The sequence below is a fragment of the Saccharibacillus qingshengii genome, assembly GCF_013185195.1.
Classification (GTDB): Bacteria; Bacillota; Bacilli; order Paenibacillales; family Paenibacillaceae; genus Saccharibacillus; species Saccharibacillus qingshengii.
This window is the reverse complement of the sequence record NZ_JAAZWC010000032.1, coordinates 1-52056: the sequence shown is the minus strand read 5'-3', so window position 1 is coordinate 52056 and position 52056 is coordinate 1. Positions and strand designations below refer to the sequence as shown.

Here is a 52056-nt window from a genome sequence, read left to right as displayed (position 1 = left end):
ACTTCATTCTACACGAATCCGGCCGTGGGCCTTTTTATATTCAGTTCGAGGTGTTGCACTTCATTTTACAATCCGTCTTGCGAAAAAAAAGGGGGGACGGTATTTCGAATTTTTACAACTAACATATTATGTCATTTCGTCGAGGGGACGATCAAGTTGGATTATACTTTGAAAGCGCTTAACAAATCGAGTGTGAGGAGAGGATGCGGTTCGGGCGAAAAGCCTGAACAAACGGTTTGCCGGAACATCACCCTTATGAAGGAGGTTGCTCTATGTCCATCAAGAAAAACTTCGTTTGTCTGCTGACAGCTTCCGTCCTCGTCCTGCCTGTGTCCACATCTGGTTCGGTGTTTGCGGCCGAAGAACAGAAAGCTTCTGCCAAAGTCGTATCGATCAGCGATTACGGAGCCGTGCCGGACGATAACACGGATGATTTGGATTCGATCCGGCAGGCCGTCGCGGCCGCCAAAGCGGCAGGAAAAAGCGTTTATGTGCCCCCGGGTACTTTTTTATACAGGGATGTGATTGTGCTGGACGGCGTCGGTCTCGCGGGCAAAGGGGAGTCGTCGATTCTCCGAAGCACCAATCCGAACAGGCAGGCGGTGCAGCTGGCGGGAAGCGGATCTTCGCTGCGCAAAGTCGCTCTGACCACCGTTCCGGTGACGACCCGCTTGTCCAGTTCCATTTCCGCCCGTGTGCATGTGCTGCCCGAAGCTTCCGACTTTGCCGTAACGGATACCACGATCGACGGAGGTTCGTCGGCGGGGATTATCGTATACGGAAAAAAAGGCGAAATCGAGCAGAACACGATCCGCAATACGCTGGCCGACGGCATCCATATCACCGGAGGGTCTGCCGATATCCGGGTAGAAGACAACACGCTGCGCGACACCGGCGACGATATGATCGCGGTTGTCTCGTACGAGAAGAACAATGCCTGGGTGAGCGGCGTGAAGATTGAAGATAACGACGTTTCGGGCGGCCATGCCCGGGGCATTACCGTATCCGGAGGGACGGATGTCACGATCGAGAAAAACAAAATTGCCTATACGGGCGGAGCCGGTATCTTTATCGCTTCGGAAGGCAGCTACCGCACGTACGAAGTGCGCAATCTGAAAGTCAGCAAGAACGAAATTGTGGGAGACAGCCGCAACCCGTCGATCCCGGAAAAAGGCGGCATTCGGCTTCAAGCGACCAATAAAGAACCGAGTATCGTAAATGCCTCGTTCGAAAAAAATACGATTCGCGACTCGGCGGACAGCGGGATCCTGATCCTGGGTTCGACCCGTATCGAAGCTTCTTTTGAAAAGAACCGGATTGTGAATCCAACGAACCACGGTATTCATATTTTGCGGACGACGGTCGGAGCCCTGCTGTTCGAGAAAAACAAAGTCGAAAACGCAGGCGGCTCGCCGCTGTACAACCAGTCGCGGGCGGAAATAGTCAGCGATCTGCCGAACTCGGCGCCTCCGGGCGGGGGCGAAGAAGACACGTATACGGCTGCGCGGGGGACACCGGTTATCGACGGATCCGTTGACGATGTCTGGATCAATTCGACGCCCCTGCAGCTGAACCAAGATCCCAACGGCACGACCGGAACCGCACGTATCGCTTGGGATAACGGAGCGCTGTACTATCTGTTCGAGATGATCGATGCGACGCCGAATGCGCTGGGTACGGAAGAAAACAACGATTCGGTCGAAGTCTGGGTCGATGAACGGAATGCGAAAAACGGAACGCGTACCGAAGGCGACTACCAGCTGCGCATCGGGCTCGACGGTTCGCTGTCTTCCGCGATTCGCGGGTTCGATCTGTCGAAGGTGAAAAAAGCGGTCGTCAAGCGCGAAGGCGGCTATACGGTTGAACTGGCGGTTCCTTATACGGCGCTAACTCCGAAAGTCGGCGATATCATCGGCTTCAATGCCAGTGCCAACGACGATTCGAACGGAGACGGCAAGCGGGATACGTATCTCAGCTGGGTCGACAAGAACCTGCCTTACTGGGCGGATACGCGCGTGTACGGCGAAGTGAAACTCGCCGATTGAAAACGTTCTCCTTATTTTGGACAAGGCCGGCCTGATTCTGCCGGCCTTTTTGGTGGTGGTAATATTAATGAAACCTTCATGTTGGATCAGCATAAATGATATCGATACGATAGCATCAATTTGAGGGATATGTTAAAATGACATCACATCTTTCTTTCTGCGCGCTAACGCGGAGAATTAAGAGTCAGACATAAAGACAAGAGATACTATACTAATACAGGAAGAATGGGGAGCTATGGCGGACAATCAAAATCTTGAAGCATTGAAAGCACCGGGCGCGGTTTTTTTCATCTTCGGGGCTACCGGAGACCTGGCCCGTCGCAAGTTGTTCCCGGCCATTTTCAGCTTGTACCGGGAAGGAAAATTGGCGGAGGATTTTGCCGTGGTCGGAGTGGCTCGGCGTCCTCGTACGAACGAAGAGTTTCGTGATGACGTATTCCGCTCGATCCAGGAATTCGGACGGTACAAATCTTCCGACCAGGAGAAGTGGAACAAGTTTGCGGAGCACTTCGAATATAAATCCCTCGATATCAACAATGTAGCGGGGTTCCAGGAACTCAAAGAACAGACGGAAGAGATCGAGAAGAAGTTCTCGATTCCGGGCAACCGACTCTTCTATCTGGCACTGGCACCGGAACTGTTTGGCAGCGTCTCGCTGAACCTGCGTGAAGGCGGCATGCTCGACAACGAAGGCTGGCATCGTCTGGTCATCGAGAAGCCTTTCGGTTACGACCTCAAGTCGGCCGAGAAGTTGAACGAAGAGCTGGGTCATGTGTTCAAGGAAGACGAGATCTACCGGATCGACCATTATCTCGGCAAAGAGATGGTGCAGAACATCGAGACCATTCGGTTCTCGAACCTGTTCTTCGAGTCGCTCTGGAACAACAAATATATCGCCAACGTGCAGATCACGCTGGGCGAGACGGTCGGCGTCGAAGAACGCGGCGGCTATTACGATCATGCGGGTGCGCTGCGCGATATGGGACAGAACCATATTCTCCAACTGCTCACGATGATCGCGATGGAACCGCCTAGCCGTCCGCTTGCGGAAGACCTGCGCGACGAAAAGGTGAAAGTGCTGCGTTCGCTGCATCATTTCGCCGATGCCGCCGAAGTCAAAGCCAATGTCGTGCGCGGCCAGTATACGGCCGGACAAAGCAAAGGCAAAGACCTGCCGGGGTACCGCGAAGAAGACAAAGTCGATCCGAATTCGAATACCGAGACGTTCTTCGCGGCTCGCGTATCCGTGGATAACTTCCGTTGGGCCGGCGTTCCGTTCTATATCCGGACAGGCAAACGCCTCCCGGTCAAAACGACGGAAGTCGTGATCGAATTCAAGAAGATGCCGGGCAACATCTACCTCGGACAAAAGCACGACCTGCAGCCAAACCTGCTCGTCATCCGCGTCAATCCGATGGAAGGCATCTACTTCAAGATCAACGCCAAGAAGCCGGGTTCGGAATCCGAAATCGCGCAGGTGGCGATGGAGTTCTGTCAAAGCTGCCTGGTGGGCATCAACTCGCCGGAAGCTTACGAGCGCCTGATCCACGATGCCGCCAAAGGCGATTCCACCTACTTCACGCGTTGGGACGAAGTGGCTTCGGCCTGGGCATTTGTCGACAAAATCGACGCCGCCTGGAAAGAAAATCCGTCGGATGTCAGTGCTTATCCGGCCGGAAGTTGGGGACCGAAAGAAGCGGACGAACTGCTTGCCCGCGACGGATTCCACTGGTGGCCGGTAAACGGCGAAGAAGAAGACAATGTAATCTGGGTAGCCGCTTCGAGCAGCTAAGCCGATTGCAGCATATAGCGGCCTAAGGCCGCAGATCAGCCGCCGTGCGGCCGGATATTCCGGCTGCATGGCGGCTTTTTCTTTTTGGTCAAACAGGGAATTCAAGCTTGACCTTGAAGAATACTTCAACCCTTATGCTGAGTGCAGAAAGCCGATCACGGCTTATCACTCGGAGTTGAAGGAGAGAATCAAGATGAAAAAGAGTACGAAAGCCCTGCTGCTCGGAGGGGCGGCAGGAGCGGCGGCTGCCGCGTATATCTATCAGTCGAAAAAAAGCGGGCAAAGTCCAAATCCGCTGCGCCGGCTGTTTCCCGTGTTTACGATGCCGGAACCACGCGGTCCTTATGCGATCGGAACATTCGAAGCGCACTTGACCGACCCCAGCCGGCAGGAGAGCCGAAGAGGGACGGCTCCGCTTGGTGCCGGTGCCCGTGAAGTGCCGGTGACCGTCTGGTATCCGGCTGATCCAGTCGATGCGGAAGCGGCAGGCGGGCCGGAGCATTATCCGGCTTCGTTGGGTGAATGCATGGCGCTCGTATTCGGCCTGCCTCAAAGATTATTCGGGCATTTGGAACAGGTAGCCACACATACTTTCCGGGATATCCCGCTCTCCGCCGAAGATTCTGCTTATCCGGTGCTGCTGTTCTCGCCGGGGATCCGGTCGACGCGTTTTCAAAGTCTGATGCTCATCGAAGAGTTGGTCAGCCGGGGGTATATCGTGGTCGGGATGGACCATCCGTATACGTCGGCCCGGGTACAGCTTGCAGACGGCAGCGAGGCCCTGTATATGCACGAGCCGGTGTTTGGACAGTCGCATGAACGCTACGAGTATAACGTCGGAGAAGTCGCGGTACGCGCCAAGGATGCACGTTTTGTGCTGGATACGCTGGAGGCATGGAATACGGCCGGTTCGGGACATTTGCTGTGCGGCCGAATGGATCTGGAACGCGCAGGCATTCTGGGCCATTCCTACGGAGGAGCGACAGCGGCAGAAGCGCTCGGATCGGATGGGAGATTTGCCGCCGCGCTCAGCCTGGAAGGCGGATTCTGGAGCGAGACGCCGCAAAAACCGCTGGCACGGCCGTTCATGTACCTGTTCACCGGAGGGACGCAGCAGAGCCTGGATCCGAAGCAGCCGAAAAAGGAGAAAGTCTTTTTTGAAGAGTGGCAGGAAGATGCCCAGCGGGTCATGCGATCGGGGCAAAGCGACCGGCTGTTCGCGGTCATCGAACCGTTTTTCCATCAAAGCTTCACGGACGTCGCTTTTGTATCGCCGCAGCTGTTCGCCCGCCAATTGACGCCCGAACGCACAGCCGAGATTACAAGCACTTATTCCGCTGCCTTTTTCGACCGATATCTCAAAGGAATCCCGTCGAATCTTCTCGGACAGGACCAACCCCAATTTCCGGAGGTCCGTTACGATCCGGCGCTGACCCGCATACAAGTTCAAGACGAGGAGGCGCAGAGATGAAAAAGATGACCCGTGGGCAGTTGGCGAAACAAACAGGGCTAACCCCCGCCACCATCCGGTTCTACGAGGACCGCGGCGTGCTGCCTGAGCCGGAACGCAGCGAGAACGGTTACCGGCTGTACGGCGAAGAGTATCTGACCATGGTCCGTTTTATCCAGGATACCAAAGCGCTGGGTTACCCGCTCGCCCGAATCGGCGAAACGCTGCGAGAGCTTGGCGCAAGCCCGGGAATCGGCGTCGAAGCGCTGCGGGGCTTGGTGCGCAGGCAGATTGCCGATATCGAGCGGCAGGAGCAGCATTTGGCGGAAGTGAAGCGGCATCTGAACCGGCTGCTGGACGAATACGACGACGATGAGGTGCGGGAATACGCGCGTTCGTTCCGCCGCGATTCGGACCGGTAACGAAAATTGCGGACCGTCCCTTTTTTCGCTCCAGATTCTATCCTTGTCCGCGCTCTAATTATGGTACAATACAGGGATGAAGACGTACGATACAGAAGGGAATGTGAACATGAACGAAGCTGAAGAAAAGGTTTTGCGCGATGAAGTCGAGAAACGCAGAACTTTTGCTATTATATCTCACCCGGATGCCGGGAAAACGACGTTGACGGAGAAGCTGCTGCTCTTCGGCGGCGCTATTCGTCTGGCCGGAACGGTCAAAGCCCGTAAAGCAAGCAAGCACGCGACAAGCGACTGGATGGAAATCGAGAAGCAGCGGGGGATTTCCGTAACGTCCTCGGTCATGCAGTTCGACTACGACGGTCACCGCATCAATATTCTGGATACGCCGGGTCACCAGGATTTCAGTGAAGATACGTACCGGACGCTGACGGCGGCCGACAGTGCGGTCATGCTGATCGACGTAGCCAAAGGCGTGGAAGCGCAGACGATCAAGCTGTTCCAGGTCTGCGCGAAGCGCGGGATTCCGATCTTTACCTTTATCAACAAACTCGACCGCGAAGGCCGCAGTCCGTTCGACCTGATGGAAGAACTGGAACAGGTGCTCGGCATCCGCGCCGTTCCGATGAACTGGCCGATCGGGATGGGGCGCGAGCTGAACGGTATCTACGACCGGATGAAGAATCAGGTCGAGCTGTTCCAGGGCGACGACCATTCGCAGATCAAAGTCCAGAAAGTCGACGATTACCGCGATCCGATCATTTCGCAGATGGCCGGCGAGTATCACGCGAACCAGCTGGCGGAAGAACTTGAACTGCTGGACGTAGCGGGCGATCAATTCGATGCCGAGAAAGTGGCGCGCGGCGAGCTGACGCCTCTCTTCTTCGGCAGTGCAATCAACAACTTCGGACTGCAGACCTTCCTGCAGAATTTCCTGGAACTCGCGCCGAAACCGGCTCCGCGCCGCAGTACGGAAGGCGAAATTGAACCGGTGCGCGAGAAATTCAGCGGCTACGTGTTCAAGATCCAGGCGAACATGAACCCGGCGCACCGCGACCGCATCGCGTTCCTGCGTATCGTATCGGGCAAGTTCGAGCGGGGGATGAGCGTCAAGCACGTTCGCGTCGGCAAAGACATCAAGCTGTCCCAGCCGCAGCAGTTCTTGGCCCAGGACCGTGATATCGTCGAAACGGCATACGCCGGCGACATTATCGGATTGTTCGACCCGGGCATTTTCCGGATCGGCGATTCGCTGGTGGAAGGCCAAAGCTTCGAATTCGACGAGCTTCCGACGTTCTCGCCGGAAATTTTCGCCAAAGTCACGGCCAAAAATGCGCTTAAACACAAGCAGTATCAAAAAGGGATCGATCAGCTGACGGAAGAAGGAACCATTCAGGTCTTCCGCACGGTCAGCTTCGACGATACGATTCTCGGCGTTGTCGGCCAGCTCCAATTCGAAGTATTCGAATACCGGATGAAAAACGAGTACGGCGTCGATGTGCAGCTGCAGCGCCAATCGTTCCAATTCGCACGCTGGATCGTGGCACCGGAGATCGACCCTTCGAAATTCCGGATCAACTCCACGCTCGTCAAAGACAAAAAAGGCAACTATGTCGCGCTGTTCGAGAATGAATACGCCATGCGCACTGCGATCGATAAAAATCCGGACGCCCAGTTCCTTGAAATGGCGCCCTGATTTTTAAGGAGGCCCGAGAAGAATGGGAAAAGGTAAAAAGCAGTACGCGGTCATCGGTATGGGCCGGTTCGGATCCAGTGTGGCCAAAACACTGAGCCAGATGGGCTTCGACGTGCTGGCAATCGATGCCAGCCAGCAGCGTACCCAGGAGATTTCGAGCCTTGTCACCCACGCGGTATCGGCGGATTCCACGGATGACGAAGCGCTCAAAGCGCTTGGTATCCGCGGTTTCGATGTCGTGGTGGTCGCGATCGGCCAGGATATCCAGGCGAGCATTCTCACTACGCTGATCCTGAAAGAAATGAACGCGCCGATGATTATTGCCAAAGCCCAAAACGAGCTGCACGGCAAAGTGCTCAGCAAAATCGGCGCGGACAAGGTTATTTTTCCGGAGCGGGATATGGGAACGCGGGTTGCGCATAATCTGACTTCGCCTAATATTCTCGACTACATCGAACTGTCGGGCGATTACAGCATCTTCGAGATGCTGGTGCCGGCACGCATGGTAGGGAAGAATCTGATCGAGCTGAATTTGCGGCAAAAATACGGCTGCAACGTCATAGCGGTGCGGCGTGGCAGCAAGATGAATATCTCTCCGGAACCGCACGGACGTCTCTGGGAAGGCGATGTGCTCGTTATCGTCGGTGAGCGGGACGATCTGGTCCGGTTGGAGCTTGCGTTCGACAAGCACGGGTAGCAAATCTTGTTCGTTGAAGAAGCGTGGGCAGGATTTCTAAGCGTTAGATGGATCAGATAAGATATAAGGCAAGGATATAAAGGTATCGCTGTTGCGATACCTTTCGATTTTTTAACGGACATTAAGAAGGGGAGGGAGAAACGGATGCGACATGCGCAGATCGAATCGACGTCGAATGCCCGCGTGAAAGAATGGGCAGGCCTGCTGGAGAAAAAGCACCGCGACCGCCAAGGGAAATACATGGTAGAAGGCGTGCATCTGGTGCAGGAGGCGCTGCGCTCGGGAGCCGATGTGGAATGCGTCGCCTATGACATGGCGCGGGGCGTGCCGGCCGAATTGGCCGAGGATGCGCGAAGCAGCAGTACGGATTGGATCGCCGTTTCGGCTGCGATCGTCTCCAAATGCACCGAAGCGAGAACACCGCAGCCGGTATTCGCCGTCGTACGCAAATCGTCGGCGAAACTTGCGGACGTCCTGCAGGCAGCCAACGGCTTGGTTGCCGTGCTGGACGGCGTACAAGACCCCGGCAACGTAGGCACGATTATCCGGGCCGCCGATGCCGCGGGTGCGGCGGGTGTGCTCATCGGCCGGGGCTGCGCGGATATCTACAATCCCAAAACGGTGCGTTCGACGATGGGCTCGCTGTTTCATCTGCCGATCGTGGAGGGCGATCTGACCGAACTGCTGCCGCAGGCGCGCGAAGCCTCGGCCAAGATTGTCAGCACGAGCCTTCAGGCGCAGCAAAACTGCTATGAAGCGGATTACCGCGGCGCGACATGGTTCGTGTTCGGCAGCGAAGGCGGCGGCGTCTCTCCGGAAGTCGAAGCGTTCGTGGACGAAGCGATCATTATCCCGATGCCGGGCCGCGCGGAATCGCTGAATGTGGCGATGGCCGCTTCGGTTCTGCTGTTCGAAGCGGTACGGCAGCGGTTGAATTAGTTCGGCCTATGCACGGAACACCAAAAGATATCCAAAAACAATTCTCAAAAAAAGCCTTTCCCTTTATCAAGAGGAAAGGCTCAACGTGTCGAGAAAGTCTGATTCCGAGAGAAGCGAGGAGGCGGAGGGAGAAATTCAGTGAAGGAACGATAGTGTTCGCCTTTGAAATCGGGAAAATTCCATTGAAATTTGATCGTTTTTCCCGATTTCAACACGCGACCGAAACGAATTTCTCCCGCAGCCGACAAGCTTTTCACACGAATAGGACTTTCTCGACAGCCTGAGCCGTTCCCCTTATCAAGGGGAACGGCTTTTTGCGGACGAACCTTGTTCAGACTTCGTCCCATATCCGCTGAACATTGTTAAAAGCGATTCGCGTTCCTTCGAGGCAGTCTTCCATGCCTTCGTATTCGATCGAGAGGAAGCCGTCGTAACCGGAAGATTTGACCAGAGCGAGGATCGCCGGCAGATCGAGATCGCCGTGACCGGCAATCGCGCCGCGCAGATAGCTGCCGCCCGCGCTGGTGAACCAGCCTTCCCCGGGATTGCGGGAAGACGGACGGATATAGAAGTCTTTGATATGCACCATCGAAGCGATCGGCAGATTATTGCGGACGGCGGTCAGCGGATTCTCGTCCACACAGACAAAATTGCCGACATCGAGCGTCGTACGGAAGTTTGGCCGATCCACCGCATGGACCAGCGTCTGCACCCGGTCGCTTGCCTGAACGTAATAACCGTGGTTCTCGACACTGGTTGTGATTCCATATCCGGCCGCATGATCGGCGATGCGCCGGCAGGCCGCCGCGATCTGCTCCAGGTCTTCGTTGAACCGGAGAATGGACGTGTCTTCGCGCGAAGCGACATCGTGGCGCATCAGCTTGATGCCCAGACGATTGGCGCGATCGACTTCGGAGATCACCCGCGCAATTTCTTCTTCGTACGACGCTTCGCTGTCCGTAATAAAGTTCGCGCCAATCGCATAATTCGAAAGTTCCAGACCCAGCTCTTTGGCCCTAACGACGAGACGCGCTTCAAGCCCTGGATCTTCATCAAAGTCAAAACCCAACCCCGGAACGATCTCGATATGCCGGGCACCGATTCCGGCAGCCCAGCTCAACCATTCTTCGATGGTCAGACGGCCCTGGTGCATAGCCTGATACAAACTGTATGAACTTATTCCGAGTTTCATAAGTATCCTCCTTGGGGACGAAGTCCAACGATCAGACGTTTCCGCGATACCGCTCAATAAACCGGACCGCGCCGGCAATATCCGCGGCAGGGTCGCTGCCGACTTCGCGTTCGATCGTCAGGTAACCGGTATAACCGATCTCCTGCAGCGCCCGGAAATAGGCGTCGAAGTCCACGTCGCCTTCGCCCGGCGGCAGTTCGATGAAGTCGGCTCCGCCGGAAGCCATATCGGCGATCGCTTCATGGTCCATCGCGCTGTAGCCGAGGTAACCGTAAACTTTCTTGGGATCGACTTCGCGCAGACGGCGTCCGTCTTTGACGTGGGTATGCACGATATAGTCTTTCAGCAGATGAACGCCCCGGACGGGATCGTCTCCGGTGACCATGACCATATTGGCGGGATCGAAGTTGACGGATACGCCTTTGCCTCCAAGCGTGTCGAGAAAACTTTTGAGATGGGCGGCCGGTTCGGGTCCGGTCTCGATCGCAAAGTAAGCGTTCTGGCTGCTGGCATACCGGGCGAGTTCTTCGCAGGCGCGGTGCATCGCTTCATAGATCGGGCCGGTCGGGTCTTCGGGAACGATGCCGATATGGGTCGTGACGACGTTCGTGCCGAGCTCGAGCGCCAGGTCGAGGATTCGTTTGGATTTCTCGATCTTCTCCGGGTTAACGGAAGCATCCTGGAACCCGTGGCCCGCCAGATCGCCGCAGAGCGCCGAGATTTCAAGCCCGAGGCTTGCGATAAAGTCCCGCAGTTCGCGCCGTTTGGCGCCGACCAGCACAGCCGGGTCCATCTCGCCGGATACGGCATAGATCTGGACGCCGTCGGCTCCGACTTCTTTGGCTTTTTTGAGTCCTTCGGTGACACCGATCCCGAAGCTGTCCACGATCACGCCGATTTTGTGGGTCAGTTGCAGATTTGCGGTCATCGTTATTCTCCTCCGTCCAAACGAATTTCCCGGCCTTCGGCGGCCGAGCGGTAAATAGCGTTCAACAGCCGGATCATATCTACGCCGTCTTCAACCGGACAGAGGTTTGTACCTTTGCCCTGGCACAGATCGACGAAATGGTTGATTTCCCGCTTGAAGCTGTCGACGAAATCAAAGCCGGGCGTACTCAGCTGGGGATCGATATTCAGGATGGTATTGTGGCGTTCCGTGACGATCGACAAGGCCGGCTCGATCTCGGCGCCGCCGCGTTCGCCGAACACGGCAATCTGCGACGAATCTTTGCGGGCATGCAGGGAAAAACTGACGTCGACCGCAAGAGACGCTCCGTTCTCGAACCGGATCAGCGCGTTGGCCATATCTTCGACCGTATTGACGGACGGATCGAAATCGGCCGCCTGGTAATACGAGAAATTCTCGATATTCGAACGGTTGCCGAGCTTGCGGTACGTGTTTCCGGTGACGGAAGCGACTTTGGGTCTGCCCATCAGATACCAGCACAGATCGATGACATGGACGCCGATATCGATCAGCGGCCCGCCGCCCGAACGCTCCTCGTCCGCAAACCAGCCGCCCGGATTGCCGAGGCGGCGAATCAGGCTGGCTTTGGCATAGTACAGCTCGCCCAGCTCGTCCGCATCGATAAAGCGTTTGAGCACTTCGATATTGGAGGCATGCCGGCGCACGTAGCCGACCTGAAGCACGCGCCCGCTTTCCCGGACCGCCTGTTCGATTGCCAAAGCTTCATCCACCGTTTTGCAGAGCGGTTTTTCGCACAGGACATGTTTGCCCGCGTGCAGCGCATCGATACTGATTGCCGCATGGGAGTTGTTCCAGGTGCAGATGCTGACGGCATCGACCTCCGCAGAAGCGAGCAGCTCGCGGTAGTCTCCGTACACGTCGGCAATTCCGTATTTCTCCGCCGTTTGCTGGGCGCGCTCTTCGTTCAGGTCGCATACCGCAGTGAGGCGAACCTGCGGATTTGACGCGTAAGCCTGCAGATGGGCATCCGAGATCGAACCGCATCCGATAAGACCGATACGTACAATTTCCATGGCCGAATTCATCCTTTCGGGATTCATATGTTATATTTGTTCATGGATAACCGATGTGACAGGTCTAATTTAACATAGCGGAGCAAAGGAGAGAATGTTCAGGATGACCCAGTATATGGACTATACGATCAGCCCGGTTCCGATTCGCGTCTTCTCGCCGCCGTTCGATCCCGTCCGCCGGCGCATCAAGTCGATCGCGCTGGTGAACGCGGGACATCTGCCGGGTAGGACGCTGCAGCGGGAGAATGTTCAGTTCCATCATTGGGCGATCGTATTGATTACGGGGGGACAGGGACATTACCGGGTCGACGTCGGGGAAACGCAGCGCGTCGAGGCGGGATCCTGGTTCTGCGTCTATCCGGGAGTGCTGTTCGACTACGGCCCCGACCCCGGCGGGTATTGGGACGAATACTATTTTACGGCCGAAGGGGAACGGGTCGAAGAATGGCGCCGGGGCTGGCTGCCTCCCGAAGGCCAGGTTCATGGTCTGGCTGTAAGCGAAGCGCTGCTGCAGAGGCTTGAGAACCTGCTTCGGCTGGTCGGCAGCGGGACACCGGGCAATCTCGACCGGGCGGCGATGCAGCTGGAACAATTTGTGTACGAAATCGCAGCCGGCGGGGAAGAACGCGAAGCGGGCCGGCGGGAGCTGTTGGTGCAGAAAGTCATCGAAGATATCCAGAGCGTGCTGCATCTGCCGCCGACAGTCTCGGATATGGCTGCCCGGCATCATGTATCGGTCTCGACGCTGCGCCGAATCGTGCACGAGTATACGGGGTATCCGTTCAACGAATTTCTGCACCGCCTGCGTACGGGAGAAGCGGGACATATGCTGCTGAATACCGATATGAGCGTCAAAGAACTCGGGGAACGGCTCGGCTACCGGGACATGTTCTACTTTTCCCGGGTATTCAAGCGGATTACGGGAGTATCGCCGAGAGAGTACCGGAGCCGGGTCGGTCCGTAACGAGAGGTAGGCAATTCGGGGCGCGAACCCCGGTGCTGCGCAATACCTTATTGGTTTTTTTAACTGCCGCCGTTATAATGGGTGTAGCTTTACAAATATTTTTACAGGCCTGGGCATTCCTTATTGAAGGGACAGAGCCAGAACCATATAGAGTTTTACGACAGTTATCGTTTCGGCAGGGGAGGGAAATTTGTTGTTTCAAATCGGCGGTAAAGTCTATGAAGTGATGATCAACCACAAAAACGGCTGGAATGCGGAAGCGTTCCGCGGCCGCTACAGCGAAATTCTGGAGCGCTACGATTACATCGTCGGAGACTGGGGATACAACCAGCTGCGTCTCAAAGGGATGTACCGCGACGGACAGCCCAAAGCGGCGAAGGAATCCCAGGTTTCTTTTACAACCGACTATATTACGGAACACTGCAACTTCGGCTGTGCGTACTTCGTTCTGCGCAAAGTGAAAGATATGCGGGATGTCAAAGACCCGGCGGAAGCGGCGTTGTACGAAGATCTCGGCGAGCTCAAGGAACCGGTTCGGGAAACCCGCGAATCGCATAAGACCCAGGAAGCCGCCAAAGAGAGAAGCGAGCATACGTCTCCGAAAGAACGCAAGGAACAGCGCGGCGGCCGAGGCGACCGGGATTCCAAAAACGGCCGCGGGGACCGGACGCAGGGCACGCAGGAATCGAGTGCACAGGAATCCAAAGAAAAAGCGCAGGGCCATTCGGGCAAAAAGAACGGGCAGCGCGGCGAACGTCCGAATCGCGACCATTTGGGCCGCGACAAAGACAAGCCGAAGGCATCCGGCGGCGAGCCGAACGCTCAGCCGAGCGGCCGCAACCGCAAACGCGAGGATCGCGGCGGCGAGTCGAGATCCGGACAGCGGCGCGACGCAGGCGAACGTCCAAGCCGCGAACAGGCGGCTCCGGCGCAGCCGAATCCGAACGCCGAGACGGCCCCGGCTCCAAGCGAAGCTTCCCGTCCGGATCAGGAAACGGCCAAGTAACATCGGAACGGGATTTCTAAAGAAAACGAAAGCTTCAAGAAAAGGGTACAAAAAAAGCGGCTCAAGCGAGCCGCTTTTTTGTACCCTTTTCAGTGTGGAGTTCGGTTCGCGTGAAAGGTCTGCGAACCGAAAGCGTGCTTTTTTCAGGAATAAGGATGCTTCGAACGGATCAGCCCAGGAACGCTTCGCGTACCCGGTTCCAGAACGGAAAAGGGCGATAGCGGGCAAAGCTGATCTTCTGGCTCGACACGCGGCAGCGGACGGAGACCAAATCGTCGATCGTCAGGTAGCGGTGATCCATCGTCAGCAGCAGCCGCTGCTCCTTGCGCGAATAAATATCGCAGTGATGGTGCTTGGGAAGCACAAGCGGCGAACCCAGCGTACGGAAGACCCGATTGTTGATCGAAGCGATCTCCGCGATCTGCAGCGCCTCGAGGGTCGGGTGCATGATCGCACCGCCGAGGCCCCGGTTGTAGGCGGTACTGCCCGACGGCGTGGATACGCAGATCCCGTCGCCGCGGAACATCTCGAATACTTCGTCGTTGATATCGATCTGCACGACCATGGTCGCTTCGGCGCCTTTGATCGCGAATTCGTTCAATACGGTATGGATCGAAGTTCCCGATTTGCGTTCGATCTCAAGTTCCAGCAGCGGGTACTTGACGATCTTCGGACCCAGTCCGCCTTCGCCCGCTCCCGACATGAATTTGATCAGTTCGGGCAGATCCTGGGCTTTCCAGTCGGCATAAAAACCGAGATGCCCGGTATGGACCCCAACAAAAGCGATCTCCGGAATACGGTCGATAAACGAGTGGAACGCATGCAGCATCGTGCCGTCGCCGCCGATCGAAACGACGATCTCCGGAGACTCGGAATCCATTTCGAATCCTTTTTCGGCCGCGAGTTTATGGAATTGTTGGCTCAAATCGATCGACAGTTGATCGCCGCGATCCAGTACATAATATTTCAACGGTTGAACGCTCCTTTGCTCGGCGTTTTGGCTTGCGGCCGGCGGTTCTGCCGGCACCTGTTCCCGTTCATTTTACCATGTTGGGCCATCCCCGTCGCACAAAAAGTTTTTTTGTGCATTTTCTTTTCAAACCCGGAGAAAGCGGTTGCAAAATGGCTTTATTTTTTGATGAACTATGGTAGAATAAAAAAACCAAACTCTATTTCCGGCCTTTTGGCGGATTACATGTACCGAATGTCGGCACGTTGTCCTTAAATTCGAGATGGACGGAGTGGTCAAATGAGTATCGTAACGGCTATCATGGTATGCGCTTTTGTCTACGTGATCCGCGTTTCTCTGGAACATACCGGGGAAGAGGAATGGAGCGGATATTGAGACTCTAGTCTAACATAGCTGCGGTTCCGGGGGACGGACGCGCGGCAGCAGCTTCAGCGCGGGGCACAGGCCCGGCGCTTTTTGTTTTTCGTGGAAACTGTGCACAAAGTCCGGCCTGAAAAGGCCGACAGTTTGCTATAATACAAGAGTACCTCCTTCCGGAGGACCAAAACGATCATCCCACACGAAATCGGATGCGAAAGCGGGTAATGGATATGAACTCCGAACAGAACATCTACGAGCAGCTCGGCGAATCAGCCGGCCTGCGGCGTATTATCGAAACCTTTTACGGAAACGTGGTACAGGAGCCTCTGCTGGCGCCGCTGTTTCCTGAGGATATTCAACCGGTCATTGAACGGCAGCAGCAGTTTCTGACCCAGTTCTTCGGCGGTCCGCCGCTTTATTCGGAGCAGCACGGGCATCCGATGATGCGGGCGCGCCATATGCGTTTTCCGGTGACCAATGAACGGGCGGAGGCCTGGTTGGCCTGCATGAATGCGGCGCTCCAAGAGAATGAAGTAGAGGACGAGCTGCGTGAATTCGTGATTGCCCGGCTCAAAGGTCCGGCTTATCATTTTGTAAATACCCCGTAACTACAAGCAGCCTTGCACAAGACACCAGAAAGAAGGGCTTATCACTATGGAGATTGATCCGCTGTTTCAAATTACGACCGCCTGCGTGTGCTGCGACAAAAAGTTCGAAACGAGCCGGGTGCGGCCGAGTTTTAAACAGACGGTCCGGCGGGACTCGGACTTTTGCGCCTATTACAAAAACGAAAACCCGGATTATTACGTCGTTCGGGTCTGTCCGCACTGCGGTTTTGCTTTTACCGAAAACTCTGCGGCCGTATTGAATGCGGATCAGCGCAAGCGATTCGAGGAGAAGCTCGGAGCCGCGGCGAAAAAGAAAGAGTACGGCGGCAAACGGACACTCGAAGGCGCACTGGAGACTTACAAACTTGCGCTGATCTGCGCCCAGGTGATCCAGGACAAGGAGCGGATTGTCGCAAGTCTGCTGCATCATATTGCCTGGCTGTACCGCTACGCCGGCAACGAAGAGCAGGAAGCCCGCTTTATCGGATTCGCACGTGATTCGTACGTGCGCGTCTACGAGACGGAATCCGCCGGTCCGAGCGATGCCCGTCTGATGTACCTGATCGGAGAACTCTGCCGCCGCATGGGCGAGTTCAACGAAGCGGTACGCTGGTTCTCGCGCGTTATCCATGATCAGCGGATTATGGATGCGGGCATGATTCGCGCGTCCCGCGAGCAGTGGGCGACTCTGCGCGAAGAGATGCTGGCGCGCAAAATGGAACTGCCTACAGAGATGCAGGAGTCCTGAAGCACGGATCGAAGCGGCAGCAGTTCCCCTATTCAACCATTCAAACCTCCCGTTCGGACAGAGCGGGAGGTTTTTTGCGTTTTTTCGGATCAAAGACAGCGGCCAAGCCCTGCCAAGAGAGAGGGGTTTTTATTGAAAACCTTTTTGGTGATGTAATCTATGTTGACGCAAATCGAACCTCATCCTAATATAGGGGGTGTACAGACAAAAGAGGTCTTTTTCAGAGAAATTCAGTAAGATACAGCAATCAATGAACGGATTCTGTAACAACCAGTAAGGTGCGGGAGTGTTCAACAAAAGAAACGGGGGATAACGATGACCGTCATTTTGAACGACAGCAGGCTGAAAGAAAAGGTGATTTTCCCGAGGGAATACCCGATTCATCTCTCGGACACGATCGGGGTGACGACCCAGTATCAGCGGCTGCACGCCCATGATGCCCTGGAGATCAATATGATCAAAGCGGGTACCGGCTACTACATCATCAACGGGGTGACCTACGATTTCGAAGCCGGGGATATCGTGCTGATCCAGTCGGGAGCGCTGCACTGTGCCTACGAGAAGGAAGGGCTGGTCATGCAGGTTATCACGTTCGACGCCGCCTGGTTTATGGGCAGCCAGCGTTCCGATCCCGATATCTTGAGTCCGTTCAAAGAAATGGGCGTGTATTTCACGCCTGTTCTCGATCGCGCCCATCCCCGCCTGCCGGCTCTGCGCGAGCTGCTGCTGGCGATCCAGGAAGAACACGACTCGGCGCGCGCTTCTTACGTGTCCGTCGTTTATGCCTATATGCTGCAGTTTTTCGTCCAGGTTAACCGGCATTTCCGCCAGGAGAACGTCGAACCGAGCAAGAACCCCGTTTCTTTCGCCCAGCTTGAGAAGATCCGCCTTGTGATCCGCGCCATGGAAGACCGGCATGCCCATTCGTGGACGCTGGAAGAACTGGCAGCCCTCGCTTATCTCAGCCCTTCCCGCTTCAGCGATATTTTCCGCCGCGCCGTCGGCGTCTCGCCGCTGACCTACCTGATCCAGATTCGCCTGGAGAATGCGTACCGTCTGCTGGAGACGACCGATTTGAAGATCGTGGATATCGCCATAGAATGCGGATTCCGCACCTTATCCAATTTCAACCGCCTGTTCAAACGCCATATCGGCACCGAGCCCAGACTGATTCGAAGCAAAGTAAATTCATGCTGCAGGAAGATAGTACCGGTTTCCGATCATTTTGGCGGAGTGGAAGCCTCTGTGCCCGAGTAAGATTGAGTCAGGAAAAGTCACTCCAGCGGTGATGCCTACTCACACATGGCTAGGGAAAGGGGGTCCGTATGCAGAATACCACGCACCGGATATCCGTCGAGAAACAAAAGGCCAAGCCGTCGTGGTTCAAACGGTTTGGCAGGCAGTGGGATCTTCAACTGATGGTGCTGCCGGCGCTGCTGTTCATCTTGGTCTTCAGCTATATTCCGATGTACGGCGTACTGATGGCGTTCCAGGATTACAGTCTGTTCGATGGGTTTTCCGGAAGTCCTTGGGTCGGATTCAAGCATTTCGAAATGTTCTTCGGCGCTCCCGAGTTCTGGACGGTCATCCGCAATACGATCGTAATCAGTCTGCTGAAACTGCTGATCGGGTTCCCCGCTCCGATTCTTCTGGCGCTGATGCTGAACGAGGTCAAGCACCGGATGTTCAAAAAGGTCGTGCAGACGATCAGCTACCTGCCGCACTTTCTGTCCTGGGTTATCGTTTCGGGGTTTGTCATGTCGATGCTGTCCACGGAAAACGGGAGTGTCAACATGCTGCTGCAGAGTCTGAACTTGGTCAAAGAGCCGATTAACTTCCTTTCCCTGCCGAAATACTTCTGGACGATTCTCGTGACGACCGGCGTCTGGAAAGAAATCGGATTCGCTTCAATCGTCTATCTGGCGGCCATCGCCGGGGTCGACCCGTCCATGCACGAAGCGGCGGCCATGGACGGAGCGGGCAAGCTCAGACAAATCTTTTCCATTACGCTGCCTTCGATTATGCCGGTTGTGATCGTGTTCCTTATTCTGGCGATCGGCAATCTGCTGAGTGCGGGATTCGAAGATATCCTGCTGCTCGGGTCCAATCCGGTATTGAGGGATGTGGGCGACGTACTCGATACATATGTGTACCGAACCGGGATCCAGAACAACCGGTATTCGTACGCAACCGCCGCGGGACTGTTCAAATCGCTGCTCGGCGTCCTGCTGCTGGTCGGGGCGAATTACGCGGCGCGCCGCTCGGGCAACAGCCTATGGTAAATCGAAACGGAGGTGCGTTGGCATGAAGCCTTCAACCGGAGACCACGTGCTGCTTACGGTGGTCTATGCGCTGCTCGCCGTCATGGCTTTTGTCGCTTTCTATCCGTTCTGGAATGCGGCGGTCATTTCGTTCAACAACGGAACGGATACTTTGCGCGGCGGCATTACCTTCTGGCCGAGAGCTTTTACGCTGGAAAATTATCAGGTCGTCTTTGAAGACAGCCGCCTGGTGAACGGCTTCGTGATCTCGGTGCTGCGTACGCTGATCGGCACGCTTCTCTCGATCGGAGCCACGGCCATCTTCGCGTACGGCATGAGCAGGTCCGAGCTGATCGGCCGCAAAGGCTACATGATCTTTTGTATCATCACGATGTATTTCAGCGGCGGATTGATTCCGACCTTCCTGCTGATCCGCTCGCTCGATTTGTTCAACACTTTCTGGGTCATGATCATTCCCGGGATTATCAGCGTGTGGAACATGATTATCTTCCGTACCTTTTTCAAAAGCATGCCGGCGGGACTGGAAGAATCGGCGAAAATCGACGGCTGTTCCAACTGGGGCGTTCTGTTTCGGATCGTGCTTCCCCTGTCGGGTCCCGTTATCGCCACCTTGTCGCTGTTCACGGCCGTGTATCACTGGAATGACTGGTTTACGCCGAGCATCTATATCAGCAACGCCGATCTGCTCCCGATTCAGACGAAGCTGCAGCAGATTCTGAATTCCAACATTATGAGCGAGCAGATGGCGCAGATGGATTCGGCAGCCCAGGGCCGGATGAGCCGGATGAAGGCCGTCACCTCCAAATCGCTGTCGATGGCCACGATGATGGTCGCAACCATTCCCATTTTGTGCGTCTATCCGTTCCTGCAAAAGTATTTCGTCAAAGGTGTGCTGGTCGGTTCTCTGAAAGAATAGGCAAAAGCGACGAAGGGGGCAAAGCGATGAGCAACGGTAAAAAGGCACTGCGTTTCGGATCGGTTCTGCTGGCATTGACACTCGCACTGACAGGATGTACGGGGGGCGGCTCGTCCGGCTCCGGAGAAGCCAAAGGCGGCAGCGGCACCTCGGCCGAAGGCGGAGGCAAAGACGCTTACGTGCTCGGCGAAAGCCCGCTGGAGTTTTCGTTCTACGGTCATTACGACTGGTACACGATGCCGAACTGGGGCGAGGACAAAGCGTCGGAATGGATCAAAGCCAACAAGAAGGTCAACGTCGTTCCGATCAGTTCCGGCGGCCAGGCCAAGCAGAAGCTGAGCACGATGATCGTGTCGGGCGAGCTGCCGGACGTGATGTGGATGGAGCGCGGCGCGGATGTCGAGACGCTGCGCAAAGCCGGTGCGATCGTGCCTTTCGACGATTATCTGGACAAATATCCGAATCTCAAAAAATGGGCCGGCGAAGAAACGCTCGATATGCTTCGTTCGGAAGACGGCAAACTGTACCAGTTCCCGAACTGGTATACGACGCAGCCCAACGGCAATGCCGGCTATATGGTCAACAAGAAAATCTACAACGAGCTTGGCAAGCCACCGCTTGAAACGACCGAAGACCTGTACGCCTATCTGAAGCAGGTCAAAGAAAAATATCCGGACGTCGTGCCGCTCGAAGTCGGGCAGTCCGCCGGAGCGATCGATATCATGACTTCGGCTTTTGCGGAGAACCGTCCTTATCTGTACAGCTCGCTCAGCATGATGGCCGTTCCTTCGGGCGATACGCTGAATTCGGTGTTTACGGACGGCATATTCCGCGAAACGCTGGTCTACTTCAATCAGCTGTACCGGGACAAACTGATCAGCCAGGACGCTTTTACGCAGCCGCTGGAACAGGTGGAGCAGAAGATCATTACCGGCAAAGCGGCCGTCTACGTGGCGTCCAGCCCAACCGAATTCGGGGCGATCGGCAACTCCCTGCTCAGCGAAGAAGATCCGGAAGCGGGCTATATCATGGTCTGGCCGGTACACAAAGAAGGTCTGGACAAGAACAAAATTTTCCCGGGCACCTACAATCAGCTCGGATGGAACGTCAGCGTCATTTCCAAAACGGCCAAAGATCCCGAAGCGATCTTCGCGTTCCTCGATTGGCTCACGGGGCCGGAAGGCCAGCGGATCAGTATGTGGGGACCGGAAGGACTGTATTGGGACGGCGTCGACGAAGAGGAAGCGCCGCTGTTTACCGAAGCCTTCACCGCGGATACCAAAGGCCGCGACGAGCTGATGAATTCCACGGTCAATCTGCAGTGGGTCGGCAACACGGTCTACGTGGACAATTCCAAGATGAAGTTCGAAGCCACCCTGCCGGAAGACAAGAAAAGCTGGGAAACGAAATGGCAGTCGGAGATCACATGGAAAACGCAGTATGACACGACGGAGTTCGTCAATCTGTCGCCTGCCGGAGATTCGGCGGAAGGCATCATTGCACAGAGCGTCGGCGAAATCTACGAGAAAGCCAAAGCCCAGGCCATCTTGAACGCGGGCAGCGAAGCGGACGTGCTGGCGATTATGGATCAAGCGGAAAAAGACGCGCAGCAGGTCGGTTACGCGAAGCTGCTGGAGTACAAAACGCAAAAGTGGAAAGAGAATCTGGCTAAGCTGGGCCGATAAACCGGTCCGAACGAAAAATAAATACAGACATGCGGAAGCGGCGGTTTGATGGAGGGCAACCAATTTGAATTATTATCTGGGCGTTGACGGCGGAGGCAGCAAAACACTCGCCGTAGTCTGCGACGAAACGGGCCGGATCGCCGGCCGCGCTTCGAGCGGCTGCGGCAACCACCAGCTCGGTGCCGATATCGCCGAACACTATATCCGGCGGGCGGTAGACGAAGCGCTGGGACAGGCGGGGATCGGCAAAGAGCAGGTAGCCCGCTCCGTATTCGGGCTGGCGGGAGCCGACCGGGAAGCCGATTTCCGGATTCTGCGCCCCATGATCGCGGGGCTTGGCCTGGATCGCCACGAGATCGTCTGCGACACGGTGATCGGGCTGCGTGCGGGTACCCGGCAGGCTCACGGAGTCGTCGTGATCTGCGGGACGGGAACCAACTGCTACGGCATCAACCGGCAGGGCGAAGAACTTCAGGTCGGCGGGTTCGGGTATACGTTCGGCGACTTCGGCGGAGGATCGGATCTGGCCGTCGAAGTATTCCGTTCGGTGATTCGGGCCTGGGAAGGCCGGGAGCGGCCGACCCTGTTGGCGGAAGTGGTCCTGCGCTGCCTGAGCATGGGGTCGGAAGAAGAAATGTTCCATCATTACCTGGATACCGGCAGACACATCCCGGCCGATCTGGCGAAGCTTCTGTTCGAAGTGGCGGAATTCGACGAGACGGCCAGAAGTATTCTGGCCAGGCAGGGGCGGGAGCTTGGGCGCGCGGCCGGAGCGGTCATCCGCAAGCTGGACATGGAAAGCGAACGGTTCGATCTGGTGATGGCCGGCAGTATTCTGACCCGCGGAGACAGCCGTTATATTGTTCCGTATCTGGACGAAGAGGTACGGGCCGCGGCTCCCGCTTACGAGTTGGGCATTCTGACACTGGAGCCGGTGGCAGGCGCACTGTTTATGGCGATGAGTGAGCAGGGCGGTACGGATGAAGAGATTTATCGCCGGATTCATCAACAATTAAGCGTAAAGGCGGCGAGTGCATGACGCAGCATAAATTGAAAGTGGCGGTGATCGGCGGCGGTTCTTCCTACACCCCCGAGCTGATCGAAGGGTTTATCCTGAATTACGCGACGTTTCCGGTGACGGAGATCGTGCTGGTCGATATCGAACCGGGTCTGCGCAAGCTGTCGACCGTCGGCCGACTTGCCCAGCGCATGGTCGCCAAATCGGGTCTGCCGATCGAAGTCTCGCTGACCCTGGACCGCCGTTCGGCGCTGAGAGACGCGGACTTCGTCTCGACCCAGATGCGGGTCGGCATGCTGGAAGCCCGCGGGTGGGACGAGACGATCCCGCTCAAATACGGCATGATCGGTCAGGAAACGACGGGACCCGGCGGCATGATGAAAGCGCTCCGGACGATCCCTGTACTGCTCGACGTCGCCCGCGACATGGAAGAATTGTGTCCCGATGCCTGGCTGCTCAACTTCACCAATCCGGCCGGCATGGTGACGGAAGCGATCAACAAACATTCGCGGATTCGGACGATCGGTCTGTGCAATTCGCCGATCGCCGCGTACAAGTGGCTGTCGAAGCTCTACGACGTTCCGATCGAACGCATTTACTGCGAATTTGCGGGCCTCAACCATCTGCATTATATCAGCCGGATCGAGATCGACGGACAGTCGAAGCTGCCGGAACTGCTGGACAATCGCGACGGTTATTCCGCCCGCAATGTGCCGCAGTACGAATGGAACGGCGCGCTGCTGCGTACGCTTGGCGCAATCCCGTCCTATTACCTGAAATACTTCTATCTGCACCGCGAACTTCTGGCCGAGCAGCAGGAATTGGCGGCCAAAGGCGAGACTAGGGCGGAAACGGTGCAGCGGCTGGAAAACGAATTGTTCGAGCTATACAAAGACGTCAATCTGGCCGAAAAGCCCAAGCAGCTTGAACAGCGCGGCGGCGCTTATTACTCCGAAGCGGCGGTCAAGCTGATGAATTCGCTCTATAACGACAAAGGCGACATCCAGACGCTGAATGTCGCCAATAACGGCATCCTCGATTTTCTTCCGGACGATGCCTGCATCGAGGTGAACTGCAAAGTCTTGAAGACCGGGCCTGTTCCGGTTCCGGTCGAGATCGTTCCCGAAGCCGCCAAAGGCTTGATCCACGCTGTGAAGGCGTACGAACGGCTCGCGATCGAAGCGGCCGTGACCGGCAGCCGCGAGCTGGCTCTGACCGCCCTGGCCCATCATCCGCTGGTGCCTTCGGTGAACGACGCCGAAGCGATGCTCGATGAGATGCTGGAGCGGAACAAAGGATATCTGGGGCGTTTTTTCCGGAATGAAGCGGCTGTTCGTTAGTTATTCGTTGGCTGTTGGGTGTTGGCTTCAATTGATCCTGATCGTAGAACTCTATAATCTATTTCGCCAAAAACGACCTTCGAAGGCATATTCTTCGAAGGTCGTTGATTATTGTTCGCCCAATTCTTCATCGATCATAAGGATAAGGAGGACCCTTGATTGATTTTCTGTCAACGTAGAATACTCTGAAAGGAGAGAATATAGGGGGTAGATTGCCGAAAAAGCAGCGTAGACTCGATAAAACTCTTCTTTTCGGTTTAAAGGTGCTCCTACATTGCTTTTTATGTAACCTAGCCGTAAATCTATGCGATTTTGCCTTTCTACGCTGCTTTTTAGGCAACGTAGGCAGAGATTTTAATTTTTTTATAACAAAAAGCCCTTCGAAGAAAGTCTTCGAAGGGCTTTTGTAATCTTCCTCTTCCCAAAAAACAGGGGAGTAAAGCGTTTTGCTCTCATCCCGGCCAAGAAGTCCGCAGGACTCTGAAAAAGGCTTAGAGTGGAGGAGAAAGTCCAGTGCAGGAGCGGCAGCGTTCGCCTTTGCAGTCGGGAAGCTTTTTCATCCTTGTCCAAGCCGGCTTCCCGGCTGCAGCAAGCGACCGAAACGGACTTTCTCCGGAGCCCGTCCGGCCTTCCCCCAGGTCCTTCCGCACAGGGCTTTCACCCGCGACAACAACCGCGCCTTACTTCACGACCGTATCCGTCATCAGATAATCGTCGTCGCAATCCAGCACCGTCAGTCTGCCGTGGCAGCACGGAAACACCGTCAGGCGCTTGCGGCCGGTATGGATGTCTTCCAGTTCCGACGGCTTGATCGGCAGCAGGACGTTCTCCGCTCCGCAGAACGGACACTGGGGAACCGTGAGATCGCCCATCAGATGATCGTAAGGCAGTGCTTTTTCAAAAGGGATCATACGCTTATTCGTTCTCCCCGGTCTTGTCGCTGTCGGTCTTTCTTTCCGCTTCCTGTTTCGCCAGCTCGGCCAGCTTCTGCATCAGGATATGCTGCGGCATATGCATCAGATGTTCGATCGGAACATTCAGCTGTTTGGATAGTTTGATCGCCGTGTCCGGCGAGATTTGCAGAGGTCTCATGATGGATTCCCTCCCGTGTCAGATTTGGCTTCATAAGACGTTTTCGCTATAGTTATACTGTACCATGAGGCCTTATCAAACACCATATAGGCCCATGAACCGATTATGACGCAGCGTTCCGGCCCCTACATTAGCAAGCGAAAGGTGAGGAAGAGCATGAGCAACCGTTTGAGACAGACCTGGGATTTGGAGACGATTTTCCCGGGAGGGTCGGCTTCGGCCGAATTCAATACTTTTCTAAAACAATTGTCGGCTGACGTGGAAGATCTGCAAAAGCGCATAAATGGACTTCAACCTCCGGCCTCCGCCGAACAAACCGCGGCGTTCGATCCGCTGTTCGTCGACGTGCAGAACGTATCCGCAAGGTTCCGTCAGGCGGGCGCATTCGTATCGTGCCTGAGCGCGCAGGATCAGAACGACCAGAAAGCCGGGCAGCTCTCGGCGCGCGTCGGTTCGATCCGGGCCCGCTGGCAGAGCATCGTCGCGACGTTCGACAGCGTGCTGCAGAATACGCCGGATGCCGTCTGGACGGAGTGGATGCAGCAGGAGGCGGTCGCGCCGGTTGCGTTCAATCTTAGCGAGAGCCGCCTGCAGGCGCGCGAGAAGATGACACCGGAGCTTGAGAGTCTCGCGCTCTCGCTCTCGGTCGACGGGTATCAGGGCTGGAGCAGCTTCTACAATACGATCGTTCGCCATGTGCGCGTGAAGTCCGAAGAGAACGGCGAGATCAAGCATTTGTCTGCGGCGCAGGCCGCCAACAAACTCGGCTCCACCGATCCGAAGCAGCGCGAAGAAATGGGGCGGAACTGGGAGCAGGCCTGGGCCGACGTTGAAGATTACTGCGCGGATACGCTCAATCATCTGGCGGGGTTCCGTTTGTCGCTGTACGAGAAACGCGGTTGGGAAAACGTGCTGCGCGAGCCGCTCGAGATCAACCGGATGTCTGCCGAGACTCTCGATACGATGTGGCAGGTCATCACCGACAACAAGCCGGTCTTCGTGGAATATCTGAAACGCAAAGCACAGCTGCTCAACGTAGAGAAGCTCGGCTGGCATGACGTGGATGCGCCGATCGGCGAGTCCGAATCCAAGATCGCCTATGATGACGCGGCCGATCTGATCGTGGAGCAGTTCCGCAGCTTCAGTCCGCGTATGGCGGATTTTGCGCAGCGTGCGTTCGACAATAACTGGATCGAGGCGGAAGATCGGGCGGGCAAACGTCCGGGCGGATTCTGCACGGCGCTTCCGCTGACGAAGGAAACGCGCATCTTCATGACGTACAGCGGCACGGCATCCAATGTCTCGACGCTTGCGCATGAACTGGGCCACGGCTATCATCAGCACGTCATGGACGAACTGCCGACCTTCAGCCAGCGGTACGCGATGAACGTGGCGGAGACGGCATCGACGTTCGCGGAGATGATTGTCGCCGATTCCCTGGTGCGCAAAGCGGCGGACGAAGAAGAACGCATGGTGCTGCTCGAAGACAAAATCCAGCGCAGCATCACCTTTTTCATGAATATTCACGCGCGCTTCCTGTTCGAGACCCGCTTTTACGAGAAACGCCGCCAGGGTCTGCTGACTCCTCAGGATCTGAGCGATCTAATGGTAGAAGCGCAGGAAGAAGCATTCTGCGGCGCGCTGGGCGACTATCATCCGCATTTCTGGGCTTCCAAGCTGCATTTCTACAATACGGGCGTTCCGTTCTACAACTTTCCGTACACGTTCGGTTATCTGTTCAGCACGGGCATCTATGCGCAGGCGCAGCGGGAAGGGGCCGGATTCGCGGAGAAATACGACGCGCTGCTGCTCGATACCGGGCGTATGACCGTCGAAGAACTGGCTGCCAAACATTTGGGCGCGGATCTGACCAAGCCGGACTTTTGGCAGGCTGCAGTCGATATAAGTGTGTCGGACGTCCGAACTTTTCTGGAGATGACTGCATCCAAAGTCGGGCAGAGCCAATAAAAACGAACCGAAAACGTAAAAAAACCTCAAAATTTAATTAAAATTTGCATGGATATCAAAAATGAAAACTCGAAAAAAGGCGATCAGAAGTCGAATCTGATCGCCTTTTGTTTGATTATAGTCGAAAACCGGCTTTTATTTTTGAGCGAATAGTTATATATAACCAATTCTTGCTTGTTGTATTGAAGCGGCGAACTTATGGCTCTATAATGAGTCTTAAGCGCTACATACCGGTATAGAAGCTGCAAGTAAAAGGTACTTAAGAAACACCAATGATAAGGGGGACTAGCATGTTTGTCGTTAACGAATACTCGCTTCCCAGACAGCTCGATATCGTATTCAAGGAATTGAGCGAAGAACTTTTCGGTCTGGAAGCCGGAACGGTATTCATCCAGATTCGCAACAACGTCGTCGGCAAATTCGGAATTCGCCATACGCCGCTCGCAGGTCGGGACGGACATGTGGAAGGGCCGGAACGGGGACTGAACGAACATCAGATCCGGGCTTTCCGCAATATGGCTATCGAATCGCTCAACTATAAGAAGAGTTGGACGCATGGCGAGATCAATTATGACTTTGCGATCCGCAAAGCCGCCGTAGTCGTCGACGCCCAGTTCGAATCGAACTACAACATGGCCAGCAGCATGATCCGCTACCCGAAACCGGCTTACAAGGAAGCTCGCTCCGAGCTTTCCTGAAAGACGATTCAAGGCAGGAGTCCTCTCGCGGAAAGGGAGCCAAGAGAGGATTCGGCGGAACCGAACAATTGACAAAGTACGATCGCAACTTTATGATGGGGAACAAACCAATTGCAACAAAGCGATGACGGGGACAAGTAAGCGGGAGAAGCTTTCTTCAGAAAGCCGGCGGATGATGCGAGCCGGCGAAAGCCTCCTGTCCGAATGGACCCTTGAGCGCCGAGCCGAACCGGAAGCCCAACTTCCCCAATAGGCCGGCCGGCCTGCGTTCTCCGTTACCGGAACGTTCAAGATCGGTTACGTGTATGCGGTGCATGTTGCACAGCCTACGCCCGTTTATCCTGGGAATATCCTGTGCGATACGCACAAGGGATAAACCCGTTTATCCTGGGAATATCCTGTGCGATACCGCACAACGGATAAACCCGTTTATCCTGGGAATATCCTGTGCGATACCGCACAACGGATAAACGGTTAATCGATGAATAAGGGTGGTACCACGGTCTCACGTCCCTTGCGGACGCGGGGCCTTTTTGCGTTCAAACAGTCTGCCGCAGTGCGCGGCGGACCAACCAGAAGCGGAGGAACAATAATCATGAAAAAGGTCTTATCGGGCATCCAGCCCAGCGGTCAGCTGACGATCGGCAACTATATCGGGGCCATCAAGAATTTTGTTAACCTGCAGCACGATCACGAATGTTTCTTCTCGGTCGTCGATCTGCATGCCATTACGGTCCCTCAGGATCCGGCCGCGCTGCGCGAGCAGTCCGAATCGGTGGCGACCCTGTATGCGGCAGCCGGAATCGATCCGGAGAAAGCCCATATCTTCATGCAGTCCCATGTCCCGCAGCACGCGGAACTCGGATGGTTGATGACGACGCTGACCGGAATGGGCGAGCTGGAGCGGATGACGCAGTTCAAAGACAAGTCCGAAGGCAAAGGCTCGGTCGGAGCAGGTCTGTTTGTCTATCCTTCGCTGATGGCAGCGGACATTCTGCTGTATCAGGCCGATCTGGTTCCGGTCGGCGAAGACCAGAAGCAGCATCTCGAGCTGACCCGCGACCTGGCCGGCCGTTTCAATTCCCGCTTCGGCGATTTCTTTACCGTGCCGGAACCGTACATCCCGAAAGTCGGCGCACGGGTGATGGGCCTGGACGACGCTTCCAAAAAAATGAGCAAAAGCAACGCGAACGCGGGCAGTTATATTGCCCTGCTTGATCCGCCGGATGTCATCCGCAAAAAGTTCAGCCGTGCGACGACCGATTCGGGCAGCGAAGTACGCTACGACCCGGCGAACAAACCGGAAGTCAGCAACCTGATGGGCATTTATGCGGAATGTACAGGCCAGACGCTTCAGCAGGTACAGGAACATTTCGAGGGCAAGATGTACGGCGCATTCAAAAAAGAACTGGGCGAAGCCGTCGTCTCGGTATTGGAACCCCTGCAGCAGCGCTACCACGAGATCCGCGAATCGGGCGAAATCAAGCGGATTCTGGCCAAAGGCGCGGAACGTGCCGAAGCCGTAGCCGAAGAAACCATGAAGGGCGTACGCGAACGGATGGGTTTTCTGCCTAAAGGTTGATCCGGTCGCACCTTTTCAAATGGATTCTTACATTTAAATGTAAAAGGGCAAACGCCCAGTGAAGCAAAGCGGACAAACCAAAAAGCCGCTGCCTCGTCGATCGACGAAGCGGCGGCTTTTGACTTGTCGGGTAAACCGGTTCGGTTCCGGCTTGAGCAAGCGCTCTCAAATGCCGGCTTGACGGTCGCCCGAATCCGGATGCAAAGCGGGTCCGTTCATCGACCTTCGCTTCGAACGCTGTCCGTCTACTAGACGAGCGGCTTTTCCTGACGCGGTTGGGCAGTGCCCGTTTTGCGCTGGATGCGGGCTTTGGTAATAAATCCCCAGCCGATATTGAGTACAGCGACAATCCCTACTCCAAGAGCCAGCCATGCGCTTTCGTTAATCAGGATCGCGCAGAGGGTGATAAGAGCCATCGAGGATACGGCAAACCACAAGGCAAGACCTTTATTCATCGAACAACCTCCGTTTTAAATTGGACTTTGTTTCAGTATACCCTTTCCAAGAAAATTCCACATCTTTTTTGAAGAATGTCTTGAAAAGCTCATGAAATTGTCAAATTATCGAACTTGTTTCGGGAATCGTTGGCAATCCAAGGGGGCTTTGATATGATAAATTTCATAGCGATGCCTTTTCTCGACTTATTGAAGGTCGATTTTAGTCTTTATCGGAACACCAAAGGAGGAATTACAAGCGTGGGCAAACCGTTAAATTATGCAGCCTCGGAAGCCGCCCCTATCCCGGATGACGCGGATACGCGGATTACCTGGAGAGATTTCGTCACACTCGCCAAACCGGGCATTCTGCGCTCCAACCTGTTCGTGACGCTCGCGGGCTTCTGGTTGGCTTCGCAGTGGAATATCAACTGGGCCAATCTGATTGCGACACTGGCCGGCACGATGCTGATCGTCGGCGCATCCGGCGTATTCAACAACTATCTCGACCGCGAAATGGATACCAAAATGGAACGGACCAAGAATCGCGCGCTGCCGACCGGCCGAATCGCACCGCGAGTCGTCCTGACTTACGGAATCGTTCTGGGCGTTCTGGGACTGGCCATTTTGTTCGGTTTCTGCGGAGTGCTGACCGGCATCTGCGGGGCGATCGGCATGTTCGCTTACGTGGTCCTGTACACGATGTGGCTGAAACGCACATCGACCTGGAGCACGTCGCTCGGCGGAATATCCGGTGCCATGCCGCCGGTGATCGGCTACGTCGCCGTAACCAACCGCATCGATATAGGAGCCGTTCTGCTGTTCCTGTGGATGTTCCTGTGGCAGCCGCCGCATTTCTGGGCACTCGGCATCCGCCGGGTCGAAGAATACCGCGCAGCGGGATTCCCGATTCTGCCTGTTGTCAAAGGCATTCGTCGTACCCAGTGGCAGATGCTTCCTTATATCGTGCTGCTGATTCCGGTGCCGATCTTGATGTACGCCTACGGTTATGTCGGCATGATCTTCACGGCCGCTTCGGTCGCGATTACCGTGCTTTGGCTGTATTTTGCGGTCAAAGGCTTGGCCAAAGGCCAGGATCCCGATGCATGGGGCAAAAAAGTGTTCATGTATTCCATCTACTATATGATGGTGACCTTCCTGCTGATGATTGTCGATACGGCGCACTGATCGGATGTGGCGCTTATAGAGCCGTTCTTCGCTCCAACCGGAGAGGAGGGCGGCTTTGTTTTTGTGCAGAGCTGCCGATTTTTCTTAAGAGGGAGGAGTCCGATCCGCGGAAAGATTTCGGCGGCGCTCGATTTCCGCTTCCGGCTTGAGCATGAGTTCGGGATACCGGATAAACTCTTCCAGCCCGGCTTTCTCCAACTGTTGAACGACATACTCGTCCGGCGTGCCTTCGACTCCGGCATAACCGCGGCGCGTATACATATGGTCCGCATCCGGAAACAGATCGGACACCAGCGCCCGGATCTTCCGGCCCGAGGAATCGTTATCGAGGAACAAGAAGACCTCGTCGTCGCGCGCTTCCCGATACAGCGACTCCAGCCTGGCGGAGTTCGGGGTACCAAACGTGCACAAAATCCGGATATTTTCTTCCAGCAGCCGCCGAAGCTTGCTGCGGTCGTTTTTGCCTTCTACGATGACGGTAATCGGCATAAGGGTTGGCCTCCTGCTGCAATAGGATCGCATGTTTTTGTTTATTTTACCGGCCTGCGCAGCGGAATGCAAAAGCCCGGGGGCAAGAATCCTTCGAAAGCTGACAGAGGGCCTTTTATTCCTGTATAATTGAAAAGCGCCGGATGACTCTGGAACTATGGAGCCGGGTGCCGTAAGAAGAACCAAGAATGAAGAAGGAAGAACGGAGGTTGGGCCTGAATGAATACGGAAGTCTGGTTCGAATTCGCCAGGCAGAACTGGCTGATTCTTCTCATCGCGCTGGTAGCGGTCCTGCTGGTCATAAATATAATCAAAACCATGCTGAAATGGGCAATTGCGATCGTGATCGTCGTGGCGCTTGTCGTCTACAGCGGAGTATCGCTCGGTCAAATCCAAGATACGGCAGCGGGTGTAAAAGACGAAGCGGTAGCCAAGCTGCAGGGAGAAGCCTTGAAAATGTTGAAATCCGAAGCGTCGGAAGCTGTGTTCCAAAAAGCCGCGGACGGTTCTTTTACGGTAGAAACGCCGAGTCTGAAACTGGAGGGCAGGCCGAACGCGGCGGTCGTGAAAGTCGCGTACCGCGGCGTTCCTCTCGGCGAGTGGGAACGCGGCGAGCAGGTGAATGCGCTGATCCGCGCGGCGCAGAGCCGCAAATGAGGCGGCGCAGGGAACACACACGGTCCGCGCGTCCAATAGTCGGGAGGTGGGTTTCCCGATGAATATGGATCTTCTCAGTCTGCTGCTGTTGGCGGTCCTGCTGCTATCGGTTGTTCACGGCTCCGTACTTGGAACCAAAAGGATGGCGGCGGGCCTCGGAAGCATGGTCGGACGGCTGCTGCTGCGGGTGCTGAGCATTCTGGCCGCACTGCTTCTCGCGGGATGGGTATCGCCGTACGCGCGGGATTGGGCCGATCGGACTCTGCTGGACATGCCGGCCGGCGAGCTGCCGAAGTGGAAGGGAATCGGATATTCGCTGCTTGGCTTTGTTTCCGAATTTTCACTGCTTCGGGTTGTGCTGCTCTTCGCGCTGATCTATCCGGTTTGTCTGGCGGCGCTTGCGCTGTTGGGCAGATGGCGGACGCCCACGGAAGAACCGCCGAAGAGAAAAGGCAAACGCCGCAGCGGCGGAACGTTCATGGACCGGGTCGGAGGAGCCGGGCTTGGCCTGGTGGCCGGAGTCTGGAGAAGCCTGCTGCTGCTGGCGCTGCTGTTCGTCATTGTCTCTTTGCTGCCCAAAAGTCCGGTGAGCCCTTATACCGAAGCTTCGCCGGTGTATCGCGCCGTGTCCCAGCACGTATTCGAACCGGCGGCGGGCGACTGGATCAGCGGCAAACTGCCGGTACTGACCGCGTCGGCCGCCGAAGAACTGGACGGAATCCTGCAGCGGAAATACGAAGCGATCGACCGGAATATTCCGGCCGATATCGCACAGGCCGCTGTACGGATTGCGGGAACGGGCAACGAGAAAGAAAAAGCCCAGAAGCTGTACGACTGGGTCGGAAGCCGGATCCGGTACGATTACGACAAAGTCGGCGCGTATGAGAACGAAGGCGTCTGGCACGAGCAGACGCCGCGCGATACGTACGATACACGCCGCGGCGTCTGTATCGATTATGCCCGCCTATATGCCGTTATGGCCCGCTCCTCCGGACTTCAGGTCCGTGTCGTAACCGGACTCGGGTCAGACGGCAGGGGCGGCTACGGCTCGCATGCCTGGAACGAAGTCTATCTGCCGGATGAACAGCGCTGGATCGAACTCGATCCGACCTGGGCATCCGGAGGAGATTGGTTCGATCGCGAAAATTTCGCCGATACCCATATCAAGCAGAGTGTGCTGTAACTACGGTACGACCCTGCGGTCAAGGAACATCAAGAGGAGGCGCCCATGAAAGTGCAAGATAAAGACCGGGAAAACGAGATGCGCCGTCAGCGCGGCTTCGGACTGCGGCTCAATTTGTTTTTTTTCAGCGTATTCGTCATCTTTTCCGTGATCATCGTCCGGACAGCCATGCTTCAATTCGTCGAAGGCCCCCAACTGAAACAGGAAGCGGTCAGCCGGGTAACACGCGATATTCCGATGCAGCCGGTTCGCGGCAACATCCTATCGGCGGAAGGCGTTCCGATCGCTTACTCCAAGCCGATTCAGACGCTGTACGCGACGCCTTTGAAGAACTACGGAGATAATAACGAAAAAGGGCTTCAGAACCGTCCCGAACTTAAAAAGGTGGTCAATCAGCTGCTGGCCAAGTTCAAGGAGCTCAATCCGAACGGAGAACAGCCGACCCTTGAGCAGATGGTGGGACAGGGTGCAAAAGCAGGGCTGCTGGATCTGAACAATAACAGTCACTACGGCTACATGCCGCGCAAAATCAAAATGGAATTGAACGAAGCCGAAGTGGCTTATTTCAAGGAACACAAAAACGAATTCAAAGGCGTACTGATGCTTGAGGTTGTCGAAGAGACGACCCGAGAGTATGACCCGGACTCGGTAGCGGTACAAACGGTTGGTTATCTGTCCAAATTCAGGTCCGTCCGAGAAAACAAAAACTTCGAGTTGTATCAGACCATATTCAAAAACCAGTCGAAGCAGTCCGATCCGACCCTGCAGTATCTAGAAGAAGAAATCGTTGGATATTACGGCCTGGAGCAGCAGTTCCAAGAAACGCTGCGCGGGAAGAACGGATACAAGCGTATTGAAATCACGCCGCAGAGTATGGCCAAAGAAGGCGGAACCGAAGTGATTGTGGCTCCCGAAAAGGGAGACAACATATGGATGACCATCAATAAGTATGTCCAAACGGAAACGGAAAAAGCGATCTCCAGCCAGATTCGGACGCTTCAAGCGACCCATCCGTACGTATCGACGGGCTTTGCCGTGGCGATGGAGGTAGAGACGGGTAAGGTGGTCTCTATGGCCAGCATGCCGGATTTCGATGCCAATTATTACAATACCGGTTCGATCTCGACGGAACATTACAACGAGATCGAAAATCTGTATATCAACGGAACGATTCGCGCCAAAGCGCCGGACGACCAGCGCAATAAAGCGGAATCCGTCGTATATATGGGTTCGACGATCAAACCGCTCAGCGTATTAATCGGCCTCAAAGAAGGCTTGTTCACGCCTTATACCTATTATTACGATAAAGGGATTACCTATCTCAACGAGTCCGACAAGAAAGGGATCAAAAATGCCGGCGGACACTTCCTGGGCAACATTAATCCAATGATAGCGATCGAGAAGTCTTCGAATACGTTCATGATTGATATGGTCGGCAAGAAGCTGCTGGACAAATATGGATCCCAAGTCATTGATGTCTGGGACAAGCGTATGAAAGAGTTCGGTCTTGGTGTGCCGACCAAGATCGATCTGCCGGGAGAACAAGCCGGTACGATCGACTATACGAACAAAAATGAAAGTCTGCTTACGCGTTCGGCGATGTCTTCATTCGGACAGCTAGGCAAGTATACGACGATGCAGCTGGCGCAGTATACGGTCATGCTGGCCAATCGCGGCGAGCGGCTGAAGCCGCAAATTGTCGACAAAATCACGAACGCTGAGGGCAAAACGATCCTTACAGCCAAACGCGAAGTACTGAATAAAGCCGAGTATTCGGACGAATATTGGAATTTGATTCAAAAAGGCATGAACACCGAATTAAAAGGAACATTTGACGATTTCCCTTACGACTATGCACGGAAAACGGGCACATCCACGCAGCGTGTACGCGGTATCGATATCGATAACGGCGTATTCATCGCTTACGCTCCGCGCGATAACCCGAAGCTCGCCGTGGCGGTTGTCGTACCGGAAGGCGGCTTCGGCTCCCAGAGTGCGGCGCCGATTGCGCGCAAGATCTTCGATGCATACGATTACGAGTACGGCCTGGACGGCAATCCGAAGAAGCTGCAGCCCAAAACGAATGAAGACGGCACTCCGGTGGACGGAGCCGCTGTGCAAAATCCGTAAGAACCAACAAATTTCGGAACCCCGAAGGGCGCTCTACCGAAGAGCGCCCTTCGCCGACGAAGGAGGATGGGATGAGAATCTGGTCTAGAGAAGAGCAGGACGATTTCCGCAAACGCCGAAGTTTCAACGTTCGGATGAGCCTGTTCTTTTTCACCGTATTTGTCGTATTTGCCATCATTATTGTGCGCACGGCCGCCCTGCAGTTCGTAGAAGCCCCAAGGCTTCAGAAGGAAGCCGAAGAACGCGCTACGCAGGATATTCCGATGAAGCCGGTCCGCGGCACGATCTTTTCGGCGGACGGAGCGAAGCTGGCTTACTCGGAGCCTACGCAGTCGCTGTACATTACGTTCGAGCAGGACTTCAGCGAAGGCGAAGGGTTGAAGAATCGGCCGAAGCTGGATACGGCGCTTACCGAGATCCTGGGCGTGTTCAAGAAGAAAGGGAAGACGAACGTGCCGAATCCGGTGTTGAAAGACTGGATCGGAGTCAAACAGCTTGATGTCGACAACAAGAAAAATTTCGGCTATTCCCATCGGTTGGCCAAAACGGATCTGAGCGACGATGAGATCGCGTATTTCAAAGAAAACAAAAACAAGTACAAAGGACTGCTGACTTTTGAAGTGGCCGAGGAAACGACCCGTCGCTACGATGACGATATGGTCGCGGTTCAGACGATCGGTTACGTTAAACGTTTCGGGTCGGTTCTGGATAACGTCGATTATTACAAAAACATTGCCGCAAACCTGAAAAAGCAGGAAGATCAGGGTCTTCAGTATACCGAGAACGAAACGGTTGGATATTTCGGTCTGGAGCAGCAGTACCAGGAAGAGCTGCGGGGCAAAAATGGATACCGCAAGATCGGGGTCGATGCGCAGAATACGGCGCAAGGAGTCGAAGAGGTCGTGCCTCCGGTAAAAGGGTATAACATTTGGAGCACGATCAACAAAAACGTTCAGCAAACAACGGAAGAAGCGATGAGAAACCAGCTTCGGAAGCTGCCGAAAGCGATCTCTGCTTCGGCTGTTGCGATGGAAATCGACACCGGCAAAGTGGTCGCCATGGCGAATATGCCGGATTTCGATCCCAATGTTTACCGGACCGGATCGATCAGCGATGCCGATTACCATGATAGTGAATATGCCTATTTGAACGGGGCGATCCGTTCGAAACCGACGAATGACACGGGGAAGAAAGCGGAATCCGTCGTTTATCTCGGTTCGACGATCAAGCCGCTCAGCGTACTGATTGGGCTGGAAGAAGGTTTGATTACGCCGAATACGTATTACGAAGATACCGGCATTGCGGAATATGGCAAAGGTTCCGACAAGATCCGCAACGCGGGCGGTCATGCTTACGGAGGCATGGGACCAAGCCGTGCGATCGAAAAGTCTTCCAATACCTTTATGGTTAAAATGATTGGCGAACGTTTTTTCCTGCGCGACGGCGCCAAGTCCCTGAATATTTGGGACGAGTATATGAAAAAGTTCGGTCTCGGCGTCAAGACGGGAGTCGATCTGCCGGACGAATGGGCAGGCAAAGCCGACTACTTGACCGAGACGGAAGGCAGCGGCAGTCCGCTGTCCCGGATGGTGTTTGCGTCTTTTGGTCAAAAAGGCAGATATACCACGATGCAGTTGGCCCAGTATACGGCGATGCTCGCTAATAAGGGCAAGCGTATTGAACCGCATCTGGTTAGCAAGATTACCGATTCCGAGGATAAGCTCGTTAAGCCAATCAAACCGAAGGTGCTGGACGAAGTATCCTTCCCGGATAAGTATTGGCAGATCGTTCAGAACGGAATGCGGACCGAAGTGGATGCTTCGTTCGGGGACTTCGGTTATGATTTTGCCCGGAAAACGGGTACGTCTACACAGGGCACCAAGCCTAACCTGTTCGACAACGGCGTATTTATCGCCTACGCTCCGCGCGAAAATCCAAAGCTTGCCGTCGCCGTTATGGTGCCGGAAGGCGGATTTGGCTCGGAGAGCGCTGCGCCGATTGCACGCGCGATCTTCGACGCTTACGACGAAGAGTACGGGCTTGACGGTACTCCGAAGAAAGAAGAAACCCCAAATGCCGATGGCGAGACAGCAGCGAACGGCGAATAAACTTTTTTACCGATTTGGGCAGGAAAGTTTCTGCCGTGCAAAAAGCCCGCTTTCTACGGAAAGCGGGCTTTTTGCTATTTTTTTCACGTAGAAGTTTCGACGGGGCTTGCATTCTGCCTTTTTTTATCTTAAAATTTGCCCTAAGGAAACATTTTTAGTGCGAAGAAATAAAGAGTCACCAAGAAAACAATTTAGCGTATGGAAAAGTTTACAGAGAAAAATCGGAGAACCCGATATCGGGCCGATTCGGGAAGGAGACCGCGATGCACACGGATAAGAAACGTACACGAATAAGGTTGAGGCTGCCGGCCCTGCTGCTTATGGCTCTGCTGGCGGGCTGCTCCGGCAGCGGAAATGCGCAGGGGACAAGCGAAGATGGAAGAGTGCTCGTCACGGCAACCACCGGCATGATCGGCGATGCGGCAAGGGAAATCGGCGGCGACCACGTCGAAGTGACGACGCTGATGGGACCGGGCGTGGATCCCCATTTGTTCAAGGCCTCGCAGGGAGATATCCGCAAGCTGGACCGGGCGAAGATCGTCTTCTACGGCGGTCTGCACCTGGAAGGCAATATGGAGCGCATCCTGGAGAAAATGGCGCAGCAGAAAACGGTTGTCGCGGTTACGGAGCGTATGCCCAAAGACCGTCTGCTCGGCTCGGAAGGCAGCGAAGAATTCGATCCGCATGTGTGGTTCGATGTGAATCTCTGGCAGACGGCGGCCGAATCGGTGCGCGATACGCTTATTGCAGAAGATCCGGCAAACGAAGCGGCTTACCGCGAGCAGGGCGAACGCTATCTGCGGGAGCTTGAAGAGCTGGATGCCTACGTGCGGGAACGCATGCTGGAGATTCCGGATCAGGGACGCGTGCTGGTCACGGCCCATGATGCGTTCGGATACTTCGGTCAGGCGTATGGCGTGGAAGTGGTCGGACTGCAGGGGATCAGCACGGCGGCCGAGATCGGAGCCCGTGACGTCAGCGCGCTGCGCGATTATCTGGTTGAACGTGGGATCCAAGCCGTATTCGTCGAATCGAGCCTGCCGGCCCGTTCGATGGAAGCGATCGTAGCGGGGGCCGCCCAGCAGGGACATGAAGTGGTGATCGGCGGGGAATTGTTCTCCGACGCCATGGGCGAACCGGGAACGCAGGAAGGCACTTATCTGGGAATGATTCGGCATAACGCCGATACGATCGCGGAAGCCTTGAAATAATACCAACGGAGACACCGGAGGAGGATACACGAACATGAACAGGGAAACGAAGCGGGAAACGGCCTCTGCGCCGCTCAGCGTAACCGGCATGACGGTCGCTTATCAGAAAAAAGCCGTAGTTGAAAATGTAAGCTTTACCCTGCCGGAAGGCAGGCTGGTCGCTTTGATCGGGCCCAACGGAGCGGGCAAGTCGACGCTGCTCAAGGCCGTGCTCGGATTGGTGCCTTCGATCTCCGGCTCTGTCGCGATCTACGGCGATACGTACAAAAAGATGCGCAGCCGCGTCGGTTATGTCCCGCAGCGGGAATCGGTCGATTGGGACTTTCCGACGGATGCGCTGGACGTGGTGATGATGGGCCGCTACGGCCATCTGGGCTGGATCAAACGTCCGGGCCGCAAAGAAAAAGAATTGGCGATGAACACACTCGAGAAAGTGGGGATGGCCGACTTTGCAAGGCGCCAGATCAGCCAGCTGTCCGGCGGGCAGCAGCAGCGCGTCTTTCTGGCCCGGGCACTGGCGCAGGAAGCGGATCTGTACGTCATGGACGAGCCGTTCGCCGGTGTCGACGCCGCAACGGAGAAAGCGATCATCGCGCTGCTCGGCGAACTGAAGCGCGCCGGCAAGACGGTCCTGGTCGTGCATCACGACCTGTCGACCGTGGAAGAGTATTTCGACCATGTGCTGCTGCTCAACAAAAAACTGATTGCCGCGGGTCCTGTCGAGACGACCTTTACGCCGCAGCTGCTGCACGAGACCTACGGAGGCAAACTTGCGATCGTCAGCTCGAGCGGCCGGGAAGCGCTGGTCGGCGAATGAAGGCGCGGTTCGGTTCGAACGAACGGCCGCAGAACCCGCAGACTGCATACGAATATGCCAGGAAACAGCGGGCAAGGAGGAATGAACGATGCTCGATTGGTTAATCTCGCTCTGGAGCGATCCGAATACGCGCTGGATTCTGTTGGGCTGCACCCTGCTTGGGCTCGGCAGCGGCGTGATCGGCAGCTTTACTTTTCTGCGCCGGGAAAGCCTGCTGGGAGATACGCTGGCGCACGCGGCACTGCCCGGTGTCTGCGTCGCTTTTATGCTGCATGAAGTAAAATCGGCTTCGCTGTTTCTGCTGGGCGCTTTGTTTGCCGGTATCGCGGCGGTTCTGTGCGTCAGCGCTATCTCGCGCTGGACGCGTATTAAGTCCGATGCCGCGATGGGCATCGTGCTCACGTTCTTCTTCGGCGTCGGAACCGTCATGCTGACGCATATTCAGCACAGCGGAAGCGGCAGTCAGAGCGGCCTGGACAAGTATTTGTTCGGCCAGGCGGCCGCTATGGTTACAGGCGACGTCTATCTGCTGATGGGCGTCTCCGTTCTGCTGATCCTGGCGGCGATGCTGCTGTTCAAAGAATTCAAGCTGATCAGCTTCGATCCGGGCTTCGCCCGGGGAATCGGCCTGCCGGTTGGGCTGCTGGAGCATGCCATGCTGATTCTGACGACGATCGCCGTAGCCGCCGGTATTCAGGCGGTCGGCGTGGTGCTGGTGGCGGCGCTGTTGATTACGCCTGCCGCAGCCGCACGTTACTGGACGGACCGCCTGCCGGTCATGCTGCTCTATGCCGGCTTGTTCGGGGCTGTAAGCGGAGCCGCCGGCGCGGCGGTCAGTACACTCGGAGAAGGCATTCCGACAGGACCCGTGACGGTGCTGGCGGCTACGCTGCTGTTCGTGCTGTCGCTGCTGCTGGCTCCGGGCCGGGGATTGATCTCCCGCGGGCTGCGCCGCCGTATACTCAAAGCCGATTACGCCCGTTCGGCGGAACGCGGAGCGCTTAACGCCGCGGAAGGAGGAAGCCGAAAATGATGGATTTCTGGATTATTCTTACGGCCGTACTGGTTGCAAGCGCCTGCTCGATTCTGGGATGTTTCCTCATCCTGCGGCGGATGGCGCTGGTAGGAGACGCAATCAGCCATGCCGTGCTGCCGGGTATCGCGATCGCGTTTCTGATGAGCGGCACGCGCGACTCCATGTGGATGCTTCTCGGCGCGACCGCATTCGGTCTGCTTACCGTATTCCTGATTCAGACGCTGCAGACCTCCGGCCTGCAGTCGGACGCTTCGATCGGTATCGTGTTTACCGCGCTGTTCGCGGTGGGGGTCCTGCTGATCAGTCTGAACGCCCAGCATATCGATCTGGATCTGGACTGCGTCCTGTTCGGCGAGATCGCTTACGTTCCTTGGGATACATGGACGCTTGGAGGAACCGAAATGGGGCCGAGGGCCGTCTGGATGCTGGGGATCACGCTTACCGTCATTCTCCTGCTGGTCGGACTGTTCTACAAACAGTTCAAGATCTGTGCATTCGATCCGGCGATGGCGGCGGCGTGCGGGATTCCGGTCCTGCTGTTCCATTATCTGCTGATGGGCCTGGTCTCGATGACGGCTGTTTCTTCTTTTGAGAGCGTCGGTGCCATTCTGGTGGTCGGAATGCTGATTATTCCGGCGGCGACGGCTTATCTGCTGACGAACCGTTTGGGCGTTATGATCGGTCTGAGCGTCGCGGTCGGCATCGTGTCGGCAGTCGGCGGTTACCTGGTCTCTTATCTGCTGGACGCGTCGATCGCGGGCTGCATCGTGTCCATGGCCGGCATCTTGTTCATCCTGACCCTGATCTTCTCCCCGTCGCACGGCCTGATCGTCAAGTTCGCGCGCAAACGCGAAACGGCAGGCGTTTTGTAAAAGCGGGCGGATCCAAGCTGGGCGTCTTCCCTTTTCGGGAAGGCGCTTTTTTGAGCACTGCGGGGCGGGGGCGGATAAAGTGGATTTTTGCGGAAAAATCGTGGTACGCTAGAACCGAGAACAGCCGGATCGGCCGGCGGAGAGAAAAGGGGTTGGAGCGCATGACACTGAAGATCGGAATCGTGGGAACGGGATGGTTTGCGGGCAAGCACGCGGATATTCTTGTAGCGGCGGAAGGTGTGGAGATTGCGGGCATCGTCGGCAGCAGCAAAAACAAGGGGGAAGTGTTCGGGATCCGCTACGACGCTTCCGGCTATGAAAGCGTATCCGAAATGGCGGATCGCCAGCAGCTCGACGCCGTCTATATTTGTGTACCGCCCATGGCGCACGGGGAGATCGAACGCGAGCTGATCGAACGGGGCATCCCTTTTCTGGTCGAAAAGCCGCTGGGTACGGACGCCGAAGTCCCGCAGGATATCCTCGGGTTCATGCGCTTGAAATCGTCGGAGCTGATCACGTCGGTCGGCTATCATTTCCGCTATCAGGATAATGTGGATCGTCTGCGCGAAGCGCTGCATCCGGGGCGGATCGGCATGGCGACAGGCATGTGGATGGGCGATATGCCGCAGGCCAAATGGTGGCGCAGACAAGAGCAGTCGGGCGGACAGTTCATCGAGCAGACGACGCACATCGTGGATCTGCTGCGCTACTGCGCCGGCGAAGTGGACGAGGTGCAGGCGGTGTATGCAAGCCGTTTTCCCGAAGAAGAATGGGAGCAGACCAATGTACACGATATCGGAACGGTCACGCTCAAGATGAAATCGGGCGCCGTTGCCAGCATTTCGAACACCTGCGTGCTGCCTGCGGGCGTCGGTCAGGCGGGACTGTCTTTTTATGCGCGGGAAGGGCTGTGGGAGTGGACACCGGGCCATCTGAGCGCGACGCGCGCCGAAGAGAAACATGTTTTCGCCGAAGAAAGCGATCCTTATGTACGGCAGACGGAAGCGTTCCTGCATGCGCTGCGGACCGGCGATTCTTCGCGGATCCGTTCCGACTACGCGGATGCCTGCAAAACGCAGGAAGTGACGTTCGCCGCGCTGCAGTCGGCGCTGTCCGGCCGCAGCATGAAGCTGTAATCCGTACGTTTGGCCGCAGCTGGCCGGGGCACATGCTTCGGCTTCGGCCGTTTGCGCAGCCCGGAGTTGGATTTGCCGCTCTGACTCAAGCCCGTTTCCGGCTCTGCCGGGAGATGGGCTTTTTGCCGTTTCGCGTACGGAAGTTCGAAAGAGGCATCAGCCGGAGCGACAAACAGCGCTGCCCTCTTTTTTCGGCGGCAGGGAGGCTTTGGAGCCCGAATGGAATTGTGATAGAATGGCGAGAGCCAACACGTTTTGAAAGGGGCAAAAGAATGACGAGCTACGATTACAAGCTGCTTGCACTCGATATGGACGGAACACTGCTGAACGACGACCATCAAGTCTCGGAAGAGACGGCCAAATGGATTCGCCGGGCGATTAAGGAAGGATTCCACGTTTGTTTGTCTACGGGCCGCGCCGCCATGCACGCCCTGCCGTACGCGGTAGAGCTGGGACTCGAGACGCCGATGGTGACGGTAAACGGAAGCGAAGTGTGGAAAGCGCCGCACCAGCTGCATTACCGCGCGCTGATGGATGTAGAGTCGGTCCGGAACATGCATGCGCTGGCCGAAGAGTTCGGCGTCTGGTTCTGGGCCTACACGACGGAACGTTTGTACAACCGGGATCAGTGGACGGATACGCTCGAAGACAAGGAATGGCTGAAGTTCGGTTACAATACGTCCGACCGCGAAGTGCTGCACCGGATTCTGATGCGGCTTCAGGATATGGGCGGACTTCAGATTACGAATTCGTCGATGGAGAATCTGGAGATCAATCCGGAAGGCATCTCCAAAGCGAGCGGAATCGCGCAGGTATGCGAACTGCTGGATATCACGATGGAGCAGGTTATCGCCGTCGGAGACAGCATGAACGATATCGCGGTCATTGAAGCGGTAGGACTCGGCGTTGCGATGGGCAATGCCCAGGACGCGGTCAAGCAGATGGCCGATATCGTGGTGGCAAGCAATAACGAGGACGGCATCGTGCAGGTGATTCGCGAGTATCTGCTGGACGGTATGGAGTTCGAGGAGACCGAAACGGACGTATCGGCTTCGCAGGCACCGGCTCCCGCAATCGGGCGCGAAGACGATCCGTCGGCTTGAGGATCGGCGGCACTAAAGGAAAATCCGGGGAGGGCCTGGCATGGTAGCATTGGATATACTGGGTTGGGTACTGGTGATTGCGCTGTTTATCGTCGGAATGGCGGGACTGATTTTCCCGATTCTGCCCGGTGCGGTCGCGATTTATTTCGCCTTTTTCGTCTATGGCTGGTTTTTCTCGTTCGGCGAACTGACGGTTTGGTTCTGGATTATGCAGACGGTGATCTTCGTCGCGCTGATCGTAGCCGATTACGTAGTGAGCGCCTGGGGGACCAAGAAGTTCGGCGGCTCCAAACTGTCGGTCCAGCTCAGTACGGTCGGCTTGATTCTCGGACCGTTTGTCATTCCGGCGTTCGGTCTGATTCTCGGTCCGTTTATCGGGGCGGTGATCGGCGAGCTGATTCACGGGTCGAACTTCAAGCAGGCGCTGCGCGCAGGCTGGGGAGCATTGATCGGACTGCTGAGCAGTACGCTCGTCAAAGGGATTCTGCAGGTTGTCATGATTGTCATCTTCATTATATGGATCGTGTAAAGAAGCCGCTTGCGGCTTTTTTTACGGGGGAAAGAAGGGAATAGGTTTTGTCGAAAAAGGAATCGTTTATCAAAGGGACGCTTATTCTGGCGGCGGCTGCGCTCGTCGCCCGGGTGCTGGGCCTTGTGCAGCGGATTCCGCTGGAACATATGCTCGGAAGCGTCGGCAACGCGTCGTTCAGCGCCGCCAACAATGTGTATCTGATGCTGCTGACTGTAGCGACGGCGGGGATTCCGAGTACGCTGAGCAAGATGATCTCCGAGCGCTACGCACTGGACCGGCCGCAGGAAGCGGGACGTATCTATTACGCGGCTCTGCTGTTCTCCGGCATGATGGGTGTTGTCATCACGCTGCTGCTGTATATCTTTGCGCCGTGGTATACGGCACTCATCAAACTGCCGGAAGCGACCCCGGCCATCCGGGCGCTTGCGCCGGCCCTGATTCTGTTCCCGACCATCGCCATGATGCGGGGCTACTTCCAGGGCCGCAATATGATGGCGGTCGGCGGCGTTTCGCAGATTATTGAACAGGTCGCCCGCGTTTTCACGGCGATTCTGCTCGCTTACATCCTGCTGCAGATGGGCAAGCCCGGCGAAACGATCGCCGCGGGTGCCACATTCGGCGGCGTGCTGGGCAGTCTGGGCGCTTTTGCGATCATGCTGTTCGCTTCGGTGAAGCTGTCGAAGAACGAACGCAAAAAAGGCCGCACGCTGATTAATCGTCATGATCAAACGATTCCGCTCGGCCAGATTTACGGAGATATTTTCAAACTGTCGATTCCGATCGTACTGACGGCGCTCGCCGTGCCGGCGATCAACTTTATCGATACGACGATTATCAAGCCGCTGTTGATCGGACAGATCGGCGACGCGATGGCAACCATGCAGCTCGGTATTCTGGGCAGCCGCGCGCAGAGTGTCGCCGGTATTCCGCCGATTCTTGCGATCGCGCTCAGTACGTCGCTTATTCCGATTATCTCGGCGGCTTTTGCCCGCAAGGACACGCAGCATCTGCAGCAGCAGGTGACGCTTGCCATGCGCGTCGCCACGCTGACGGGGATGCCGATCGTGCTGGCGCTCGGCTGCGCCGCGTATTCGGTCAACGGTCTGCTGTTCAGTACGCTGGACGGAGCGGGCATCATCGCCGTGCTGACGATCGGTACCATTTTCCAGATTACGATGATGGTCAGCAACTCGATGCTGCTGGGCATGAATCTGGCCCGCCGCTCGATGGTGCACGTGGCGATCGGCCTGGTCGTGAAGCTGGCCGGCAGTTTTGCGCTGGCTCCGCTGCTCGGAAATTACGGGATTTACGGGATCATCGGCATGACCGGGGTCTGCTTCCTCGTGATCACGCTGCTCAACCTGCATACGCTGCGCAAAATCGTCTCGTTCTCGGTGCTGGGCAATCGCTGGCCGGCATTTATCGCAACCTGCATGATTATCGCCGCGGCCAGTTTCGGTCTCAGCGAGCTGGGCAGCTGGATGACCGCGTTTATGCATCCGCGCCTGGCCTTCTTCATTGCCTGCTGTGCGATCGGGGTCATCGTGCCTTCGATCTACCTGGTGCTGCTGGTGATCCTTCGGGTCATCCGCCGCGACGAGCTGGGTACGTATCCGCGTCCGCTGCAAAAGGTACTGCGTCCCCTGATGCGTCTGCAGCGCGGCTGATTTGGCCGTATCCGGGTTCGGCGGCTTGACCGCGGCTTCGGATGATTCCGGGGCGGAATTGGGGTAAAATAAAGAAACCGGCCTTAATGCCTGAATCGAAAATCAAAGGAGAGAATAAGCATGCAGCAAATTCGTACCAAAGCCGATTTTGATCGGGAAATCGCAAGTCCGGGACTGACCGTAGCCGTATTCCGCGCCGACTGGTGCGGAGACTGCCACTTTATCGATCCGTTTATGCCGGAAGTGGAAGAGCAGCGCAAAGACCAACTTAACCTGATTCAGGTCGATGTCGAAGAAGTCGAGGAAGTCAGCCAGGAGCTGAACATTCTCGGAATTCCGAGCTTCGTTGCTTTTTCGAACGGCAAAGAATTGATTCGTTTCGTAAACAAAGCCCGCAAATCGCGTGCCGAGATCGAGACTTTCCTCGATCGCGCCGCCGAAGTGCACAGCCAGCTGGCCGGCCGGAACTAAATCCGGCGCAGCCCGCTGCGGCAGACTGCCGCAGTGGGCTTTTTTGGCGGGAATGACTCGGTACATTCGCGATTCAGTGAAGAAAGTCATAAAAAAAGGCCGGATAATCAGCAAATATGGATTTGATTTGAACATTATTTGTCACAAACGCGATTCTTAACTCGGACCCATTTCCGGTATAATAAAAGAAAAGACGTTTCGGAGACCGCCGTATTCGCGGTACCGGGAATGTCTCCCATTACTTTTCGAATCGGCGGTGAACATTTTGCAGTATAAGATATTGAAATGGTTGAGCTACGCTTCCTGCATGATCATGCTGCTCGTCTCGTTCAACGGCGTAGTCGTGACGAGAACGGGTTCCGGTCTCGAATGCGGACGCGAGTTCCCGCTCTGCCACGGCAAGTTCGTGCCGGGAACGACGATCGGTTCGCTGATCGAGTATACGCACCGGTTGACGGCGGGCATCGCGGGGCTGCTGGCGCTTGCGACGCTCGTCGCGTTTCTGATCTGGGCGCGCAAACGGCGTGATTTTCAAGTTTATGCCGCGATCATGGCTTTCTTCGTGATCGTGCAGGCTGTCATGGGCGCGCTTGCCGTCGTCTTCTCGCAGTCGCCTGCGATTATGGCCCTGCACTTCGGTTTCGCCCTGATCGCTTTCGCAAGTGCGCTTGTGCTGGCGCTGTCCGTTCGCAGGGCAGGCAGCCTGGATCATTATCAGGCGCCTCCTGCCTCGCAGCGGGTCAGCAAGCGCACGCGCAATCTGACCGTATTCTCGGCGGTGTTCACTTATGCGGTCGTTTATACCGGCGCGCTGGTCAGCCATACGGAATTAGCCAAAGTCTCGGTCATTCTGCATATCGCTTCCGCGCTGCTGCTGATCTTCGTCTTGATGATCGGTCATATGGCGGTTCGCAACTATTCGCATATTCCGGATATTCGGAAGCTCGGGATGATCGTCATTGTGCTGATGATCGCCCTGCCGCTCAGCGGCATATTGAATCTGGTGGCGCTTGGCAGCGAATACTATATGTTCGCGCCGATGCTGCATACGCTCATTACGGATTTCCTGTTTGCGTTCCTGTGCTTCATGAGTATCCGTACCTGGGAGCTCAGCCGGATTCCGGCCGGGGAAGAAGCCGCCGTGCGCGTCAAAGACACCGTCCAGGCCTGAATATGCGGAACAAAAGTCTACCCGGAACGGATCATTTTTTAAGCGGGCAGGCGGGCATTTCAGCAGGGCGAATGGTTGGAAAAGTACGGAACGGCCAAGAAGTCTCTGCGGAGGCTTCTTTTTTGTGCAGACATTTTGTCCGCGGTTGCAAGACAAGCGTTAAGGAAGAAATCCATGAAAATTTTCATAAGAAACCTTTACAAAACGTGTCAAACTGAATATACTGAGTTAAGGATTTCGGTTCGATGTTTTCGAATTTCTGTAATCCCAAGCTTTCCAATTAGATATCTCAGATTTTTTCTTATCGAGAGAGGCGGAGGGACAGGCCCGATGAAGCCCGGCAACCGATCCTGCACACGAACGTCACGAAACAGACGTCGCGTCAGGGTGTCATGGTGCTAATTCCTACAGAACTGCAAGGCGGGTTCTGGCAGATGAGAAGGTGACTCTACGCATACGATGCGAGCCCTTTTTGTCTAACCAAAAAGGGCTCTTTGATTTATTCGGACATCGCAGGTTCTTCCTTGCACAGCGAAGAATCGGGCTCGATCGGCGATTTGCATTAACAACCGGCTTTAAGACATCAACGCGGAGCATAAAGTGGGCAGGCCACGCCCTAGGGCGGCCCCCAAGTAGGAGGAACAACCGAGTGATTACCATTAAAAATCTGGTCAAGACCTACACCACGCGGGGCAAGTCGGCCACCGCATTGAACGGAATCAATCTGGAGATCGGACAAGGCGAAATCTTCGGGATCATCGGACATTCGGGAGCCGGCAAGAGTACCCTGATCCGATGTATCAATATGCTGGAGCAGCCGACAAGCGGCTCTGTCCGGATTGGCGAGACCGAAATCACCCGCCTCGGCAAAAGACAGCTTCAGCGCGAACGCCGGAAGCTCGGCATGATCTTTCAGCATTTCAATCTGCTGTCGTCGGCAACCGTCTACGACAACGTCGCTTTCCCGCTGCGCCTTGAACGGATGCCGCGTGCCGAGATCGACCGCCGGGTCAAAGAAATGCTTGAGCTGGTGGGACTGACCGAGCACGCGAAGAAGTATCCGGCCCAGCTGTCGGGCGGACAGAAGCAAAGAGTCGGCATCGCCCGGGCGCTTGCACCCAATCCGCGCGTCCTGCTGTGCGACGAAGCGACATCCGCGCTTGATCCGCAGACCACCGACTCGATTCTGCGCCTGCTGCTCGATATCAATCGCAAGCTCGGTTTGACCATCGTGCTCATTACGCATGAAATGCACGTCATTCAGAGCATCTGCGACAAAGTGGCCGTGATCAACGGCGGCATTATCGTGGAACAGGGACCCGTTATCGAGGTATTCCTGAAGCCGAGAGAAGCGATTACCCGCGACTTCATCAAGCGGGAGTCCGAAGGAGGAGAGATGTTCGAAGAAGCGATCCGCGCCGTACATGTTCCGTCTTCGCGAACGGTCAGAGTGACGTTTATCGGAGAATTGACGTATGAATCGACCCTCTCGCAGACAGTCAAGGAAACGGGAGTGGACTTCGCCATTCTTCAGGGCACGATCTCGCGCATCAAAGACACCCCTTACGGGCAGCTGGTGGTTCGCTTTGAAGGCGATACGGATTCGATCAACAACACGCTGCGGCGGCTTACCGAACAACGGCTTGAAGTGGAGGAACTGCAATGAACGGCAAACTCGATTTTTCGCAAGTCAACTGGGACGAGTTCGGCAAAGCCACGATCGAAACGCTCCAGATGCTCGGTTATTCCAGCCTGTTCACGCTGCTTATCGGTCTTCCGCTCGGCATCGTATTGTTCTTGTGGGCGCGTTCGTCGTCGTACATGCTGCGGGTGCTGTACAGCATCCTGTCGGTGATCGTCAACATCCTGCGTTCCGTCCCGTTCATCATCTTGATCATCGCGTTGATCCCGATCACAAAGGAAATCGTCAACACTTCGATCGGCGTACGGGGCATGATTCCGCCTCTCGTCATCGGCGCCGCTCCGTTCTTTGCGAGGCTCGTCGAGACCGCGCTGCGCGAAGTGGATCGCGGCGTGATCGAAGCGGCCCAATCGATGGGCGCTTCCACCTGGCAGGTCGTATACAAAGTCATCCTGCGCGAATCGCTGCCTGGCCTCATCGCGGGCTTCACGGTAACGGTGATCGCCTTGATCTCCTACACCGCCATGTCGGGTCTGGTCGGGGGCGGAGGCCTCGGAACGCTTGCGGTCAACTACGGTTATTACCGCTATGAGACGGCCGTTATGCTCGTATCCCTTGTGCTCATTGTCCTGATGGTACAGATCATCCAGATGATCGGCGATCGTCTGGTCCTTCATTTTACCCGGAAATAAAATATAAAATAGTGAACAAAAGGGGAGAAACACAATGAAAAAATGGATTCTCGCAGTACTCACGCTTTCGCTCGTCGCTCTGTTGGCCGCATGCGGCAACAGTAACAGCGGCACTACGGCTTCTACAGACAAGGAACCGGCTGCCGGCGACGCGGCTTCTACCGAAGCGGTTACGCTCAAAGTCGGCGCTTCTCCCGTACCTCACGCCGTCATTCTGGAGCACATCAAGCCCGCTCTGGAAAAAGAAGGCGTGAACCTGGAAATCGTCCAATTCTCGGACTACATCCTGCCGAATACGCAGCTGGCCGAGAAATCGCTGGATGCGAACTTCTTCCAAACCCAATCTTACCTGGATGTGCAAAATGAGAAGAACGGAACCGATCTGGTCAGCGTAGCTTCCGTACACATCGAACCTTTCGCAGGCTATTCCAAAAAAATCAAATCGATCGACGAGCTGGCTGACGGCGCAACGGTCGCAATTCCGAATGACCCGACCAACACGGCGCGCGCGCTGCTGCTGCTCGAGAAACAAGGCCTGATCAAGCTCAAAGAAGGCGCGGACATCACATCGACCGAGCGCGACGTGACAGAGAACACCAAGAACCTGAAGTTCCTGCCGATCGAAGCCGCAGCGATTCCCCGTCAGCTCGACGAAGTCGACCTGGGTATGATCAACGCCAACTACGCACTTGAAGCCGATCTGTCCCCGGGCGAAGATGCCCTGTTCAAAGAAGACAGCGACGTGCCTTACGCCAACCTGCTTGTTACTCGTCCAGACAACAAAGATTCCGATGCCATCAAGAAGCTGATCGCGGCTCTGAACTCGGAAGATACCAAAACGTTCATTCAAGAAGAGTACAAAGGCGAGATCATCCCGGCTTTCTAAGCGCGAACGGCTGAACCGCCGATTGAGATCTATCGATTATCGTAAAAAGTCCCGGACTCCTAATGGAGAACGGGACTTTTTTTGGCGAGATTCGGGATCCCGTCAAAAGGACAAACAAAAATAGGGCAAACAAAAACGCCGAATCCGAAGATTCGACGCTCTCATTCCATGTTCGCCGCAGCGAAACGAAATCTTGTATACGAACCGAAGGCCCGTCTTAGAAGACTTGGATAACTTCGTTCACGCCTTCGACTTCTTCGAACAGGGCGCGTTCGATACCGGCTTTCAGCGTGATCGTGGAACTTGGGCAGCTGCCGCAAGCACCGACCAGCTTCAGCTTCACGATGCCGTCTTCAACGTCAACCAATTCAACGTCTCCGCCGTCGCGCTGCAGGAAAGGACGCAGTTTGTCCAGCACATCGGATACCTCATCATACATTTCAAGTTGTGCACTTTCACTCATTATAGTCAGCTCCTCTCAAATGTTTGAAGCGTACAGTCATAACGGCGTAACCACTTCGGAGAATTATTCTGCAAATGGATGAAAAAGAAATCAACTTTGCAAAAGTCTCTCTTGTATTATAATATAAATGGATCGAAAATTAAAGGATCATTACATGTTTGCCGTTATGCGGCTGAGAATAAATAAGAATAGGTGAGAAAATCATGATCAGACCGATTATCGAGTTCTGTGCGAGCAATATGCATCACGGCACGCAGGAACTGTTCGATAAACTGGAAAGAAACCCGGAATACGATGTGATCGAATACGGCTGCCTCGGCAACTGCGGTCAATGCGACTACGGTCCGTATGCGATGGTCAACAGCGAGATCGTCGAAGCCGATACGGTAGAAGCGCTGGAGAAAGCGATCGACGAGAAGATGAACGAAGAAGATCCTTGGGCTTCGTTGGATTTGGACTGAGCGCTCAGGCTGCGCTCGGGGAATCCTGTTCGTTTGGAGGCGGTGGGGCGGGCTCCGGAGAAAGTTCGTTACGGTCGCGTGTTGCAATCGGGAAGCTGGATTAGACTAGTACCTTGACCGGATTAGATTTTAGGATAGAGATGTCGCAACTTTCCTCTAGCCTGCTCAGTTGTGAAATGCCATTGGATCGATTTTTGGTTCTGGTTACGCTCGACTTCCCAAGCCGTGACTTCCCGTTG

General features: G+C 55.7%; 48 protein-coding genes and 1 riboswitch. Of the genes, 39 read left to right on the top strand and 9 right to left on the bottom strand.

Annotated elements, in window-relative coordinates:
- The first annotated feature begins 272 nt into the window (after window positions 1-272).
- The 7 genes from HRQ60_RS20480 to HRQ60_RS20450 all read left to right on the top strand — a co-directional run bounded on the left by HRQ60_RS20480 (window position 273) and on the right by HRQ60_RS20450 (window position 9038).
- Window positions 273-2045: a sugar-binding protein gene (locus tag HRQ60_RS20480; protein ID WP_172199576.1), complete on the top strand. Its 1773-nt coding sequence runs from the start codon at window positions 273-275 to the stop codon at window positions 2043-2045.
- A gap of 235 nt (window positions 2046-2280) precedes the next feature.
- Window positions 2281-3837, top strand: a complete 1557-nt coding sequence (zwf, locus tag HRQ60_RS20475) for a glucose-6-phosphate dehydrogenase (protein WP_172199573.1) — start codon at window positions 2281-2283, stop codon at window positions 3835-3837.
- Between the two features lie 193 nt (window positions 3838-4030).
- Complete coding sequence (locus HRQ60_RS20470; protein WP_172199570.1) at window positions 4031-5308, top strand: alpha/beta hydrolase family protein; 1278 nt, start codon at window positions 4031-4033, stop codon at window positions 5306-5308.
- Window positions 5305-5709, top strand: a complete 405-nt coding sequence (locus HRQ60_RS20465) for a MerR family transcriptional regulator (protein ID WP_172199567.1) — start codon at window positions 5305-5307, stop codon at window positions 5707-5709. Before HRQ60_RS20470 ends, HRQ60_RS20465 begins: the two co-directional genes overlap by 4 nt.
- A 109-nt stretch (window positions 5710-5818) precedes the next feature.
- The gene (locus HRQ60_RS20460) at window positions 5819-7402 is read left to right on the top strand and encodes a peptide chain release factor 3 (RefSeq protein ID WP_172199564.1); all 1584 of its coding nucleotides are present in this window, start codon (window positions 5819-5821) and stop codon (window positions 7400-7402) included.
- Window positions 7403-7424: 22 nt separating this feature from the next.
- On the top strand, window positions 7425-8099 hold the full coding sequence (locus HRQ60_RS20455; protein ID WP_172199561.1) for a potassium channel family protein: 675 nt from the start codon (window positions 7425-7427) through the stop codon (window positions 8097-8099).
- A gap of 144 nt (window positions 8100-8243) precedes the next feature.
- Complete coding sequence (locus HRQ60_RS20450; protein ID WP_172199559.1) at window positions 8244-9038, top strand: TrmH family RNA methyltransferase; 795 nt, start codon at window positions 8244-8246, stop codon at window positions 9036-9038.
- 331 nt (window positions 9039-9369) lie between these two features.
- Here the strand turns inward: HRQ60_RS20450 and HRQ60_RS20445 are convergent, their stop codons facing one another.
- The 3 genes from HRQ60_RS20445 to HRQ60_RS20435 are packed head-to-tail and all read right to left on the bottom strand — an operon-like array spanning window position 9370 to window position 12231.
- Window positions 9370-10230: a sugar phosphate isomerase/epimerase family protein gene (locus tag HRQ60_RS20445; protein ID WP_172199556.1), complete on the bottom strand. Its 861-nt coding sequence runs from the start codon at window positions 10228-10230 to the stop codon at window positions 9370-9372.
- A 31-nt stretch (window positions 10231-10261) separates the two neighbouring features.
- Window positions 10262-11158: a sugar phosphate isomerase/epimerase family protein gene (locus HRQ60_RS20440; RefSeq protein ID WP_172199553.1), complete on the bottom strand. Its 897-nt coding sequence runs from the start codon at window positions 11156-11158 to the stop codon at window positions 10262-10264.
- A gap of 2 nt (window positions 11159-11160) precedes the next feature.
- Window positions 11161-12231 carry a Gfo/Idh/MocA family protein gene (locus tag HRQ60_RS20435; protein ID WP_172199550.1) on the bottom strand — a complete coding sequence of 357 codons (1071 nt, stop codon included), beginning with the start codon at window positions 12229-12231 and terminating at the stop codon, window positions 11161-11163.
- A 103-nt stretch (window positions 12232-12334) separates the two neighbouring features.
- Between HRQ60_RS20435 and HRQ60_RS20430 the strand changes: the two genes are divergently transcribed.
- Window positions 12335-13195 (top strand): helix-turn-helix domain-containing protein, encoded by an 861-nt coding sequence (locus HRQ60_RS20430; RefSeq protein ID WP_172199547.1) that lies wholly within the window; start codon window positions 12335-12337, stop codon window positions 13193-13195.
- A gap of 193 nt (window positions 13196-13388) precedes the next feature.
- Complete coding sequence (locus tag HRQ60_RS20425; RefSeq protein WP_172199544.1) at window positions 13389-14201, top strand: YutD family protein; 813 nt, start codon at window positions 13389-13391, stop codon at window positions 14199-14201.
- A 169-nt stretch (window positions 14202-14370) separates the two neighbouring features.
- Here HRQ60_RS20425 and HRQ60_RS20420 read toward each other — a convergent pair whose 3' ends face one another.
- Complete coding sequence (locus tag HRQ60_RS20420) at window positions 14371-15171, bottom strand: NAD kinase (protein WP_172199541.1); 801 nt, start codon at window positions 15169-15171, stop codon at window positions 14371-14373.
- Window positions 15172-15761: 590 nt separating this feature from the next.
- Here HRQ60_RS20420 and HRQ60_RS20415 point away from each other — a divergent pair.
- From HRQ60_RS20415 to HRQ60_RS20380, 8 genes are all read left to right on the top strand, one after another.
- A complete protein-coding gene (locus HRQ60_RS20415; RefSeq protein ID WP_172199587.1) occupies window positions 15762-16139 on the top strand; it encodes a globin domain-containing protein in 378 nt (125 codons plus the stop codon).
- A 46-nt stretch (window positions 16140-16185) separates the two neighbouring features.
- Window positions 16186-16887, top strand: a complete 702-nt coding sequence (locus HRQ60_RS20410) for a DUF2225 domain-containing protein (protein WP_172199538.1) — start codon at window positions 16186-16188, stop codon at window positions 16885-16887.
- A gap of 315 nt (window positions 16888-17202) precedes the next feature.
- Window positions 17203-18144, top strand: coding sequence for a helix-turn-helix transcriptional regulator (locus tag HRQ60_RS20405; protein WP_172199535.1), 942 nt, complete (start codon window positions 17203-17205; stop codon window positions 18142-18144).
- Between the two features lie 68 nt (window positions 18145-18212).
- A complete protein-coding gene (locus HRQ60_RS20400; RefSeq protein ID WP_172199532.1) occupies window positions 18213-19169 on the top strand; it encodes an ABC transporter permease in 957 nt (318 codons plus the stop codon).
- 22 nt (window positions 19170-19191) lie between these two features.
- Complete coding sequence (locus tag HRQ60_RS20395) at window positions 19192-20085, top strand: carbohydrate ABC transporter permease (protein ID WP_172199529.1); 894 nt, start codon at window positions 19192-19194, stop codon at window positions 20083-20085.
- A gap of 26 nt (window positions 20086-20111) precedes the next feature.
- Window positions 20112-21770 (top strand): extracellular solute-binding protein, encoded by a 1659-nt coding sequence (locus tag HRQ60_RS20390; protein ID WP_172199526.1) that lies wholly within the window; start codon window positions 20112-20114, stop codon window positions 21768-21770.
- Between the two features lie 64 nt (window positions 21771-21834).
- Window positions 21835-22809 (top strand): N-acetylglucosamine kinase, encoded by a 975-nt coding sequence (locus tag HRQ60_RS20385; protein WP_172199523.1) that lies wholly within the window; start codon window positions 21835-21837, stop codon window positions 22807-22809.
- Window positions 22806-24128: a 6-phospho-beta-glucosidase gene (locus HRQ60_RS20380; protein WP_172199520.1), complete on the top strand. Its 1323-nt coding sequence runs from the start codon at window positions 22806-22808 to the stop codon at window positions 24126-24128. Before HRQ60_RS20385 ends, HRQ60_RS20380 begins: the two co-directional genes overlap by 4 nt.
- Before the next feature lie 680 nt (window positions 24129-24808).
- Here HRQ60_RS20380 and HRQ60_RS20375 read toward each other — a convergent pair.
- Together HRQ60_RS20375 and HRQ60_RS20370 are read right to left on the bottom strand one after the other, a co-directional pair.
- Window positions 24809-25039 (bottom strand): hypothetical protein, encoded by a 231-nt coding sequence (locus HRQ60_RS20375; RefSeq protein WP_141447133.1) that lies wholly within the window; start codon window positions 25037-25039, stop codon window positions 24809-24811.
- Between the two features lie 4 nt (window positions 25040-25043).
- Window positions 25044-25220, bottom strand: coding sequence for a YycC family protein (locus HRQ60_RS20370; protein ID WP_172199517.1), 177 nt, complete (start codon window positions 25218-25220; stop codon window positions 25044-25046).
- 156 nt (window positions 25221-25376) lie between these two features.
- Here HRQ60_RS20370 and HRQ60_RS20365 point away from each other — a divergent pair, with 156 nt between their 5' ends.
- The 3 genes from HRQ60_RS20365 (at window position 25377) to trpS (ending at window position 29468) form a co-directional block, all read left to right on the top strand.
- Window positions 25377-27188, top strand: a complete 1812-nt coding sequence (locus tag HRQ60_RS20365; protein ID WP_172199514.1) for a M3 family oligoendopeptidase — start codon at window positions 25377-25379, stop codon at window positions 27186-27188.
- A gap of 290 nt (window positions 27189-27478) precedes the next feature.
- Window positions 27479-27886, top strand: coding sequence for an O-methyltransferase (locus HRQ60_RS20360; RefSeq protein ID WP_172199511.1), 408 nt, complete (start codon window positions 27479-27481; stop codon window positions 27884-27886).
- Between the two features lie 595 nt (window positions 27887-28481).
- Window positions 28482-29468, top strand: a complete 987-nt coding sequence (trpS, locus tag HRQ60_RS20355; RefSeq protein ID WP_172199508.1) for a tryptophan--tRNA ligase — start codon at window positions 28482-28484, stop codon at window positions 29466-29468.
- Window positions 29469-29716: 248 nt separating this feature from the next.
- Here the strand turns inward: trpS and HRQ60_RS20350 are convergent, their stop codons facing one another.
- Complete coding sequence (locus HRQ60_RS20350) at window positions 29717-29923, bottom strand: hypothetical protein (RefSeq protein WP_172199505.1); 207 nt, start codon at window positions 29921-29923, stop codon at window positions 29717-29719.
- Between the two features lie 282 nt (window positions 29924-30205).
- Here HRQ60_RS20350 and cyoE point away from each other — a divergent pair, with 282 nt between their 5' ends.
- Complete coding sequence (cyoE, locus tag HRQ60_RS20345; RefSeq protein WP_425501728.1) at window positions 30206-31090, top strand: heme o synthase; 885 nt, start codon at window positions 30206-30208, stop codon at window positions 31088-31090.
- Window positions 31091-31174: 84 nt separating this feature from the next.
- Here cyoE and HRQ60_RS20340 read toward each other — a convergent pair whose 3' ends face one another.
- Window positions 31175-31579: a toprim domain-containing protein gene (locus HRQ60_RS20340; protein ID WP_172199499.1), complete on the bottom strand. Its 405-nt coding sequence runs from the start codon at window positions 31577-31579 to the stop codon at window positions 31175-31177.
- A 219-nt stretch (window positions 31580-31798) separates the two neighbouring features.
- On the opposite strand from HRQ60_RS20340, the gene HRQ60_RS20335 reads away from it, so the two are divergent.
- From HRQ60_RS20335 to HRQ60_RS20255, 17 genes are all read left to right on the top strand, one after another.
- The gene (locus HRQ60_RS20335) at window positions 31799-32236 is read left to right on the top strand and encodes an ATPase (RefSeq protein WP_172199496.1); all 438 of its coding nucleotides are present in this window, start codon (window positions 31799-31801) and stop codon (window positions 32234-32236) included.
- Between the two features lie 58 nt (window positions 32237-32294).
- Window positions 32295-33419, top strand: coding sequence for a transglutaminase domain-containing protein (locus HRQ60_RS20330; protein WP_172199493.1), 1125 nt, complete (start codon window positions 32295-32297; stop codon window positions 33417-33419).
- Between the two features lie 45 nt (window positions 33420-33464).
- A complete protein-coding gene (locus HRQ60_RS20325) occupies window positions 33465-35549 on the top strand; it encodes a peptidoglycan D,D-transpeptidase FtsI family protein (protein ID WP_172199490.1) in 2085 nt (694 codons plus the stop codon).
- A gap of 71 nt (window positions 35550-35620) precedes the next feature.
- Window positions 35621-37657 (top strand): peptidoglycan D,D-transpeptidase FtsI family protein, encoded by a 2037-nt coding sequence (locus HRQ60_RS20320; protein WP_172199487.1) that lies wholly within the window; start codon window positions 35621-35623, stop codon window positions 37655-37657.
- A 263-nt stretch (window positions 37658-37920) separates the two neighbouring features.
- Complete coding sequence (locus tag HRQ60_RS20315) at window positions 37921-38868, top strand: metal ABC transporter solute-binding protein, Zn/Mn family (RefSeq protein WP_281358149.1); 948 nt, start codon at window positions 37921-37923, stop codon at window positions 38866-38868.
- A 34-nt stretch (window positions 38869-38902) separates the two neighbouring features.
- Window positions 38903-39685 (top strand): metal ABC transporter ATP-binding protein, encoded by a 783-nt coding sequence (locus HRQ60_RS20310; RefSeq protein ID WP_172199485.1) that lies wholly within the window; start codon window positions 38903-38905, stop codon window positions 39683-39685.
- Window positions 39686-39773: 88 nt separating this feature from the next.
- Entirely contained in the window at window positions 39774-40718 is a 945-nt protein-coding gene (locus HRQ60_RS20305) for a metal ABC transporter permease (RefSeq protein ID WP_172199483.1), read from the top strand.
- Complete coding sequence (locus tag HRQ60_RS20300) at window positions 40715-41593, top strand: metal ABC transporter permease (RefSeq protein WP_281358148.1); 879 nt, start codon at window positions 40715-40717, stop codon at window positions 41591-41593. The genes HRQ60_RS20305 and HRQ60_RS20300 overlap by 4 nt, the downstream gene beginning before the upstream one ends.
- A 161-nt stretch (window positions 41594-41754) precedes the next feature.
- Window positions 41755-42729, top strand: coding sequence for a Gfo/Idh/MocA family protein (locus tag HRQ60_RS20295; protein WP_172199481.1), 975 nt, complete (start codon window positions 41755-41757; stop codon window positions 42727-42729).
- A gap of 272 nt (window positions 42730-43001) precedes the next feature.
- On the top strand, window positions 43002-43832 hold the full coding sequence (locus HRQ60_RS20290) for a Cof-type HAD-IIB family hydrolase (RefSeq protein ID WP_172199480.1): 831 nt from the start codon (window positions 43002-43004) through the stop codon (window positions 43830-43832).
- Window positions 43833-43881: 49 nt separating this feature from the next.
- Entirely contained in the window at window positions 43882-44361 is a 480-nt protein-coding gene (locus tag HRQ60_RS20285) for a DUF456 domain-containing protein (RefSeq protein WP_172199579.1), read from the top strand.
- A 47-nt stretch (window positions 44362-44408) separates the two neighbouring features.
- Window positions 44409-46031, top strand: a complete 1623-nt coding sequence (locus HRQ60_RS20280; RefSeq protein WP_172199479.1) for a putative polysaccharide biosynthesis protein — start codon at window positions 44409-44411, stop codon at window positions 46029-46031.
- Window positions 46032-46151: 120 nt separating this feature from the next.
- Window positions 46152-46502, top strand: coding sequence for a thioredoxin family protein (locus HRQ60_RS20275; protein ID WP_172199478.1), 351 nt, complete (start codon window positions 46152-46154; stop codon window positions 46500-46502).
- A 265-nt stretch (window positions 46503-46767) separates the two neighbouring features.
- The gene (locus HRQ60_RS20270) at window positions 46768-47673 is read left to right on the top strand and encodes a COX15/CtaA family protein (RefSeq protein ID WP_172199477.1); all 906 of its coding nucleotides are present in this window, start codon (window positions 46768-46770) and stop codon (window positions 47671-47673) included.
- 298 nt (window positions 47674-47971) lie between these two features.
- A riboswitch (SAM riboswitch) is annotated at window positions 47972-48114 on the top strand.
- 208 nt (window positions 48115-48322) lie between these two features.
- Complete coding sequence (locus HRQ60_RS20265; protein ID WP_172199476.1) at window positions 48323-49339, top strand: ATP-binding cassette domain-containing protein; 1017 nt, start codon at window positions 48323-48325, stop codon at window positions 49337-49339.
- Window positions 49336-50007: a methionine ABC transporter permease gene (locus HRQ60_RS20260; RefSeq protein WP_172199474.1), complete on the top strand. Its 672-nt coding sequence runs from the start codon at window positions 49336-49338 to the stop codon at window positions 50005-50007. Before HRQ60_RS20265 ends, HRQ60_RS20260 begins: the two co-directional genes overlap by 4 nt.
- A gap of 34 nt (window positions 50008-50041) precedes the next feature.
- A complete protein-coding gene (locus tag HRQ60_RS20255) occupies window positions 50042-50893 on the top strand; it encodes a MetQ/NlpA family ABC transporter substrate-binding protein (RefSeq protein WP_172199472.1) in 852 nt (283 codons plus the stop codon).
- A gap of 217 nt (window positions 50894-51110) precedes the next feature.
- Here the strand turns inward: HRQ60_RS20255 and HRQ60_RS20250 are convergent, their stop codons facing one another.
- Window positions 51111-51356, bottom strand: a complete 246-nt coding sequence (locus tag HRQ60_RS20250) for a NifU family protein (RefSeq protein WP_172199470.1) — start codon at window positions 51354-51356, stop codon at window positions 51111-51113.
- Between the two features lie 203 nt (window positions 51357-51559).
- On the opposite strand from HRQ60_RS20250, the gene HRQ60_RS20245 reads away from it, so the two are divergent.
- Window positions 51560-51817 carry a YuzB family protein gene (locus HRQ60_RS20245; RefSeq protein WP_172199467.1) on the top strand — a complete coding sequence of 86 codons (258 nt, stop codon included), beginning with the start codon at window positions 51560-51562 and terminating at the stop codon, window positions 51815-51817.
- Window positions 51818-52056: the final 239 nt, after the last annotated feature.

Coding starts and splice junctions, on each gene's coding strand:
- zwf (WP_172199573.1), top strand. CDS start 2,281: ATGGCGGACAATCAAAATCTTGAAGCATTGAAAGCACCGGGCGCGGTT.
- HRQ60_RS20480 (WP_172199576.1), top strand. CDS start 273: ATGTCCATCAAGAAAAACTTCGTTTGTCTGCTGACAGCTTCCGTCCTC.
- HRQ60_RS20470 (WP_172199570.1), top strand. CDS start 4,031: ATGAAAAAGAGTACGAAAGCCCTGCTGCTCGGAGGGGCGGCAGGAGCG.
- HRQ60_RS20335 (WP_172199496.1), top strand. CDS start 31,799: ATGAATACGGAAGTCTGGTTCGAATTCGCCAGGCAGAACTGGCTGATT.
- HRQ60_RS20450 (WP_172199559.1), top strand. CDS start 8,244: ATGCGACATGCGCAGATCGAATCGACGTCGAATGCCCGCGTGAAAGAA.
- HRQ60_RS20360 (WP_172199511.1), top strand. CDS start 27,479: ATGTTTGTCGTTAACGAATACTCGCTTCCCAGACAGCTCGATATCGTA.
- HRQ60_RS20395 (WP_172199529.1), top strand. CDS start 19,192: ATGAAGCCTTCAACCGGAGACCACGTGCTGCTTACGGTGGTCTATGCG.
- HRQ60_RS20290 (WP_172199480.1), top strand. CDS start 43,002: ATGACGAGCTACGATTACAAGCTGCTTGCACTCGATATGGACGGAACA.
- HRQ60_RS20315 (WP_281358149.1), top strand. CDS start 37,921: ATGCACACGGATAAGAAACGTACACGAATAAGGTTGAGGCTGCCGGCC.
- HRQ60_RS20375 (WP_141447133.1), bottom strand. CDS start 25,039: ATGATCCCTTTTGAAAAAGCACTGCCTTACGATCATCTGATGGGCGAT.
- HRQ60_RS20340 (WP_172199499.1), bottom strand. CDS start 31,579: ATGCCGATTACCGTCATCGTAGAAGGCAAAAACGACCGCAGCAAGCTT.
- HRQ60_RS20380 (WP_172199520.1), top strand. CDS start 22,806: ATGACGCAGCATAAATTGAAAGTGGCGGTGATCGGCGGCGGTTCTTCC.
- HRQ60_RS20410 (WP_172199538.1), top strand. CDS start 16,186: ATGGAGATTGATCCGCTGTTTCAAATTACGACCGCCTGCGTGTGCTGC.
- HRQ60_RS20305 (WP_172199483.1), top strand. CDS start 39,774: ATGCTCGATTGGTTAATCTCGCTCTGGAGCGATCCGAATACGCGCTGG.
- HRQ60_RS20245 (WP_172199467.1), top strand. CDS start 51,560: ATGATCAGACCGATTATCGAGTTCTGTGCGAGCAATATGCATCACGGC.
- HRQ60_RS20415 (WP_172199587.1), top strand. CDS start 15,762: ATGAACTCCGAACAGAACATCTACGAGCAGCTCGGCGAATCAGCCGGC.
- HRQ60_RS20400 (WP_172199532.1), top strand. CDS start 18,213: ATGCAGAATACCACGCACCGGATATCCGTCGAGAAACAAAAGGCCAAG.
- HRQ60_RS20370 (WP_172199517.1), bottom strand. CDS start 25,220: ATGAGACCTCTGCAAATCTCGCCGGACACGGCGATCAAACTATCCAAA.
- HRQ60_RS20310 (WP_172199485.1), top strand. CDS start 38,903: ATGAACAGGGAAACGAAGCGGGAAACGGCCTCTGCGCCGCTCAGCGTA.
- HRQ60_RS20255 (WP_172199472.1), top strand. CDS start 50,042: ATGAAAAAATGGATTCTCGCAGTACTCACGCTTTCGCTCGTCGCTCTG.
- HRQ60_RS20320 (WP_172199487.1), top strand. CDS start 35,621: ATGAGAATCTGGTCTAGAGAAGAGCAGGACGATTTCCGCAAACGCCGA.
- HRQ60_RS20250 (WP_172199470.1), bottom strand. CDS start 51,356: ATGAGTGAAAGTGCACAACTTGAAATGTATGATGAGGTATCCGATGTG.
- HRQ60_RS20455 (WP_172199561.1), top strand. CDS start 7,425: ATGGGAAAAGGTAAAAAGCAGTACGCGGTCATCGGTATGGGCCGGTTC.
- trpS (WP_172199508.1), top strand. CDS start 28,482: ATGAAAAAGGTCTTATCGGGCATCCAGCCCAGCGGTCAGCTGACGATC.
- HRQ60_RS20260 (WP_172199474.1), top strand. CDS start 49,336: ATGAACGGCAAACTCGATTTTTCGCAAGTCAACTGGGACGAGTTCGGC.
- HRQ60_RS20445 (WP_172199556.1), bottom strand. CDS start 10,230: ATGAAACTCGGAATAAGTTCATACAGTTTGTATCAGGCTATGCACCAG.
- HRQ60_RS20275 (WP_172199478.1), top strand. CDS start 46,152: ATGCAGCAAATTCGTACCAAAGCCGATTTTGATCGGGAAATCGCAAGT.
- HRQ60_RS20325 (WP_172199490.1), top strand. CDS start 33,465: ATGAAAGTGCAAGATAAAGACCGGGAAAACGAGATGCGCCGTCAGCGC.
- HRQ60_RS20350 (WP_172199505.1), bottom strand. CDS start 29,923: ATGAATAAAGGTCTTGCCTTGTGGTTTGCCGTATCCTCGATGGCTCTT.
- HRQ60_RS20435 (WP_172199550.1), bottom strand. CDS start 12,231: ATGGAAATTGTACGTATCGGTCTTATCGGATGCGGTTCGATCTCGGAT.
- HRQ60_RS20390 (WP_172199526.1), top strand. CDS start 20,112: ATGAGCAACGGTAAAAAGGCACTGCGTTTCGGATCGGTTCTGCTGGCA.
- HRQ60_RS20440 (WP_172199553.1), bottom strand. CDS start 11,158: ATGACCGCAAATCTGCAACTGACCCACAAAATCGGCGTGATCGTGGAC.
- HRQ60_RS20405 (WP_172199535.1), top strand. CDS start 17,203: ATGACCGTCATTTTGAACGACAGCAGGCTGAAAGAAAAGGTGATTTTC.
- HRQ60_RS20430 (WP_172199547.1), top strand. CDS start 12,335: ATGACCCAGTATATGGACTATACGATCAGCCCGGTTCCGATTCGCGTC.
- HRQ60_RS20365 (WP_172199514.1), top strand. CDS start 25,377: ATGAGCAACCGTTTGAGACAGACCTGGGATTTGGAGACGATTTTCCCG.
- HRQ60_RS20295 (WP_172199481.1), top strand. CDS start 41,755: ATGACACTGAAGATCGGAATCGTGGGAACGGGATGGTTTGCGGGCAAG.
- HRQ60_RS20300 (WP_281358148.1), top strand. CDS start 40,715: ATGATGGATTTCTGGATTATTCTTACGGCCGTACTGGTTGCAAGCGCC.
- HRQ60_RS20465 (WP_172199567.1), top strand. CDS start 5,305: ATGAAAAAGATGACCCGTGGGCAGTTGGCGAAACAAACAGGGCTAACC.
- HRQ60_RS20460 (WP_172199564.1), top strand. CDS start 5,819: ATGAACGAAGCTGAAGAAAAGGTTTTGCGCGATGAAGTCGAGAAACGC.
- HRQ60_RS20330 (WP_172199493.1), top strand. CDS start 32,295: ATGAATATGGATCTTCTCAGTCTGCTGCTGTTGGCGGTCCTGCTGCTA.